This window comes from Streptomyces justiciae (assembly GCF_015163075.1).
Classification (GTDB): Bacteria; Actinomycetota; Actinomycetes; order Streptomycetales; family Streptomycetaceae; genus Streptomyces; species Streptomyces justiciae.
Genome location: NZ_JADDXU010000009.1, coordinates 338742 through 396412, shown reverse-complemented (window position 1 = coordinate 396412; position 57671 = coordinate 338742). Strand labels below are relative to the sequence as shown.

The 57671-nt window shown below is 71.3% G+C and carries 50 protein-coding genes and 1 pseudogene (2 of these 51 cut by a window edge); 38 read left to right on the top strand and 13 right to left on the bottom strand.

Going from position 1 to position 57671, the window contains the following annotated elements; translation table 11 throughout:
- A protein-coding gene (locus IQ210_RS26200; RefSeq protein WP_194081554.1) for a M48 family metallopeptidase crosses the window boundary here: on the bottom strand, positions 1 to 505 show its 5' end (the start). It extends 1175 nt beyond the left edge of the window; the window shows 505 of its 1680 coding nt (coding positions 1–505); it begins with the start codon at positions 503 to 505; its stop codon lies beyond the left edge, outside the window.
- A gap of 76 nt (positions 506 to 581) precedes the next feature.
- Positions 582 to 2897, bottom strand: coding sequence for a beta-xylosidase/alpha-l-arabinosidase (locus tag IQ210_RS26195; RefSeq protein ID WP_194081553.1), 2316 nt, complete (start codon positions 2895 to 2897; stop codon positions 582 to 584).
- A gap of 147 nt (positions 2898 to 3044) precedes the next feature.
- On the opposite strand from IQ210_RS26195, the gene IQ210_RS26190 reads away from it, so the two are divergent.
- The 6 genes from IQ210_RS26190 (at position 3045) to IQ210_RS26165 (ending at position 9890) form a co-directional block, all read left to right on the top strand.
- Positions 3045 to 4097: a LacI family DNA-binding transcriptional regulator gene (locus tag IQ210_RS26190; RefSeq protein WP_194081552.1), complete on the top strand. Its 1053-nt coding sequence runs from the start codon at positions 3045 to 3047 to the stop codon at positions 4095 to 4097.
- Positions 4098 to 4198: 101 nt separating this feature from the next.
- Positions 4199 to 5545 carry an endo-1,4-beta-xylanase gene (locus tag IQ210_RS26185; RefSeq protein ID WP_194081551.1) on the top strand — a complete coding sequence of 449 codons (1347 nt, stop codon included), beginning with the start codon at positions 4199 to 4201 and terminating at the stop codon, positions 5543 to 5545.
- 121 nt (positions 5546 to 5666) lie between these two features.
- Positions 5667 to 6659 carry an LCP family protein gene (locus tag IQ210_RS26180; protein ID WP_194081594.1) on the top strand — a complete coding sequence of 331 codons (993 nt, stop codon included), beginning with the start codon at positions 5667 to 5669 and terminating at the stop codon, positions 6657 to 6659.
- 68 nt (positions 6660 to 6727) lie between these two features.
- Positions 6728 to 8113 (top strand): FG-GAP-like repeat-containing protein, encoded by a 1386-nt coding sequence (locus IQ210_RS26175; RefSeq protein WP_194081550.1) that lies wholly within the window; start codon positions 6728 to 6730, stop codon positions 8111 to 8113.
- 107 nt (positions 8114 to 8220) lie between these two features.
- Complete coding sequence (locus IQ210_RS26170; protein WP_194081549.1) at positions 8221 to 8577, top strand: YciI family protein; 357 nt, start codon at positions 8221 to 8223, stop codon at positions 8575 to 8577.
- Positions 8578 to 8621: 44 nt separating this feature from the next.
- Entirely contained in the window at positions 8622 to 9890 is a 1269-nt protein-coding gene (locus IQ210_RS26165; RefSeq protein ID WP_194081548.1) for an RNA polymerase sigma factor, read from the top strand.
- Here IQ210_RS26165 and IQ210_RS26160 read toward each other — a convergent pair.
- Positions 9878 to 11044, bottom strand: a complete 1167-nt coding sequence (locus tag IQ210_RS26160; RefSeq protein WP_194081547.1) for a THUMP-like domain-containing protein — start codon at positions 11042 to 11044, stop codon at positions 9878 to 9880. The genes IQ210_RS26165 and IQ210_RS26160 overlap by 13 nt on opposite strands.
- A 90-nt stretch (positions 11045 to 11134) precedes the next feature.
- Here IQ210_RS26160 and IQ210_RS26155 point away from each other — a divergent pair, with 90 nt between their 5' ends.
- Together IQ210_RS26155 and IQ210_RS26150 are read left to right on the top strand one after the other, a co-directional pair.
- Positions 11135 to 12046, top strand: a complete 912-nt coding sequence (locus tag IQ210_RS26155; RefSeq protein ID WP_194081546.1) for a polysaccharide deacetylase family protein — start codon at positions 11135 to 11137, stop codon at positions 12044 to 12046.
- Positions 12043 to 12768 (top strand): polysaccharide deacetylase family protein, encoded by a 726-nt coding sequence (locus IQ210_RS26150; RefSeq protein ID WP_194081545.1) that lies wholly within the window; start codon positions 12043 to 12045, stop codon positions 12766 to 12768. Before IQ210_RS26155 ends, IQ210_RS26150 begins: the two co-directional genes overlap by 4 nt.
- A 14-nt stretch (positions 12769 to 12782) precedes the next feature.
- On the opposite strand, the gene IQ210_RS26145 is transcribed toward IQ210_RS26150, so the two are convergent.
- A complete protein-coding gene (locus IQ210_RS26145) occupies positions 12783 to 13061 on the bottom strand; it encodes a hypothetical protein (protein ID WP_194081544.1) in 279 nt (92 codons plus the stop codon).
- Positions 13062 to 13329: 268 nt separating this feature from the next.
- On the opposite strand from IQ210_RS26145, the gene groES reads away from it, so the two are divergent.
- Positions 13330 to 13638 (top strand): co-chaperone GroES, encoded by a 309-nt coding sequence (gene groES, locus IQ210_RS26140; RefSeq protein WP_055493212.1) that lies wholly within the window; start codon positions 13330 to 13332, stop codon positions 13636 to 13638.
- A 123-nt stretch (positions 13639 to 13761) separates the two neighbouring features.
- Positions 13762 to 15387 (top strand): chaperonin GroEL, encoded by a 1626-nt coding sequence (gene groL / locus IQ210_RS26135; RefSeq protein ID WP_194081543.1) that lies wholly within the window; start codon positions 13762 to 13764, stop codon positions 15385 to 15387.
- A gap of 68 nt (positions 15388 to 15455) precedes the next feature.
- Here groL and IQ210_RS26130 read toward each other — a convergent pair whose 3' ends face one another.
- Entirely contained in the window at positions 15456 to 16160 is a 705-nt protein-coding gene (locus tag IQ210_RS26130) for an ester cyclase (protein ID WP_194081542.1), read from the bottom strand.
- Between the two features lie 137 nt (positions 16161 to 16297).
- Between IQ210_RS26130 and IQ210_RS26125 the strand changes: the two genes are divergently transcribed.
- From IQ210_RS26125 to IQ210_RS26060, 14 genes are all read left to right on the top strand, one after another.
- A complete protein-coding gene (locus IQ210_RS26125) occupies positions 16298 to 16993 on the top strand; it encodes a heme oxygenase-like domain-containing protein (RefSeq protein WP_194081541.1) in 696 nt (231 codons plus the stop codon).
- A gap of 99 nt (positions 16994 to 17092) precedes the next feature.
- Complete coding sequence (locus IQ210_RS26120; protein WP_194081540.1) at positions 17093 to 18331, top strand: ATP-grasp domain-containing protein; 1239 nt, start codon at positions 17093 to 17095, stop codon at positions 18329 to 18331.
- Positions 18324 to 19580, top strand: a complete 1257-nt coding sequence (locus tag IQ210_RS26115) for an ATP-grasp domain-containing protein (protein ID WP_194081539.1) — start codon at positions 18324 to 18326, stop codon at positions 19578 to 19580. Before IQ210_RS26120 ends, IQ210_RS26115 begins: the two co-directional genes overlap by 8 nt.
- Before the next feature lie 11 nt (positions 19581 to 19591).
- Positions 19592 to 20404, top strand: coding sequence for a guanitoxin biosynthesis heme-dependent pre-guanitoxin N-hydroxylase GntA (gene gntA, locus IQ210_RS26110; RefSeq protein ID WP_194081538.1), 813 nt, complete (start codon positions 19592 to 19594; stop codon positions 20402 to 20404).
- Positions 20401 to 21177 (top strand): SDR family NAD(P)-dependent oxidoreductase, encoded by a 777-nt coding sequence (locus tag IQ210_RS26105; protein WP_194081537.1) that lies wholly within the window; start codon positions 20401 to 20403, stop codon positions 21175 to 21177. Before gntA ends, IQ210_RS26105 begins: the two co-directional genes overlap by 4 nt.
- A complete protein-coding gene (locus IQ210_RS26100; RefSeq protein WP_194081536.1) occupies positions 21174 to 22205 on the top strand; it encodes an inosamine-phosphate amidinotransferase 1 in 1032 nt (343 codons plus the stop codon). Before IQ210_RS26105 ends, IQ210_RS26100 begins: the two co-directional genes overlap by 4 nt.
- Positions 22206 to 22210: 5 nt before the next feature.
- The gene (locus IQ210_RS26095) at positions 22211 to 23014 is read left to right on the top strand and encodes a GNAT family N-acetyltransferase (RefSeq protein WP_194081535.1); all 804 of its coding nucleotides are present in this window, start codon (positions 22211 to 22213) and stop codon (positions 23012 to 23014) included.
- The gene (locus IQ210_RS26090) at positions 23011 to 23787 is read left to right on the top strand and encodes an MOSC domain-containing protein (RefSeq protein WP_194081534.1); all 777 of its coding nucleotides are present in this window, start codon (positions 23011 to 23013) and stop codon (positions 23785 to 23787) included. Before IQ210_RS26095 ends, IQ210_RS26090 begins: the two co-directional genes overlap by 4 nt.
- Positions 23784 to 25115: a hypothetical protein gene (locus tag IQ210_RS26085; protein WP_194081533.1), complete on the top strand. Its 1332-nt coding sequence runs from the start codon at positions 23784 to 23786 to the stop codon at positions 25113 to 25115. Before IQ210_RS26090 ends, IQ210_RS26085 begins: the two co-directional genes overlap by 4 nt.
- A 13-nt stretch (positions 25116 to 25128) precedes the next feature.
- Positions 25129 to 26382, top strand: a complete 1254-nt coding sequence (locus IQ210_RS26080; protein WP_194081532.1) for an MFS transporter — start codon at positions 25129 to 25131, stop codon at positions 26380 to 26382.
- Positions 26383 to 26501: 119 nt separating this feature from the next.
- On the top strand, positions 26502 to 28013 hold the full coding sequence (gene yczR, locus IQ210_RS26075; RefSeq protein ID WP_256785685.1) for a MocR-like transcription factor YczR: 1512 nt from the start codon (positions 26502 to 26504) through the stop codon (positions 28011 to 28013).
- A 366-nt stretch (positions 28014 to 28379) separates the two neighbouring features.
- Positions 28380 to 29018, top strand: a complete 639-nt coding sequence (locus IQ210_RS26070) for a maleylpyruvate isomerase N-terminal domain-containing protein (RefSeq protein WP_194081530.1) — start codon at positions 28380 to 28382, stop codon at positions 29016 to 29018.
- A 1-nt stretch (position 29019) separates the two neighbouring features.
- Positions 29020 to 29976 carry an acetylglutamate kinase gene (argB, locus tag IQ210_RS26065; RefSeq protein WP_194081529.1) on the top strand — a complete coding sequence of 319 codons (957 nt, stop codon included), beginning with the start codon at positions 29020 to 29022 and terminating at the stop codon, positions 29974 to 29976.
- Positions 29910 to 30575, top strand: a complete 666-nt coding sequence (locus IQ210_RS26060) for a hypothetical protein (protein ID WP_194081528.1) — start codon at positions 29910 to 29912, stop codon at positions 30573 to 30575. The genes argB and IQ210_RS26060 overlap by 67 nt, the downstream gene beginning before the upstream one ends.
- 5 nt (positions 30576 to 30580) lie before the next feature.
- Here the strand turns inward: IQ210_RS26060 and IQ210_RS26055 are convergent, their stop codons facing one another.
- Complete coding sequence (locus IQ210_RS26055; protein WP_194081527.1) at positions 30581 to 31354, bottom strand: SDR family NAD(P)-dependent oxidoreductase; 774 nt, start codon at positions 31352 to 31354, stop codon at positions 30581 to 30583.
- A 42-nt stretch (positions 31355 to 31396) separates the two neighbouring features.
- Entirely contained in the window at positions 31397 to 32074 is a 678-nt protein-coding gene (locus IQ210_RS26050) for an MOSC domain-containing protein (protein ID WP_194081526.1), read from the bottom strand.
- A gap of 81 nt (positions 32075 to 32155) precedes the next feature.
- Here IQ210_RS26050 and IQ210_RS26045 point away from each other — a divergent pair, with 81 nt between their 5' ends.
- The gene (locus IQ210_RS26045; RefSeq protein WP_194081525.1) at positions 32156 to 33061 is read left to right on the top strand and encodes a LysR family transcriptional regulator; all 906 of its coding nucleotides are present in this window, start codon (positions 32156 to 32158) and stop codon (positions 33059 to 33061) included.
- Positions 33062 to 33114: 53 nt separating this feature from the next.
- Here the strand turns inward: IQ210_RS26045 and IQ210_RS26040 are convergent, their stop codons facing one another.
- Positions 33115 to 33447, bottom strand: a complete 333-nt coding sequence (locus tag IQ210_RS26040) for a WhiB family transcriptional regulator (RefSeq protein ID WP_126273844.1) — start codon at positions 33445 to 33447, stop codon at positions 33115 to 33117.
- Positions 33448 to 33828: 381 nt separating this feature from the next.
- On the opposite strand from IQ210_RS26040, the gene IQ210_RS26035 reads away from it, so the two are divergent.
- The 4 genes from IQ210_RS26035 (at position 33829) to IQ210_RS26020 (ending at position 38154) form a co-directional block, all read left to right on the top strand.
- The gene (locus IQ210_RS26035; RefSeq protein ID WP_003948568.1) at positions 33829 to 34440 is read left to right on the top strand and encodes a response regulator transcription factor; all 612 of its coding nucleotides are present in this window, start codon (positions 33829 to 33831) and stop codon (positions 34438 to 34440) included.
- 163 nt (positions 34441 to 34603) lie between these two features.
- Positions 34604 to 35269: a sigma-70 family RNA polymerase sigma factor gene (locus IQ210_RS26030; protein ID WP_373463753.1), complete on the top strand. Its 666-nt coding sequence runs from the start codon at positions 34604 to 34606 to the stop codon at positions 35267 to 35269.
- A 148-nt stretch (positions 35270 to 35417) separates the two neighbouring features.
- Complete coding sequence (gene guaB / locus IQ210_RS26025) at positions 35418 to 36923, top strand: IMP dehydrogenase (protein ID WP_194081524.1); 1506 nt, start codon at positions 35418 to 35420, stop codon at positions 36921 to 36923.
- 106 nt (positions 36924 to 37029) lie between these two features.
- Entirely contained in the window at positions 37030 to 38154 is a 1125-nt protein-coding gene (locus tag IQ210_RS26020) for a GuaB3 family IMP dehydrogenase-related protein (RefSeq protein WP_194081523.1), read from the top strand.
- An 86-nt stretch (positions 38155 to 38240) separates the two neighbouring features.
- Here the strand turns inward: IQ210_RS26020 and IQ210_RS26015 are convergent, their stop codons facing one another.
- From IQ210_RS26015 to IQ210_RS26005, 3 genes are all read right to left on the bottom strand, one after another.
- Positions 38241 to 38495 (bottom strand): hypothetical protein, encoded by a 255-nt coding sequence (locus tag IQ210_RS26015; protein WP_194081522.1) that lies wholly within the window; start codon positions 38493 to 38495, stop codon positions 38241 to 38243.
- An 11-nt stretch (positions 38496 to 38506) separates the two neighbouring features.
- On the bottom strand, positions 38507 to 38995 hold the full coding sequence (locus IQ210_RS26010; protein WP_194081521.1) for a hypothetical protein: 489 nt from the start codon (positions 38993 to 38995) through the stop codon (positions 38507 to 38509).
- A 158-nt stretch (positions 38996 to 39153) separates the two neighbouring features.
- Positions 39154 to 40365, bottom strand: coding sequence for a nucleotide sugar dehydrogenase (locus tag IQ210_RS26005; RefSeq protein WP_194081520.1), 1212 nt, complete (start codon positions 40363 to 40365; stop codon positions 39154 to 39156).
- Positions 40366 to 40676: 311 nt separating this feature from the next.
- Between IQ210_RS26005 and IQ210_RS26000 the strand changes: the two genes are divergently transcribed.
- A complete protein-coding gene (locus IQ210_RS26000; protein ID WP_194081519.1) occupies positions 40677 to 42383 on the top strand; it encodes a glycerol-3-phosphate dehydrogenase/oxidase in 1707 nt (568 codons plus the stop codon).
- A gap of 141 nt (positions 42384 to 42524) precedes the next feature.
- On the opposite strand, the gene IQ210_RS25995 is transcribed toward IQ210_RS26000, so the two are convergent.
- On the bottom strand, positions 42525 to 43568 hold the full coding sequence (locus IQ210_RS25995) for a serine hydrolase domain-containing protein (RefSeq protein WP_194081518.1): 1044 nt from the start codon (positions 43566 to 43568) through the stop codon (positions 42525 to 42527).
- Between the two features lie 285 nt (positions 43569 to 43853).
- Between IQ210_RS25995 and IQ210_RS25990 the strand changes: the two genes are divergently transcribed.
- From IQ210_RS25990 to IQ210_RS25980, 3 genes are all read left to right on the top strand, one after another.
- Positions 43854 to 45887 carry a serine/threonine-protein kinase gene (locus IQ210_RS25990; protein WP_194081517.1) on the top strand — a complete coding sequence of 678 codons (2034 nt, stop codon included), beginning with the start codon at positions 43854 to 43856 and terminating at the stop codon, positions 45885 to 45887.
- A 175-nt stretch (positions 45888 to 46062) separates the two neighbouring features.
- Positions 46063 to 48798: a protein kinase gene (locus tag IQ210_RS25985; RefSeq protein ID WP_194081516.1), complete on the top strand. Its 2736-nt coding sequence runs from the start codon at positions 46063 to 46065 to the stop codon at positions 48796 to 48798.
- Positions 48799 to 48940: 142 nt separating this feature from the next.
- The gene (locus IQ210_RS25980) at positions 48941 to 50557 is read left to right on the top strand and encodes a serine/threonine-protein kinase (RefSeq protein WP_194081515.1); all 1617 of its coding nucleotides are present in this window, start codon (positions 48941 to 48943) and stop codon (positions 50555 to 50557) included.
- Positions 50558 to 50731: 174 nt separating this feature from the next.
- On the opposite strand, the gene IQ210_RS25975 is transcribed toward IQ210_RS25980, so the two are convergent.
- A complete protein-coding gene (locus tag IQ210_RS25975; RefSeq protein WP_194081514.1) occupies positions 50732 to 51151 on the bottom strand; it encodes a hypothetical protein in 420 nt (139 codons plus the stop codon).
- A gap of 252 nt (positions 51152 to 51403) precedes the next feature.
- Here IQ210_RS25975 and IQ210_RS25970 point away from each other — a divergent pair.
- The 5 genes and pseudogenes from IQ210_RS25970 to IQ210_RS25950 form a co-directional block, all read left to right on the top strand.
- Positions 51404 to 52243: pseudogene (locus IQ210_RS25970) on the top strand (serine/threonine-protein kinase); the annotation flags it as partial.
- 141 nt (positions 52244 to 52384) lie between these two features.
- The gene (locus IQ210_RS25965) at positions 52385 to 54025 is read left to right on the top strand and encodes a serine/threonine-protein kinase (RefSeq protein ID WP_194081513.1); all 1641 of its coding nucleotides are present in this window, start codon (positions 52385 to 52387) and stop codon (positions 54023 to 54025) included.
- A 69-nt stretch (positions 54026 to 54094) separates the two neighbouring features.
- A complete protein-coding gene (locus IQ210_RS25960) occupies positions 54095 to 55798 on the top strand; it encodes a serine/threonine-protein kinase (protein ID WP_194081512.1) in 1704 nt (567 codons plus the stop codon).
- 131 nt (positions 55799 to 55929) lie between these two features.
- Positions 55930 to 57543 carry a succinic semialdehyde dehydrogenase gene (locus IQ210_RS25955; RefSeq protein ID WP_194081511.1) on the top strand — a complete coding sequence of 538 codons (1614 nt, stop codon included), beginning with the start codon at positions 55930 to 55932 and terminating at the stop codon, positions 57541 to 57543.
- Between the two features lie 11 nt (positions 57544 to 57554).
- Positions 57555 to 57671, top strand: partial view of a GMC oxidoreductase gene (locus IQ210_RS25950; RefSeq protein ID WP_194081510.1) — the start only. The gene runs 1662 nt beyond the window's last position; the window shows 117 of its 1779 coding nt (coding positions 1–117); it begins with the start codon at positions 57555 to 57557; its stop codon lies off the right edge, out of view.

The following is a 57671-nucleotide window of genomic DNA, read 5'->3' as shown; positions in this document are numbered from 1 at the left end:
AGGCTTCGAGGAGGTGGCGGGAGCGGAGCAGCCAGGCGGTGCGGCGGTGGGCCACGTGTTGTTCGTGGGCCAGCTCGTGCGCGACCACGGCCGCCAGTTCGTCGGCGGTCAGCGTCCGGAGCAGGGGCAGGCCGAGGACCAGGACGTAGGCGCGGACGCCGGAGACCTTCGCCCGGTGCAGGGAGGCCGCCACCTCGGGGACCACCCGCACCAGCAGTGGTTCGCGGAAGCTGAGCCGTTCCGCGACGTCCCGCACCAGCGTGGCCAGTTCGGGTTCGTCGCGGGGCCGTACCGCCCGGCCGGGGAGCCGGTGGAAGGCGGCGACGGCACCGAAGACGGCGATCAGCACGAACACGACCGGCATCAGGGCGTCCCCGGGCGTGCCCCAGCGCGCGGCCGCGAGCGGCACCGCGACCGCCACGGCCAGCGGCGGCAGCACGGCCAGCGCCAGCATGGCCGTGATCAGCGACCACTCCCGGGCGGGCCCGGCTCCCTGTGCGTTCATGGCATCCCCCGTCGCCCACCCTCTGAGGCGTCGGCGGATTCTGGCACAGGGAACCGGTGTTCGGACCCTTCCGTGATCAGGCCGTTTCCGGCTCCTCCTGTTCGACTTCCGTCTCGCAGCGCAGCCTGCGGTCCGTGCCCAGCTCGCGTACCGGGCCGGTGAGCGTCAGCCGGGCGGTGTGCCGTACGTCCGCGCTGGAGGCCGCCAACCGCAGCTCCAGGGCGCCGGGTTCGACGATCCGCCGGCCCTTGCGGTCGGTGAACGCCGAGTGGTCGGCGTGGAAGCGGAAGGTCACACGGGCTGAAGCTCCGGGGGCGAGTTCCAGGCGCTGGTAGCCGATCAGGCGGACGTCCGGGCGGGTCACCGAGGCCACCGGGTCGTGCAGGTACAGCTGGACGACCTCGGCACCCTCGCGGTCGCCGGTGTTGCGGACGGCGACGCTCACGTCGTACGAACCGTCGGTCGTGATCTCCGCCTCGGCCGCGTCCGACTCCCACGCGAACGTCGTGTACGAGCGGCCGTGCCCGAAGGGGTACAGCGGGGTCGGGTCCAGGTTGCTGACCTCGCCCGCGAGGCCCAGCGGGGGCTGGAGGTAGGTCCAGGGCTGGCCTCCCGGCTCCTGCGGGACGCTGACCGGCAGCCGTCCGGACGGGTTGACGCGGCCCGACAGCACTCCCGCGACCGCCGGGCCGCCCTCCTCTCCCGGGAAGAAGGCCTGCACGGACGCGGCCAGCCGGCCCTGCCAGCGGCCGAGCGCGTACGGCCTCCCGGTCAGGAGAACGAGGACGACGGGCACCCCGGTGGCGACCAGCGCGTCCAGCAACTCGCCCTGCACGCCCGGCAGTCGCAGGTCGGTTGCGTCGCAGCCCTCGCCCGAGGTGCCCCGGCCGAACAGGCCCGCGCGGTCGCCGAGGACGGCCACGCAGACGTCCGCCTCCGCGGCCCGCGCCACCGCCTCCTCGAAGCCGCCGGTGTCGGGGGTGTCGACCCCGCAGCCCTCGGCGAACGTCACCTTGGCGTCCGGGAGTTCGGTGCGCAGCGCCTCCAGGACGGTCGGGATCTCGATGCCCATCGGGATGTCGGGGTGGTGGGTGAGGACGTGGGACGGGAAGGAGTAGCAGCCGAGCATCGCCAACGCGTCGGCCGCCCTCGGGCCCACGACCGCGATGCGGGTGTCGGGGGAGAGGGGGAGGACGCCGTCCGGGTTGTCCAGCAGGACCACGGACTCCTCGGCGAGGCGGCGGGCGAGCGCGCGGTTCGCCGTCGAGTCGAGGTCGATGCGGCCGGTGGGCTCGGGGGTCCAGTCCTCGTCCAGCAGGCCTAGTTCGCACTTCTGGAGCAGCACGCGGCGGGCGGCGCGGTCGATGAGCGCCTCCGGGATCTCGCCCGCCCGTACGGCCTCCAGCAGGGGTTTGCCGTAGCACTTCAGCGTGGGCAGTTCGACGTCGAGGCCCGCCGCGAGGGCCGCGTGGGCCGCCTCCGCCTCGGTGCCGGCGACCCGGTGCTGGCTCTGCAGGAAGCCGACGCCGAAGTAGTCGGCGACGACGGTGCCGGTGAACTCCCAGCGGTCCCGCAGGAGTTCGGTGAGCAGGCCGGGGTCGGCGGAGGCCGGGATGCCGTCGGTGTCGGTGTACGCGGCCATCACCGAGCGCGCCCCGCCCTCGCGCAGCGCCAGTTCGAACGGCGGCAGCGTCACGTCGGCGAACTCGCGCACCCCCGCCCGGACGGGCGCCAGGTTGCGGGCGCCCGCGGAGGAGGCGTACCCGGCGAAGTGCTTGAGCGTGGCGACCACGCCGGCCGACTCAAGGCCCCGGACGTAGGCGGCGCCGACCGTGCCGACCAGGTACGGGTCCTCGCCGATGGTCTCCTCGACCCGTCCCCAGCGCGGGTCGCGGACGACGTCCAGGACGGGGGCGAGGCCTTGATGCACGCCGACCGCGCGCAGGTCGTGGCCGATGTGCCGGGCCATCTCCTCCACCAGCGGCGGGTCGAAGGCGGCGCCCCAGGCGAGCGGGACCGGATAGGCGGTCGCCTGCCAGGCGGTGAAGCCGGCGAGGCATTCCTCGTGCGCGAGCGCGGGGATGCCGAAGCGGCCCGCCTCGGCGATACGGCGCTGGGCGCGGGCCAGAGCCTGCGCGCCCAGCGCCGGGTCCACGGGGGCGGTGCCGAAGGGGCGGGTGAGCTGGCCCAGACCGTGGGTGATCAGCTCGTCCCAGTCGTAGTCGGCGGTCATCTCGCGTTGCAGCGGGGCGACGCCGTCCCCGTCGGTGCTGGCGCCCACCCACACGCCGTACAGCTGGGCGGTCTTCTCCTCCAGGGTCATCCGGGAGAGGAGGTCGTCGACGCGGGCGGCGGCGGTCAGGGCGGGGTCACGCCAAGGCGCGGTGGTCATGAAACTCCTGTCGGGTCGAACGACCTCTCACGAAGGGCTCTCACGAACGTCTCTCGCGAATGTTTCGATGTGTAATCCGAATGTTTTGGGAACCTAGGCCGGTGAGAAGGGTTCGTCAAGAGGTCGTGCAGGGATACGATCGCCGCCATGACACCCCCGGAGCCCGGTGAAACCCGGACAGCAGGACGCTCGACGCAGACCGCGACGCTCGCCGAGATCGCCCGTGAGGCCGGCGTCTCGGCGCCGACTGTTTCGAAGGTCCTCAACGGACGGGCCGACGTCGCCCCGGCGACCCGTACCCGAGTGGAAGAACTGCTGCGCGCCCACGGCTATCGCCGACGACGGGCCGAGGCCAGCCGTTCCCCCCTCATCGACCTGGTCTTCCACGAACTGGAGAGCGCCTGGGCGATGGAGGTCATCCGGGGCGTGGAGAACGTGGCGCGGGACGCCGGGCTGAGCGTGGTGCTCAGCGAGAGCGCGGGCCGGCTCACGCCGGGGCGGACCTGGGCCGACCAGGTCGCCGCCCGCCGCCCGCACGGCGTCATCCTCGTCCTCTCCGGGCTCGACGAGTCCCAGCGCGCCCTGCTGACCAGCCGTTCCATCCCCTTCGTCGTCATGGACCCGGCCGGCGACCCCGGCGCCGACGTGCCGTCCATCGGCGCCACCAACTGGCAGGGCGGCCTCGCCGCCACCCGGCACCTGGTCGAACTCGGCCACACCCGGATCGGCGCCATCAGCGGCCCGTCCCGGATGATGTGCAGCCGGGCCCGTGTCGACGGCTACCGGGCCGCGCTGGAGACCGCCGGGCTGCCCGTCGACCCGGCACTGATCAAGAACGGCGACTTCCACCACGAGGCCGGCTACCGGCTGGGCCTGGACCTGCTGCGCCGCGAGGACCGGCCCACCGCCGTCTTCGCCGGGAACGACCTCCAGGCGCTCGGGCTGTACGAGGCCGCCCGTGAGCTGGGGCTGCGCATCCCGGAGGACCTGAGCGTCGTCGGGTTCGACGATCTGCCGGTCGCGCCCTGGGTGGGGCCGCCGCTGACGACCGTACGGCAGCCGCTCACCGAGATGGCCGAGGCGGCGGCGAAGCTGGTGCTCGACCTCGCGCGCGAGGAGGGGTCGCCCGCGGCGACGCGGGTGGAACTGGCGACGAGCCTGGTGGTGCGCAGCAGCACGGGGGCGCCTCCGGCCGTTTAGTGGACGGAACAGCTGTTGCTGTATTGACGGGTGTGCCGTGGCGGCCCACACTGCCCCGAAGCCAATCGGTTGTTCGACCGAAACTTTCGGAGGCACCCGCAATGAGATCTCTGAGAACCGGCTTATCCCTGGCGTCCCTTCTGGGGCTGCTGGGCACCCTCCTGCTCACGGCGCCCGCGGCGCACGCCGCCGACACCCCGCTGCGGGATCTCGGCACCGCCAAGGGCAAGGTCATCGGCACCGCGGTCACCGGGTCCAAGCTCACCGGGAGCTACGGCGACATCGCCGGGGCGCAGTTCAGTTCGCTGACCCCCGGCAACGCCATGAAGTGGGGCTCGGTCGAGCCGACCCGGGGCAGCTTCAACTGGGCCGAGGCCGACCAGATCGTGGACTTCGCCGAGGCCCACGGCCAGCAGGTGCGCGGCCACACCCTGGTCTGGCACAGCCAGAACCCGAGCTGGCTGACCAACGGCAGCTGGACCTCCGCCCAGCTCGGCACCCTCCTCGACGACCACATCGCCACCGAGGTCGGCCGCTACAAGGGCCGTATCGCCGCCTGGGACGTGGTCAACGAGCCGTTCAACGAGGACGGCACCTACCGCTCGACCCTCTGGTACAACGGCCTCGGCTCCGGCTACATCGCCCGGGCCCTGACCGCCGCCCGCGCCGCCGACCCGGCCGCGAAGCTGTACATCAACGACTACAACGTCGAGGGCGTCAACGCGAAGAGCACGGCGCTCTACAACCTGGTCAAGTCCCTGAAGGAACAGGGAGTTCCCATCGACGGGGTCGGTCTCCAGGCCCACCTCATCCTCGGCCAGGTGCCGTCCACGCTCCAGCAGAACATCCAGCGCTTCGCCGACCTCGGCGTGGACGTGGCGATCACCGAGCTGGACATCCGGATGGCGCTGCCCGCCGACACCGCCAAGCTCGCCCAGCAGAAGGCCGACTACAAGGCGGTGACGGCGGCCTGCGTGGCGGTGAGTCGCTGCGCCAACCTCACCGTCTGGGGCTTCACCGACTCCGACTCCTGGGTCGACAGCACCTTCCCGGGGTACGGGGCGGCGACCCCGTACGACGCCAACTACGCGCCGAAACCCGCCTACTACGGCATCGCGGAGGCGCTCGGCGGGACGACGACACCGCCTCCGACGGGCGCGTGCACGGCGACGTACAGCGTGCCGAGTCAGTGGAACACCGGGTTCACCGGGAACGTGACGATCTCCTGCTCGGGTGCCTCGCTGTCGTCCTGGAAGGTGACCTGGACGTACGGCGCCGGGCAGCAGATCACGCAGGCCTGGAACGCGACCTGCACCCAGTCCGGCGCGGCGGTCAGCTGCGTCAACGCCTCCTACAACGGGACCGTCCCGGACGGCGGTTCGGTGAGCTTCGGGTTCAACGCGAACTGGAGCGGGAGCAACCCGGTGCCGACGGTGACGCTGGGCTGAGAAAAGTGAGATTTTCCGAAGAAAGGCGGCCGGGGCAGTGCCCTCGTAATAATTCGGACTTACGTTCCTCTCCGTGAATGGAGAAGACGAAGGCAGACCAGTGGGCCGGCGGCGGACACGCATACTGAAAGCCGCCGGCCTCACTCTCGCGGGCGTACTGGTGGCCGGAGCCGCGGCGGGCGGCTGGGCGTACTGGCATCTGAACGGCAACATCAAGAGCGTCGACATCGACCAGGCGCTCGGCGACGACCGCCCGGCGAAGGCCACGGTGACGCCCTCTCCTTCCGCGTCCGAAAGTCCGCTGCCGACCGAGGCGCTCAACATCCTGGTCCTCGGCTCCGACTCGCGCAGCGGCAAGGAGAACCAGGCGCTCGGCGGCGGCGACAGCACCGGCGCCCGCTCCGACACGGCGATGGTCGTGCACCTCGACGCGGGCCGCACCGAGGCGACGGTGGTCAGCATCCCGCGCGACACGCTCGTCACCCGGCCGTCCTGCCCGCTGGAGGGCGGGGGTTCGACGGCGGTGGCGTACGGCGCGATGTTCAACAGCGCTTATTCGGTGGGCGGTCCGGCGTGCGCGGTCAAGACCGTCGAGTCGATCACGAACGTCCGCATGGACCACTACATCGAGATCGACTTCTCGGGATTCGCGAAGCTGGTGAACGCCCTCGGCGGCGTCACGGTCACCACGGACGAGGACATCGACGACTCCAGCAGCCACCTCACCCTGAAGGCCGGCACCCACCACCTCAACGGCAAGCAGGCCCTCGCGCTCGCCCGCACCCGGCACGGCATCGGCGACGGCAGCGACCTCGACCGCATAGGCCTCCAGCAGAAGCTGGTGAAGGCCCTGCTGGAACAGATCGCCTCGACGAACCTGCTCACCAGCCCCGCCCAGCTGTACAAGGTCGCCGACGCGATCACCGGCAGCCTCACCACCGACACCGGCCTCGACTCCCTCAGCGAGCTGATGAGCCTCGGCCAGAGTCTGAAGGGCCTGTCGGCGGACCAGGTGAAGACGGTGATGATGCCGGTCGTCCAGGCACCCTCGAACCACAACCGGGTGGTGGCGCAGGAGCCGGAGGCGAGCAGGCTGTGGAAGTCGCTGCGGTGACTACAACCCATGGACGGGGCGGTGAGTCTTGTGCGGTGACTGTGTCGCCGTGATGAGAGGGTCGCCCCGTGTTCTCCCTTCGTACATACGGCCGTTGGGCGGTGCCGCTGGCGGCCGGCCTCCTCTCGCTGGGCGCCCTGCCCACCACCGCCGAGGCCTCGGCTCCGGCGCCCGTCCGTGACGACTTCGACGGCGACGGCTACCAGGACCTCGCGGTCGGCGCCCCCGGCGGCACCGTGGGCGGACAGCCGGACGCGGGCTACGTCGTCGTCATGTACGGCGGCCCGCACGGCCTGACCAAGGACCGGCGGACGGTCATCAGCCGTGCCACGACCGGCGTCCCCGGCAGCCCCGCCAAGGGCGAGAAGTTCGGCATCCAGCTGACCAAGGGCGACCTGGACGGCGACGGCAGGGCGGACCTGGTCGTCGGCCACGTCTCCGCGACGCGGTCGGCCGTGGTGGTGTGGGGAGCGAAGGGCGGTTTGACGGGCGGTACGGCCCTGCCCGCGTCGACCACCCAGGCGGGCGACTTCGACGGCGACGGCAAGCTCGACCTCGCCCTGTTCAAGGGCGGCCGCGCCCAGGGCGACGACCCGCTCGGCACCACGGCGACGGTGTGGAAGGGCCCGCTGACCCGCACCGGCAGACCGGCCGCCGCGAGGGACCTCGACCCCGCGGGACTGCGGTACGTCGACGTCTGGGACGGCGCGACCGGCGACGTGAACGCCGACGGCCGCGACGAGCTCGCGCTCAAGGTGTACTGCGGCGACGGCAGTTACTGCACCCGCTTCTACGTCGGCTCGCCCACGGGCCCGGCTCCCGCGGCGGGCGGTACCTTCCCGGGCGGGGGCGGCGGCATGGCCATCGGCGACTTCGACGGCGACGGGTACGGAGACCTGGCGGTCGGCAACGCGCCGGACTCGTCGGTGACGGTGGCGGCGGGCTCGGCGTCGGGTCTCGCGCCGAGCAGCACGTGGCGCCGCTTCACCCAGGACACCCCCGGAGTGCCGGGGGCGTACGAGGACGTCGACTTCTTCGGCACCTCGGTGTCGGCCGCGGACATCAACGGCGACGGCCGCGCCGACCTGGCGGTGGGCGCGCCGGGCGAGGAGATCGGGTACGACGACGGCGCCGGCATCGTCGACGTCCTCTACGGCACGGAGGCCGGCCTGACCGGAACGGGCGCCCAGGCGTTCACGCAGAACACGGCCGGGGTGCCGGGGGCGGCGGAGCCGGGAGACGCTTTCGGCGGCGCGGTCCGGCTCCTGGACATCAACGGGAACGGGCACGCGGACCTGGCGGCTTCGGCCGTGGGGGAGAACTCCCGGGCGGGGGCGGTGTGGTCGCTGCGGGGACGCTCGACGGGGGTCGTGACGGACGCGGCGTTCGTGTTCGGGGCGCGGACGGTGGGGGCGCCGGATGCGAAGGCGGGCTTCGGGCGCGAGGTCGAATAAAAAAATCTCGAAGAAATCGCGGCGCGTGTGTCGATCCCCGTCCCGGTCGATCGACGCATGGTTGAGAGGCCGGGAAAGACCCCGGCCCCCGACCTCAGGAGCCACAGATGCCCCGCTACCTCTCCCTCGTGCAGATCGACGAGTCCACCGCCCCCGCCGAAGGCCCCAGCCCCGAGCTGATGGAGCGGATGGGGACGCTGATCGGGGAGATCACCAAGGCCGGTGTCATGCTCGACACCGCCGGTCTCACCCCGTCCGCCCAGGGCACCCGCGTGCACTGGGAGGGCGGGAAGCTCTCCGTCACCGACGGGCCCTTCACCGAGGCCAAGGAGGTCGTCGGCGGGTACGCGATCATGCAGTGCAAGGACATGGCCGAGGCCATCGAGTGGACCAAGCGCTTCCTGAAGGTCCACGAGGAGCACTGGACCGTCACCTGTGAGGTGCGGGAGATCGCGGAGGGCTGAGCCCGCCTTGGCCCGGGGCGTCCGCGGGTGTTGCATGGGGGACTGTGAGCCCACAGTCCCCCGTCGGCCCGCGCGACCCGCGGCACGCCATCGAGACCGTCTTCCGCATCGAGTCCCCGCGCATCGTCGCCGCCGTCACCCGTGTCGTCCGTGACGTCGGCATCGCCGAGGAACTCGCCCAGGACGCCCTCGTCGCCGCCCTGGAGCAGTGGCCGCGCGACGGCGTCCCCGACAACCCGGGCGCCTGGCTCATGACCACCGCCCGGCGCCGCGCCGTCGACCTGGTCCGGCGCCGGGAGAACTACGCCCGCAAGCTCCAGGAGATCGGCCGGGAGCTGCCGGAGACGGTCCCGTTCGACGAACCCGCCGACCCCGACGACATCGACGACGACCTGCTCCGGCTCGTCTTCACCACCTGCCACCCGGTCCTCTCCGCCGAGGCCCGCGTCGCCCTCACCCTCCGCCTCCTCGGCGGCCTCGCCACCGCCGAGATCGCCCGCGCCTTCCTGACGCCCGAGGCGACCGTCGCCCAGCGGATCGTCCGCGCCAAGCGCACCCTCGCCACCAAGAACGTCGCCTTCGAGGTGCCGTACGGAGCCGAGCGCGAGGCCCGGCTGGCCGACGTCCTCGATGTCATCTACCTCGTCTTCAACGAGGGGTACGCCGCCACCGCCGGCGACGACTGGCTGCGGCCCGGGCTGTGCGAGGACGCGCTGCGGCTCGCCCGCTTGCTGTCCGGGCTGATGCCGAAGGAACCCGAAGTGCACGGTCTCGCCGCGCTGTTGGAGTTCCAGGCGTCCCGCACCGCCGCCCGCACCGGCCCCGACGGCGAGCCCGTCCTCCTGAAGGACCAGAACCGCCGCCGCTGGAACCGGATGCTCATCGCCCGCGGGATCAGGGCCCTCGAAAGGGCGGAGGCCACAGCCACCGGCGCCCCCGGACCGTACGCCCTCCAGGCCACCATCGCCGCCTGCCACGCGCACGCCTACACCTACGACGAGACCGACTGGGCCACCATCGCCACCCTGTACGGACTGCTCGCCGTCCGCGCCCCGTCGCCGGTCGTCGAACTCAACCGCGCGGTCGCCGTGTCGATGGCCGAGGGACCGGAAGCGGCCCTGGAGATCGTCGACACCCTCACCTCCCGGCTGCGGGACTACCACCTGCTGCCCAGCGTGCGCGGCGACCTGCTGGCCCGCCTCGGCCGTACGACGGAGGCGGCGGCCGAGTTCGAACGGGCCGCCGCCCTCGCCCGCAACGAACGCGAGCGGGAGCTGCTGCTGCGCCGCGCGCGGGAGGCTCAGGCCGGCTGACCGAGCAGCATGGTGGGGGCGCCGGCGACGCGGGTGAGGAAGACGGTCACCGCGTTCCGCCCGTGCGGCTTCGGCAGGGCCTTCCTGCGGAGTTCCTCCGGCTCCACCGCCGAGCCCCGCTTCTTCACGGTCAGGATGCCGACCTCGCGCTCACGCAGCAGCGCCTTCAACTTCTTGACGTTGAAGGGGAGTTGGTCGGTGATCTCGTAGGCGGTGGCGTACGGGGTGGGGTGGAGTTCGTCGGCGGTGACGTAGGCGATGGTCTCGTCGATCAGGCCGCCCGTCAGTTCCTCGGCCACCTCCGCGACCAGGTGGGCGCGGATGGCGGCGCCGTCGGGTTCGTACAAGTAGCGGCCGAGCGGGCGCACTTGGGGGTCGGGGAGGCCGCGGCCGAGGAGGGTGCGCGGGCCGGGGAGCAGGGTCGCGCGGACGGCGCCGGGGTCGGTGCCGAACCACAGCACCGCCTCCTTCACGTCCCCGCCGTCCGAGATCCACTCGGCCTCGGCCTCCGCCGGGATCGCCTCGTGGGGGATACCGGGCGCGATCTTCAGGGCGGCGTGGGGAGCCTTCGTCGCCGCCTGTACGGCCCAGGAGAGGGGCGGGGAGTAGGCCTCGGGGTCGAAGATGCGGCCCCGGCCGCCTCGTCGCGCCGGGTCGACGAACACCGCGTCGTACGGCGACGTGTCGATGTCCGTGACGTCCGCCTCGCGCACCTCGATCAGCTCGGCCAGGCCCAGCGCCTCGGCGTTCGCGCGGGCCGCGGCGGCGGTGAGCGGGTCGTGGTCCACGGCGAGGACCCTGATGCCGGCCCGCGCGAGGGCGATCGCGTCGCCGCCGATGCCGGAGCACAGGTCGGCGACGGACCGCACACCCAGTGCCCGGAAGCGCTCGGCCCGATACGCCGCCACGCTCGCCCGCGTCGACTGCTCGACCCCGTTCGGGGTGAAGAACATCCGCCCGGCGTCCTCGTCCCCGAACTTCGCCGCCGCCCGCTGACGCAGCCGCGCCTGGCCGAGCGCCGCCGACACCAGTTCGGCGGGGTGGTCGCGGCGCAGCCGGGTGGCGACGGCGAGTTCGTCGGCGGGGGCGGTGCCGCGCACTGCGTCGAGGAGGGCGCGGCCCTCGGGGGTGAGGAGGGGGGCGAGGTCGTTCACTGGTTCATTGTGGGCCAGTCGGAGGACCGTACGACGTCGGTGGCGGTGTCGGCCCGGGGCCGGGGCCGTGGGCTGCGAAGATCCGGCGCCATGGGATCAGTAGTACAAAATGACAAAAGTCGGGCCGTGTGGAGTGTGCGTGGCACGCTCGCCGTCCTGGCCCTCGCCGCCGTCGCCTCCGGCTGTGCGCAGGGCGACAGCTCCAAGGTCCGTCCCGCGGCCGGCCAGCAGCCCCTGAAGGCGCCCCCGGCCCGCGCACTCGACACGTACGCCACGAAGCTGCGCGCCTCCGTGGCCGTCGCGAAACGGTGGGGGCTGAACAGGGCCCCGCTCGCCGCCCCCGCGCCGCCCGCGAAGAAGCCGCGGATCACCACCCGCAAGGGCTTCGAGGTCGACGGTCACGAGGAGCGGGGGCTGCCGCCCGTCTTCACCACGATCCCCACCAAGCAGAAGATCGTCTTCCTCACCCTCGACGACGGCGCCGAGAAGGACCCCGAGTTCCTGCGGATGATGAGCGAGCTGAAGATCCCGTACACCGCCTTCCTCAGCGGCTTCCTGATCAAGGAGGACTACGGGTACTTCAAGCGGATGCAGGACCGGGGTGTGGTGCTCAACAACCACACCCTCCACCACCCCTATCTGCCGGGGCTGTCCTACGGCCGTCAGAAGCGCGAGATCTGCGGCATGCAGGACGTGATCGAGAAGCACTACGGCAAACGGCCGCTGCTGTTCCGCCCGCCGTTCGGGAACTACAACGAGGACACCCTGGTCGCGGCGAAGGCGTGCGGGGTGAAGTACGCGCCGATCTGGAACGAGGAGGTCTTCGTCGACCACTGGGAGTACCGCGAGTGGGACCGGAAGATCCACCCGGGCGACATCGTGCTGAGTCACTTCCGCGGCCGGGGGGAGTGGAAGGGCACGATGCCGGACATGGTCAGGCGCTTTCTGAACAAGATCACGGCCGAGGGGTACGCGGTGGCACGGCTGGAGGACTACTTGTGAGGGCCTCGAAGGCCGCTGTGGCCTCGGTACTCGCCCTGACCGCCCTGCTCCTCACCGGCTGCGCCCAGTCCGTCGACCCCATCGAACGGCTGGGCAAGAAGGCGGTGACGTACGGCGCGAAGGGGGTGCGGTCCGGGCCCGGGGCGCCGGTGGTGACACGGGTCCGCACCTCCGACAAGGTGGTCTTCCTGACGTACGACGACGGCGTCGAGCAGGACCCGCGCTTCGTGGAACTCGTCCGGGAACGGCGGCTGCCGGTCAGCATGTTCCTCACGGACAGCGTCGTCGGACCGGGCTACGGCCACTTCGCCCGCCTCCAGTCGGTCGGCGCGTCCATCCAGAACCACACCCTCGACCACACCGCCCTGCGCGGCCTGCCGTACGCCGGCCAGCGCCACGAGATCTGCGGCCAGCAGGACAAACTCGGCTCCCGCTTCGGCCTGCGCCCCCGCCTCTTCCGCCCGCCCTACGGCACGTACGACACCACGACCCTGCGCGCGGCCACGGACTGCGGCGTCGGCGCGGTCGTCCTGTGGCGGGCGGCGCTGGAGGGCGACCACCTGACCTACGGCACCGGCCCCCACCACCTGCTCCCCGGCGACATCATCTCCCTCCCGTCGACGGAGACGACAGGCCTCACCCTGGTGGACCGGACGACCCGGCTGCTGCGGGAGATCGAGGGGGCGGGGTTGAGGGTGGGGAGGCTGGAGGACTACCTCTAGGGGCGGGCAGCGGGTCAGCGGCTCCCCACGTCCAGCATCAGGATCAGGAAGAAGACCGTGGCCAGCACCTGCGCGACCCCGGTGACCCGGTACCCGTCCCGGAAGAAGAAGACGGCCGCCGCAAGGGCCGCCAGTGCCATCCCGGCCAGCCATGCCGTCGCGGCGCCCGGACGGTGCGTGAGCATCAGCACCGCGGCCCACACGAGGCCGAAGGCGACTTCCGCCGGTACGAGCAGCGCGAGTGCACAGCCGTCCGAGGCGAGCAGACGGTCCGCGGGGGCACGGGGAGGCATGGCGGAACGGTACGGCTGCGGCCGTGCGCGGGAGAAGGGTCCCGCGTGCCCCCGCGCGTTCCGGCGTCCGGGAATCGGCACGGCCCGCGCGGCGAATTAGCAGTCCGCTTGACCGAGTGCTAATCGCGGTCATAGTCTCGGGTCTGGCACTCCCCCCTGGAGAGTGCCAATACGCGACGGGCAGGTCCGGCACCCGCGACGACGGATCGACCTGGTCGCCACCTCAGACAGTTAACCCCGTGAGATCTCCGAAGGGGGAGGTCGGATCGTGACGACCGCCAGCTCCAAGGTTGCCATCAAGCCGCTCGAGGACCGCATCGTGGTCCAGCCGCTCGACGCCGAGCAGACCACGGCCTCTGGCCTGGTCATCCCGGACACCGCGAAGGAGAAGCCCCAGGAGGGCGTCGTCCTCGCCGTGGGCCCGGGCCGCTTCGAGAACGGCGAGCGCCTGCCGCTCGACGTCAAGACCGGCGACATCGTGCTGTACAGCAAGTACGGCGGCACCGAGGTGAAGTACAACGGCGAGGAGTACCTCGTCCTCTCGGCTCGCGACGTGCTCGCGATCATCGAGAAGTAAGTCACCCCGAGCATTCAGTTGCTTCCACGCTGCGCCCCTGGCCCCCGCGACCACTAAGAAACCGGGCGCCCGGGGCGCAGTGTCTTTTTTGAACCCACAGATTTCGAGAGGGCTCCCGCTGTCATGGCGAAGATCCTGAAGTTCGACGAGGACGCCCGTCGCGCCCTCGAGCGCGGCGTCAACAAGCTGGCCGACACGGTCAAGGTGACGATCGGCCCCAAGGGCCGCAACGTCGTCATCGACAAGAAGTTCGGCGCCCCCACCATCACCAACGACGGTGTCACGATCGCCCGCGAGGTCGAGATCGAGGACCCGTACGAGAACCTCGGCGCGCAGCTGGTGAAGGAGGTGGCGACCAAGACCAACGACATCGCGGGTGACGGCACCACCACCGCCACCGTGCTCGCCCAGGCGCTGGTCCGCGAGGGCCTGAAGAACGTCGCCGCGGGTGCCTCCCCGGCGCTGCTGAAGAAGGGCATCGACGCGGCCGTGGCCGCCGTGTCGGAGGACCTTCTGGCGACCGCCCGCCCGATCGACGACAAGGCGGACATCGCCGCCGTCGCCGCGCTGTCCGCCCAGGACCAGCAGGTCGGCGAGCTCATCGCCGAGGCGATGGACAAGGTCGGCAAGGACGGTGTCATCACCGTCGAGGAGTCCAACACCTTCGGTCTGGAGCTCGACTTCACCGAGGGCATGGCCTTCGACAAGGGCTACCTGTCCCCGTACTTCGTCACCGACCAGGAGCGTATGGAGGCCGTCCTCGACGACCCGTACATCCTGATCAACCAGGGCAAGATCTCCTCGATCCAGGACCTGCTGCCGCTCCTCGAGAAGGTCATCCAGGCCGGCGCCTCCAAGCCGCTGCTGATCATCGCCGAGGACGTCGAGGGCGAGGCCCTGTCGACCCTGGTCGTCAACAAGATCCGCGGCACCTTCAACGCGGTCGCGGTCAAGGCCCCCGGCTTCGGCGACCGCCGCAAGGCGATGCTCCAGGACATGGCGGTCCTCACCGGCGCCACGGTCATCTCCGAGGAGGTCGGCCTCAAGCTCGACCAGGCCGGTCTCGACGTGCTGGGCTCCGCCCGCCGCGTCACGATCACCAAGGACGACACGACCATCGTCGACGGCGCCGGCGAGTCCGCCGACGTCACCGGCCGCGTCGCCCAGATCAAGGCCGAGATCGAGAACACCGACTCCGACTGGGACCGCGAGAAGCTCCAGGAGCGCCTCGCGAAGCTGGCCGGCGGCGTGTGCGTGATCAAGGTCGGCGCCGCCACCGAGGTGGAGCTGAAGGAGAAGAAGCACCGTCTGGAGGACGCCATCTCCGCGACCCGCGCCGCGGTCGAGGAGGGCATCGTCTCCGGTGGTGGCTCCGCGCTCGTCCACGCCGCGAAGGTCCTCGAGGGCGGTCTGGGCAAGACCGGCGACGAGGCCACCGGTGTCGCCGTCGTCCGCAAGGCCGTCGTCGAGCCGCTGCGCTGGATCGCCGAGAACGCCGGCCTGGAGGGCTACGTCATCACCTCCAAGGTCGCCGAGCTCGACAAGGGCCAGGGCTTCAACGCCGCCACCGGCGAGTACGGCGACCTGGTCAAGGCCGGCGTCATCGACCCGGTCAAGGTCACCCGCTCCGCCCTGGAGAACGCCGCCTCCATCGCCTCCCTCCTGCTCACGACCGAGACCCTGGTCGTCGAGAAGAAGGAAGAGGAGGAGCCGGCCGCCGCTGGTCACAGCCACGGCCACGCCCACTAAGGCCCCGCAGGCCTGACGGAAGCCCCCGGTCCGCTTCGGCGGCCGGGGGCTTCCCCATGCCCGCGGGCCTACTGCTCCAGGTCGTCCAGCATCCCCAGCTGCGCCATCAGCCCCAGCCGGTCGTACTGCCACCACCCCTCGGCGAGCTTCCCGCCGGGAGCGCACCTGTGGATGGTGGTGCCCGTCATGGACACCCGCTTCCCCGTGGCCGGGATTCCCATGAAGTCCCCGGTGTGCGTGCCGTGCCAGGTCCACCGGGTGCACACGCGGTCGCCCTGGGCCAGCTGATCGTCGATCGTGAAGTCGAAGTCGAAGCCGCTCTTCCACATCTCGACCTCGCGCCGCACCGCGTCCAGCCCGATCACGTCCTGCTCGTTGGCCGGATCATGATCGTGGTAGTCCTCGATCAGCAGCCCGTCGAGCGACGGCACCTCCCGCCCGGCCAGCGCCTCGAAGAAGCGCCGCGCCGTGGCGGCGTACAGCTGCTCGTCCCGTACGACGTCCAGGTCCGTGAACGTCGGCATCTCGTCGCAGAGAGCCACCATCTCCTGGAAGATCTTGTCCGTCTCGGGCAGGTTCGAGTTCCGCATCGCCTCCTCGTACGACGGGAACTCCACGATCTCGATGAAGTGCGACGCGTCCGAGCGGTCCTTGCCGATGACGTCGTGCGTCGCGGTCCGCTTCCCCTTGGTCTGTTCGACCCACCTGTCCATCAGCTGGTTCATCTCGTCGAACCGGCTGGTCCTGCAGTCGATGAGCTGTACGAAGGTCATGGTCGTGCCTCCGGCCTCCACGGGTCCGGCAGATAAGGCCATTCTGCTCCCATGGGGCCACGATCTCCATATTGGCCCTGTGGCTCCTCTCGCGATCGAGCCAGACTCATGACCGATCCAAGGAGGAGGAATCCGTAATGACGAAGCTTGATCGGTCCCGACTCGAGAGCCTGGCCGAGGAATTGATGGAGAAGCAGTTCCAGCGCGTCACCAAGCTGCGCGAACTGCACGCGGGCGAATGGACCGACCGGGACTACTACATTCGTCACATCACCGAGACGGTGCTGCGTATTCGGCTGAACAACGAGGTCGACACCTACGCCCTCTTCAAGGTCGGTTCGAAGGACGACAGCCTCGCCGCCAAGCTCGCCCAGTACCTGGCCGAGGAGTTCGGGCACGAGGGCATGTTCACCCGTGACCTCAACAAGTTCGGCTTCACCAGCGAGCAGCTGGAGGCCACCGACGTCTTCCCGTCGACCAAGCAGCTCATGGGCTACCTGCGCCTGGAGGCCGACAAGCGCGGTCCCGCGCCGACGACGGTCTGGGACTGGTTCGTCGAGTGGTACTCGGACCGCTACAACCAGATCATCACCAACAAGGCGGCCGAGGAGTTCGGCACCGAATTCACCCAGGGCACCCAGACGCACCTGGACTTCGACGAGTCGCACGACCACGACGAGCTGATGTTCCGCACCGTTTCCCAGGCGGTCGAGGGATTCGGCTCCGCGGAGCAGGCGTACGCCGATCTCGCCACGTACATCGAGCTGATCGGTGATTACTTCCAGGAGCTCTACGACTCCACCGTCGGCGCCCGGGAACTGGCCTCCGCCTGATTCGGTAGAACGTTTGACGGACGACCCGGTAATTCCATTTCAGCGATCTCAGGGTAATTCCGGGCCGTCCGTCGGCCAGAGCGGAGAAACAGAATCACCATGTCTGCACAGAGAATTCTGGTCGTCGAGCCGATGTCCTCGGCGAACGGTCTGATCCTCGCCGCCCACCAGCAGGGGTTCGAGGTCGTGGTGGCCTCCCACCACAGCGGTGACCGCACGATCCCCGAGGCCCTGCGCGAGTACATCGACGAGCTGCTGGTCGTCGACACCAACGACGAGGCGGCGCTCACCGAGGCGGTGGCCGAGGCCCACGGGCGGCGGCCGCTGACCGGCATCCTGCCCGGCTTCGAGTTCTACGTGGACAGCGTCGCCCGCCTCGCGCACCGGCTCGGGCTGCCCGGTCTGCCGGTGGAGACGGTGGCGGCGCTGCGCGACAAGTCCGTCATGCGCGCCCGCGCCGAGGCCGCGGGCCTGCGCGTGCCCCGCTACGCGGAGGCGTCCGGCCTCGACGAACTGCTCGCCGCCGCGGCGCACGTGGGATATCCGGCCGTGCTCAAGCCCGCCGCCTCGGCCGGCAGCGTGCACGTCAGCCGGGTCGACGACGAGGACGGGCTGCGGCGCGCCTACGACTGGCTGGTCTCCGACACCCGCACCGACGCCGGCCGCGGCCTGGACGGGCGGGTGCTCCTGGAGGAGTACGTCGCCGGTCCCGAGATCAGCGTCGAGGGGTACGTCACCGACGGCGAGGTCGTCGTCTCCGCCCTCACCACCAAACTCCTCGGCCCCGAACCGCACTTCGTCGAGATCGGCATGGTCGTCCAGCACGAGACCGACCCGGAGACCCGGGCCAGGATCGAGGCGTACGTCGTCGACCTGTGCCGCGCGCTCAACATGCCGCTGGGCATCTTCCACTGCGAACTGCGGCTGCCCGAGGGCGACCCGGTGCTGATCGAGATCGGCGCCCGCCTCGCCGGACACCGCATCCCGCACCTGGTGGAGCTGGCCACCGGCACCTCGCTGACCCGGATCATGCTGGCCCACTACACCGGCCAGGACCCCGCCGAGCTGGGCGCGTTCACAGCCCCGCGCGCCAAGACCGCCGCCATCCACTGCTTCACCGCGGACGGCCTCGAGGTCTTCCACCGGGTCGCCGGCGCCGAGGAGCTGCGCGAGGCCCCCGACGTCCTGGAGGTCTCCGTCTACTACCGGGAGGGCGAGGAGATCCCGCCCGCCGAGGACTTCCGGGCGCTGCTCGGCCATGTGGTCTTCGCGGCCGAGTCGCACACGGCGGCCCTGGAGCGCATCGAGGCGCTCGGCCGGGAGGTGCGCGTTGAGTAGCACCCCCAGTAGCACCCCCGGGGCGCTCCCCACGTACCTCGTCCTCAACCGGTACGACGACGAGTTCGGCGAGTACCACCGGTTCGTCGAGCCGGGCAGCTGCCGACTGGCGTACGTGACCCTGCCGTACGGCCTGCCGGTCCTGGACCGCGAAGGAGCCCTCGACCTGGTCGTCGCCGACGACCTGGAGTTCGAGACCGTCCTGCCGATCGCCCGCCGTCTCGTGGAGCGGTACGGCGCGTTCGACGGTGTGGTGGGGCTGTCGGAGTACGACGTGCTCACCGCCGCGCGGCTGCGCGTCGAACTTGGAGTGCCGGGCTGGCGGCCCGAGTTCGTGACCGCCTTCCGTGACAAGCCGCGGATGAAGGAGCTGGTCGGCGCCGCCGGGCTGCGGGTGCCGAGGTTCCGCGACCTGGACGCGGCCACCACGGCCGAGGAGATCGCCGGCGAGCTCGGGCTGCCGGTGATCCTCAAGCCGCGTGACGGCTGGTCCTCGCGCGGGGTGGTGCGGGCGGACGACGTGCCGGCCCTGGCGCGTGCGCTGGCCGAGGTCGATCCGGCGGCGTACGAGTGCGAGGAGTTCATCGAGGGCCGGGTCCTGCATGTCGACGGCATCCGGCGCGGCGGGAAACCGCACTTCGTCAGCGCCTCCGGCTATCTCAACACCTGCCTGGACTTCCTCGACGGCCTGCCGCTCGGCTCGGTGCTGCTCGACCCGGGTCCGGAGCGGGACCGGGTGACCGGCTTCGCCGACGCCTGCCTGGAGGCGCTGGGCCTGGACGACGGGCCCTTCCATCTGGAGCTGTTCGCCACCGACCAGGGGGAGTTGGTCTTCCTGGAGGTGGGTCTGCGGCCCGGCGGCGCCGAGGTCGGGTTCGTGCACCGGGACCTGTTCGGCATCGACCTGTTCGGCGAGGCGTTCCGCGCCACGCTCGGCCTGCCGCCGCTGAAGCCCGCCGAGGAGTACGACAACACGCCGGGCGGCGGCTGGGTCAGCGTGCCCGAACCGCGCCCGCTGCCCTGCCGGGTGGTGTCCAGGACACCGCTGCTCGGCGAGGTCCCGGAGGTCTACGCGGAGGTCCTGCCGGACATCGGCACGGTCTTCGACGGCACCGGCGGCTACGACCACATCGGCGGCCGGTTCCGGCTGCGCGGCGCCGATCACGCGACCGTGCGCGCGGCGGCGCTGACGGTCATGCGGACCTACCGGGTCGACGCCGAGCCGGTACCGCAGAAGCAGGGCGATTAAGGGGGATACCAGTGCTTGGCACCAGCCGTCGTCCGACGGGGGAAGTCGGGGAGGGGCCGGCGGCGAACCCGCCGGCCGATGCCGCGGAGGAACGGACGGAGAACCCGTCCGAACAGGCCGCGGCGCAGCTGACGGAGAAGTTGCTGGGGCCGGAGTTCTCCTGTGTGGCGGGCAAGAGCGCGCAGCTGCGCGGCACGCTCGTGCACCGGCACTTCGGCCGGCTCGCCGAACCCGGGACGACCACCGAACTGCACGCGGCGCTCGCCGACTTCGCCGCACGCCGTGAGGACATCGACCCGCTGATGGCGACGTTCGCGGCCACGTTCTCGGGACCGGCGGACACCGATGAGACGGAGTTCGAGGAGCTGCTGTGGAAGCAGCTCCAGGCCCTGCACGACCTGGACACCGGCGCGTTCCCCTGGGACCCGTCGGTCGATCCCGACCCGGCGTCGGAGCGGTTCGGCTTCAGCGTCGGCGGCCACGCCTTCTTCGTGGTCGGCCTGCACCCGGGCGCCTCCCGGATCACCCGCCGGTTCCCGCTGCCCACCCTCGTCTTCAACTCCCACCTCCAGTTCGGGCGGTTGAAGGAGAAGGGCATCTACCAGCGCATCCAGGGCCAGGTGCGGGAGCGGGAGCTGGAGTTGCAGGGCTCGCTCAATCCCAACCTGTCCGAGTTCGGGGCGGCGTCCGAGGCTGCGCAGTACTCGGGCCGTGCCGTCCCGGACGACTGGACGTGCCCGTTCCATCCGGCGGCGGAGGCCTACCCGACCGACCCCGCCCCGGTCGCCCACAAGGCAGACATCGAGGAGAGCAGCACCCCATGACCAAGTGGACCGTGATCACCGGCGGTACGGCCGGGATCGGGCGGGCGGTGGCGGAGCGGTTCCTCAAGGAGGGGCTGCCGGTGGCCGTGCTCGCCCGGCGCGTGGAGCGGCTCGACGACCTGGTGGCCGCGTTCGGCCCCGAGCTGATCCGCGTCGAGCGGGCCGACGTACGGGACGGCGAATCCCTCGCCACCGCGGTCGACGCGCTGCTCCAGGACGACGGTGAGATCGCCGCGCTCGTCAACAACGCCGGGCTGTCCCTCGGCCTCGGCGCCCTGCACGACGGGGCGGTCGAGGACTGGGACACGATGATCGACACCAATGTCTCGGGTGTCCTGCACGGCATCCGCGCCGTGCTGCCGGCGATGCGCCGCACCGGCGCCGGGCACATCATCAACCTCGGCTCGCTGGCCGCGGAGTACCCCTTCTTCGGCGGCAACGTGTACGCGGCCACGAAGGCGTTCGTCCACCATCTGTCGGCCAACCTCCGCGTCGACGTGCAGGGCACCGGCATCCGGGTCACCTGTATCGCCCCCGGCATGGTGCGCAGCGAGTTCGCGCTGGTCCGCTTCAAAGGCGACCAGGACCGCGCCGACGCGCTCTACGAGGGCATCCGCCCGCTCGCGCCCGAGGACGTCGCCGACACCGTGCTGTGGGCCCACCGGACCCCGGCGCACGTGAACGTCAACTACGTCGAACTCATGTCCATTGACCAGCCGTTCGGTCTCTCGCTGACCCGTCCGGCACCGGCACAGCGAAAGGAAACGCCGTGAGCTCCGTCAGGTCGTTCAACGACTTCGGACAGCTTGAGGAGATCGTGATCGGAAGTGCCGAGCACTTCCACATCCCGGACGCGGACGCCTCGCTGCGCCACTTCTTCGGTCTGCCCGAGGACCACACCGGCGACCAGGTCACCGAATCCGACCTGGCCCGGATCATCGACGAGACGCAGGAGGACCTCCAGGCGCTCGCCGACACCCTGACCTCCTTCGGCGTCACCGTCCGCCGCCCGGCCCCGGCCGTGCACGGCTCGCCGCTGACCGTCGCCGACTGGACCACCACCGCCAACCACTCGCTGATGCCCCGCGACTGCCTCCTGGTGGTCGGCGAGAACATCATCGAGGCGCCGATGCCGGTCCGCGCCCGCTACACCGAGACCTTCCCGTTCCGCGGACTGCTCGCCGAGTATTTCGCCTCCGGCGCCAACTGGCTCGCCGCCCCACGCCCCCGCCTCGCCGACGCGACCTACGCCTACGACGGCGACACCCCCGTACTCGCCGAGATCGAGCCGCTGTTCGACGCCGCGAACCTGCTCCGGGCGGGCAGCGACCTGTTCTTCAACGTCAGCAACACCGGCAACCGCACCGGCGCCGCCTGGCTCCGCCGCGTGCTCGGGCCCGAGTTCACCGTGCACGAGATCTCGATCTGCGACGACCACGTGGGCACCACCCTGCACATCCTGCGCCCCGGCGTGCTGCTGGCCAACGCGGGCCGGCTCACCCCGGAGACCATCCCGGCGCCGCTGCGGAACTGGAAGATCCTCTGGTTCGACGAGCCCGAGGACGACGGCTACGGCCTCACCTGGCCGCGCGCCTCCACCTGGATCGGCATGAACATCCTCTCCGTCAACGAGGAGACGGTGATCGTCCCGGCCAAGCAGACCGAACTGGCCCGCCAGTTGGAGAAGGAGGGCTTCACCGCCGTACCCGTGCCCTACCGCCACGGGCGCACCTTCGGCGGCGGCTTCCACTGCTGCTCCCTGGACGTACGCCGCCAGGGTTCGCTCGAGTCGTACGTGTAGCGGCCATGGCCATCAACCTGAACACCAGCAAGGTGGTCGACGTCCAACTGAGCCGTGGCGGCGATGAGTTCGTCGACGTCCGGTTCCGCCGGGCGCGCGCCGAGGACGCCGAGGCGATGTACCGGCTGTCGCTGCCCTTCATGGACACCGGTCAGCTCCTCGTGCGCGAGCGCGCGCTGTTCGAGACCCTCTCCGAGGACTTCCGGGTCCTGGAGGCCGACGGCGAGGTCGTCGGCTGCGCGGGCCTGCGCGGCTTCGACACCCTCGCCGAGATCTACAACGTCGCCGTCGACGAGAAGCGGCACGGCCTCGGCCTCGGCCGGCTGCTGCTGGCCAGCATGGTCGGCGCGGCCCACGCCGAGGGCTTCGCGGAGGTGCTCGTCTACTCCAAGACCACCTCCGCGTGGTTCGCCCGCTACGGCTTCCAGCCCGTCGACCCGGCCCGGCTGCCCGCCGCCCGCCTCGCCCTGGTCGACCCCGCCCGTGAGTCCGTCGCCCTGGGCCGCGCCACCGTCGGCGGCTACGACGGCGTCGAGGTCCTGGCGGCGCTGACCGAGCTCCGGGTCACCTTCGACCGCAGCGCCGCCGAGTTCGGCTGGGACGGCTCGTACGACTCCCTGCTGCCGTTCGCCGACGACAACGGCGTGGAGACCAAGTCGCTGTGCTGGGCGGGCGTCTGCGGCACGTGTGCCGTACGCCTGAAGCGCGGCACCGTCCGCTATCACGTGCCGCCGCAGGGCGACCCCGACGAGGGGGAGGTGCTGCTGTGCATCTCACAGCCGGTGACCGACCTGGTGCTGGACCTGTGAGCCCGGCACCGAAGGCCGTCCAGCTGTGGCGCTACCCGGTGAAGTCCATGGGCGGCGAGCGCACGGACCGGCTCTTCCTCGGCCCCAGCGGGGTGGTCGGCGACCGCGAGTTCGCGGTCGTCGTCGCGGCCACCGGCCGGGTGCTCACCGCCAAACGGGAGCCCCGGCTGCTGGACGCCACGGCCCGCCGCCACGAGGCCGGGGCCGAACTGACCCTGCCCGACAGGCGGCGGTTCACCACCGCCGACCCGGACGCGGACGCGATCCTGAGTGACTGGCTCGGCCAGGCCGTGGAGCTGCGCCGCCAGACCGGCCGGGTGCACACGGTCGAGGAGTACCGCAAGGACCCGGCCGAGCCGTCGTCCCTGTCCACCTTCGACCTGCCCGCCGGCAAGTTCGTCGACGAGGCCCCGGTCCACCTGCTGAGCGAGGGCGCCCTGCGCGCGGCAGGCGCCCGCCACCCCGACGGCACCTGGGACGTCCGCCGCTTCCGCCCCAACGTCCTGCTGAGCGGACCGGAGGCGGACCACCTCCTGGGCACCCGCGCCCAGATCGGCAACGTCCTCCTGGGCATCACGGGGGCCACCAAACGCTGCGTCATGGTGACCCAGCCGCAGCGCGACCTCCCCAAGGACCGCGAGATCCTGCGCTCCCTCGTGCAGGCCTCCGCGGGCACCTTCGGCGTCTACGCCACGGTCACCCGCCCCGGCACCGTCCTGCTCGGCGACACCCTCGCCGCGGAGGACGTCGCAGCGAGGGAGCTGGTGCGATGACGGACGCGGTCACCCGGGCCTACAACGAGTCCGTACGCCCCGACTCCGCAGCGATCCTGCGCAGGGCGCCCTCGCTCGCCGACTGGCCCGGCGAGTACCTCTCCCGCCCCCTCTTCGCCGAGAAGGGCCAACTGCACGGCTTCGCGGCCGACCTTGACCGCATGCTGGGCCTGCTCACCTCCCTGCCCGAACGGCTCTACGACGGTGATCTCGACGCCTTCTGCGCCGCCCTGGGCCTGGACGAGCGGCGCGGCGCGGTGATGCGCAGGCTCGGCGGCGGCGCCCCGCCGCACGCCGGGCGGGCGGACGTCTATCACGACGGCACCGCGTTCAAGCTCCTGGAGTTCGGCATCGGCAGCGAGGTCGGCGGCTGGGACCGGGCCGGGGAGATTCCCCGGGTCCTGCTGGAACAGGACGCCGCCTTCGCGTCCTTCGCCGCCGGACACGGCCTCGGCTACACCCACACCGGCCGGGCCCTCGCCGACGCGCTGCGGAAGACGGGGGCGGCCGTGACGTCGGGCGGCCGCGATCCCGTCGTAGCGCTCCTCGAAGGGCCCGGTGGGCTCACCAAGTGGGGCGCGACCTGGCAACCGCTGCGGGAGCTGATGCGCGGCTTCGGACTGGACTTCCGGATCGGCGAGATCAGCCAGATCACCTTCCGTCACGGCAAGCCGTACCTGGACGGCACCCCCGTCGACGTGGTCTACCGCTGCTTCGAGGCGGACCAGGTCTATCTCGACCCCGAGGCGATGGCCCTGGTCGAACCGCTGTGCCGGGCCCACGAGTTGGGCACGGTCGTCCTGTGGACCCCGCTGGAGAGCAACCTCTACTGCGAGAAGGGCTGCCTGGCCCTGCTCTCCAACGCCCGGCACCGGGACCGCTTCAGTGCCGGCGAACAGGCGCTGATCGACCGGGTGTTGCCCTGGACGCGGGTCCTGCACGGCGACGGCTTCCTCGCCGACGCGGACCTGGTCGCGCGCTGTCATGACCGCCGTACCGAACTGATCCTCAAGCCCAACGGGCTCTACGGCGGCAAGGGCGTCGTGGCCGGCTGGGAGACGGACGCGGAGGAGTGGTGGCGGGCGGTCCGCGAGGCCGCCGAGGGCGGCTGTGTGCTCCAGGAGCGGGTCGTCCCGCGGCCGGAACCGGTCGTCGACCCGCTCACCGGCGCCGTCGAGCCCTGGCAGGCCGCCTGGGGCTTCTTCTACCTGCCGCAGGGACACGCCGGCGCCTACGCCCGGGTCCTGCCCGCCGGGGACAGCGCCGTCATCGGCATCAGCGCCAACGACAAGACCCGGACGGCCGGCGTCTTCCACTACTCGACGTGAGGATCAGCCAGCCATGAGCGAGTTGTCCGTGCCGGACGCGGCCGAGACCGAAGAGAAGAGGGGCGCCCAAGGCAAGGGCATGGGCCGGGAGTTCCGGCTCCTCTGGTCGGCCGACCTGATCGCCACCCTCGGCGACGGCGCGCTCGTGGCGGCGATCCCGCTGCTCGCCAAGTCGCTCACCAGCGACCCCAGCCTGGTCGCCGGCGTCGCCACCGCCCGCACCCTGCCCTGGCTGCTGCTGGCCCTGATCGGCGGCGCGATCGTGGACCGCTTCGACCGGCGCCGGCTGATGGTCGGCGCCCAGGCCGCCCAGGTGGTCCTGGTCGTGGTGGTCGCCGTCATCGCCACCTTCGACCTGGCGCAGATCTGGATGCTCTACGTCCTCGCCTTCGGAGTGGGCAGCGCGGAAATCCTGTTCACCGGCGCCAGCCAGGCCCTGGTGCCCACCCTGGTGAAGTCGGACCATCTCGAAGCGGCCAACGGAAGACTCGTGGCGACCGCCTCGGTTTCCCGAGAATTTGCCGGACCGCCTTTGGGCGCCGCGCTGTTCGCGTTCGCTATCCCGCTGCCGTTCTGGCTGAATGCGATCGCTTTCTTCGTGTCGTTGCTGTTGTTGTCTCGAATTCGCGCCACCGGCCGACCGCCCCGCCCCGAGCAGCCGACCGCGATGCGCACCGAGATCGCCGAAGGGCTGCGCTGGCTGGCCAAGAACCGGCTGCCGCGCACCCTCACGCTCATCGCCGGCTCCGGCAACTTCTGCGAGTCGATGGCCCTGGCCACGCTGGTGCTCTTCTCCCACGACGTCCTCGGCATCGGCGACCGCGGCTACGGTCTGCTGCTGGCCGCGATGGCCATCGGCGGGGTGATCGGCGGACTGGTGAGCAACCGGGTCGTGGACCGCTTCGGCGCCCGGCAGGTCGCCATCGGCGTGCAGGTCGTGTGCCCGCTGGCCTGGCTGGCGATCGGCCTGGTGGGACGCGATCCGGTCACCGTGGTGGCCCTGTTCACCCTCTTCTCGATCGCGCTGTCGATGTGGAACGTCGTGTCGTGGTCGGTCCGCCAGCGGCTCATCCCCAACGAGCTGATGGGCCGGGTCAGCGGCGCCGGGCGGATGTTCGCCTTCGGGGCGATGCCGCTGGGCGCGCTGGTCGGCGGATTCGTCGCGGACTGGCTGGGACTCGTCGCTCCCTGGATCATCGGCGGCATCCTGTCCCTGCTGGTCGCGGCGTTTGCACTCCCCGCTCTCCGCAAATGGGACGGTGAGTGACAACGTTGGCCGAAGTATTTCCCGATCGTGAAAACTTTCCAAAAGATCTTGTAGTGGCGCTGTTCTCGGCCAAGACTCCCGCTGGCAGGAAAACGAACCTGACTGGCGGGGGGACCGCAATGAGGGACGACGTCGCCCAAAAGGTGAACGCGGACCAATTGGCACGATTGCTCGGCGACTGGCGACAGGGCACCGCATACATGGACCTGGCGCAGGCGCTCAAGGCACTGATCCTGGACGGCCGCCTCTCGGTGGCGGCCAGGATCCCGGCCGAACGCACGCTGGCCGCGGCCTGGGGCATCAGCAGGAACACCGTGGCTTCGGCCTACCAACGGCTGCGCGAGGAGGGCTACCTGCGCAGCCGGCAGGGCGCGGGAAGCTACGCGGCCCTGCCCGACGGCGCCGAGCGCGCGCCGCGCGCCCTGTCCTGGGTGCCGGGGCAGGCCGTCGACACGCACATCGACCTGACCTGCGCGTCACTGCCCGCACCGGAACCGGCGTTCAGCCTCGCGGTGGCCGACATCGCCACCCGCATGGCCCGCCACTCCGACGGCCACGGCTACGACCTCGTCGGGCTGCCCGCCCTGCGGCAGGCTATCGCCGACCACTACACGGCACGCGGGGTGCGCACCACCGCCGACCAGATCATGGTCACCGTCGGCGCCCACCACGCCTGGGGGCTGCTGCTCCGGCTCCTCGTCCGGCCCCGGGAACCCGTCCTGATCGACAGCCCGACCTACCCCAACGCCCTGGAAGCCATCCGCAGCCACGGCGCCCGGCCGGTGCCGGTCGGCCTGGACGACGCCGGCTGGGACATCGACCTCGTCGAGAGCGCCCTGCGCCAACCCCGGCCCGCCGTCGCCTACTTGATGCCCGACTTCCACAACCCCACCGGCCTGGTCATGCCCGAGCCCGCACGCCGTGCCGTCGTCGACGCGGCGCTGCGCAGCGGCACCTACGTGGTCGTGGACGAGACGCTCTCCGAGGTCAACCTCGACGCGGGCACACTGCCGCCACCGATGGCCGCGTACGGCAGGCCCGGCGCCGTCATCAGCATCGGCTCGCTCAGCAAGACCGTCTGGGCCGGGCTCCGGGTGGGCTGGGTGCGGGCCTCCAAGTCGGTCATCTCCCGCCTGGTCGCCGTACGCGGCCCGAGCGACCCCGGCAACCCACTGGTCCAGCAGCTCATCGCCTGCCGGCTCTTCGAGATGTACGACGACCTCCTGCGCGCCCGCAGCGCGGAACTGATCGCCCAGCGCACCGCCCTGACCGACGTGCTGCGTGCTCAGCTGCCGCAGTGGCGGTTCACCCTGCCGCGCGGCGGACTGTGCCTGTGGGTGGACCTGGGCGCCCAGATCAGCACCAAGCTGTCGCTGGCCGCCGGCCGACACGGCGTCCAGGTGCTGCCCGGACCGCGGTTCGGCGCCGACGGCACCCTGGAGAACCGACTCCGCCTCCCCTTCGCCCTCGACGCGGACACCCTGACCAGGGGGGTCGCCCGACTCCGCGAGGCCTTCGACGAGGTCATGGCCGAGCAGACGTCCACGCCGCGCACCTTCGGCCGCACCCGCATCCCCGCCCCCCACCTTCCCGCTACGCGCGTCACCTCCACGGAAAGGCTGCCGAGATGAGCCGGACGACCGGCACGCACAGCGAAAGGCTGCCGAGATGAGCCGCATGGCCGGCGCACACACCGAAAAGCGCCGCGGCGACCGGGAGCACCGGCGCGGTCACCGGAAGGCTGCCCCGATGAGCCGGACGACCGGCACGCACAGCGAAAGGCTGCCGAGATGAGCCGCAAGACCGGCACGCACGCCGAAAGGCTGCCGAGATGAGCCGCATGGCCGGCGCACACACCGAAAAGCGCCGCGGCGACCGGGAGCACCGGCGCGGTCACCGGAAGGCTGCTGCGATGGGTCGCCTCGCCACCGGCGCGCACAGCGAAAGGCTGCCCCGATGAGCCGGACGACCGGCGCGCACACCGAAAGGCCGCCCCGATGAGCCGTATCACCGGCGCCTACCTCGACGCCGCGGACGTCGCGGTGGAGCTGCTCAACCACCCCTCCGTCGCCGGGCGTTGGAAGGAGCCCAGCGCCCTGGACGAGTGGAGCGTCGGCGGGCTCGCCGGGCATCTCGCCTGGCAGGTCTTCTTCATCCCGGCCGTCCTCGACGAACCCGCCCCCACCCCGCCGGTCATCGGGCTCGACGACTACTACGCCCGCGTCCGCTGGATCGACGCCGGACTCCACGACGAGGCCAACGCCCGTATCCGGCGCGGCGGGGAGGACGCCGGCGCCGAGGGCGTCCGGGCCCTTGCCGACCGGGCCGCCGACACCGTACGGACCCTGCGCACCCGGCTGCCCGCCGAGCCCGACCGGGCCGTACGGCTGCCGGTGTGGGGCGACTACGCGCTGAGCCTCGACGACTTCCTGACGACCCGTCTGATGGAACTGGTCGTGCACACGGACGACTTGGCGTTCAGCGTCGGCATCCCGACCCCCGAACTGCCCGGCCCCGCCGTCGAGGCGACCGTCGGCCTGCTGACCCGGCTGGCCCTGCGCCGCCACGGCCAGTCCGCCGTACTGCGCGCCCTCAGCCGCGCGGAACGCGCCCCGGCCGGCATCACGGCTTTCTGACATGAGCGACATGGACGACATGGACGACATCCCTGACCTGGCTTCCTTCCGCGGCCGTACCGTCGTCGTCAAGCTCGGCGGCAGCGCCATGGCGGACCGGGAGCTGCTGCGCACCTTCGCCCAGGACGTGGCCCGGCTGCACCGCGCCGGCGTCCGGCTGGTCGTGGCGCACGGCGGTGGCCCGCAGATCAACGCGCACCTGGAGAAGCTCGGCCTGCCCGTGACCTTCACGGCCGGCCTGCGGGTCACCACCCCCGAGACCATGGACGTGGTCCGGATGGTGCTCGCCGGCCAGGTGCAACGCGATCTCGTGGGCCTCCTCAACGAGGACGGCCCGCTCGCCGTCGGCATCACCGGCGAGGACGCCCGCCTGCTCACCGCCGCCAAACGGCTCGCCGTCCTGGACGGCGACGAGGTCGACATCGGCCTCGTCGGCGACGTCACCGGCGTCGACACCCACGTCCTGCGCGCCCTCACCGACAGCGGCCTGGTCCCGCTGGTCACCGGCATCGGCCGCGGCACGGACGGGCAGGTCTACAACATCAACGCCGACAGCGCCGCCGCCGCTCTCGCGGCCGGCCTGCGCGCGGACCACCTGGTGATCCTCACCGACGTACCCGGCCTGTACGCCGACTGGCCGCGCCGGGACCGGATCGTCGAACGCCTGACCGTCACCCGGGCGGCGGAACTGCTGCCCGCCCTGTCCGGCGGCATGGCCCCGAAACTGGAGAGCTGTCTGCGGGCCGTCCGGGCCGGGGTCGGCCGCGCCCAACTCCTCGACGGCAGGGTGCCGCACGCCCTGCTGCACGGCTCCTTCGACACCGGGCACACCGGGACCTCCGTCGTGCCCGACCCTCCCCACACCCCGCTGAACAACCTGGAAGACGACACATGCGCCTCATCACCTCCCCGGCCGCCCTCCTCCTCGGTCTGCACCACGTCCGGGTCTGGAAGCTGACCTCCGACCAGCCCCTGCTGCGTGCGGACGACGGTCTGAGCGCCGAGGCCGCCGCCGGGGCCTGGGAGCAGGACGCCCCGGAACTCCCCGCCGGATACCGCACGTTGCTGGCCGACCTCGGCTACGAGGGCACCACCCCCGCCGGTGAGCGGCTCCGCGAGGGCGTCCGCAGCCGCGGCTGGCGCTCGCACGGCGCGGTGGTCGACGCGGTGAGCGTGGCGACCCTGCGGCACGGCGCGGGCATCGGACTGCACAGCCTGTTCAAGGAGGACGAAGGCAGCGACCTCGTCGTCACCCGGGCGGCCGGCACCGAGCGGATCGTCCCCGCCTTCTCCACCAAGTCCAAGCCCGTCCCGGCCGGCGACCTGCTCTACGGTCTGGCGGACCCGGACGGCGCCGTCGAGGAGCCCTTCGCCTGGCTGGGCCGCCGCGACTGCGACGCCGCCAGCCGCCAACTCGCCCCGGACAGCAGGGAAGCGCTCCTCGTCGTGCTCGGCTGCCCGGGCGAGGACGCGGCGCACAGCGAGGCCATCGGCGCCACGGTCGCGTCCCTCCTCGCCGAACTCCGCCCGGACGTCACGCTGACGCCGGTCGTGTAAGGCCCTTACTGGGGGCCGTACTTCCGCCCCGTCCTCGAGGTGATCCCGCCGAGCAGCCCGCGCGGCACCACCTTCACGACACCCATCAGCGCCTTGTACCGGGGGTCGGGGATCGACAGCGTCTTCCCCCGGGCAAGGTCGCCGAGCGCGGACGCCACCAGCTTGTCCGCGTCGAGCCACATCCACCCCGGGATGTTGTCCGTGCCCATCCCGGCCCGCTCATGGAACTCGGTGCGCACGAACCCGGGCGCCAGCGCCATCAACCGCACCCCGCTGCCCGCGAGATCCTTGGCCGCCCCCTGCGTGAACTGCACGACCCACGCCTTGGAGGCGCCGTACGTCCCGCGCGGCACGAAGGCGGCCACGGACGCGACATTGACGACACCGCCCCGCCCGCGCTCCCGCATCCCCTCCGCCGCGGCCGACGTCAGCCGGAGCACCGCCTCGCAGTGCACCTTGAGCATCCGCAGCTCGTCGGCCATGGAGACGTCGAGGTAGCGGCCCTTGTTGCCGAAGCCGGCGTTGTTGACCAGCAGGTCGACGGGGCGGCGGCGGTCGGAGAGCCGGTCGGCGACCGACTCGATGCCGTCGTCCTCGGCCAGGTCCGCGGTCAGGACCTCCACCTCGACGCCGTGCCGGTCGTGCAGCTCCGTGGCCTGCTCGCGCAGCCGCTTGGTGTCGCGGGCCACCAGCACCAGGTCATGCCCGTCAGCGGCCAGCCGCCGTGCGAACGCGGCACCGATGCCCGCGGTCGATCCCGTAATCAATGCCGTTGTCATGGCGCAAGGTTAGTGACCCGGACCGACAGCGTCCGATTGCCGTCAGGCCTCGGACTTCCCGTATTTCTCCACATACTCGCGCGCCGACCGGAGCACCTCCGGATGCAGCGCGTCCCCCGCGGCGAGCATCCGGGGCAGCAGGGCCCGCTCAGTGGTCGTCGCCCGGAACGCCAGCGCGACGGTCACCTCATGGTCGGGCCGGTGCACGATCTCGACGAGGTCCCCGGCCCGGAACTCGCCCGGCTCGATCACCCGCAGATACGCCCCCGGCGCCCCCTTCGCGGTGAACCGCTTCACCCACCGCTGCTCACCCATGTGGCCCTGGAAGGTCCCGCACGGAATCCGCGCGCTGGTGATCTCCAGCACCACCTCGGGCCCGAGCCGCCAGCGCTCACCGATCAGCGCCCCGGACACGTCCAGACCGAGGGTCGTGATGTTCTCCCCGAAGGCGCCGTTGGCCAACGTCCGCCCCAGCTCGCGCTCCCAGTCGTCCAGGTCCTCGCGCGCCACGGCGTACACCGCCTGGTCGTCCCCGCCGTGATGCTGCCGCTTGCACACGTCGTCCCCGGCGAGCGCACTCCCGCCGATCCCCTTCGGCCCGGGCGCCGTCACCCGTACCGGCCCCACCACGGGCTGCTTGTCGATCCCGGTCAGCCCCTCCGGGTTGTCCGTGTACGACACGGCCTTGGCCCGGCCCAGATTCACCGACAGAAGCTTCATGCACGGCACGGTAGAGGCCTGGTCATCAAAGCCGCCACGCATTATTCGGCGCCGCATCAAAGCCTGGCTTATCCTCGAAGGGTGATCGAAGCTCGTCACCTGCGCGTTCTCCGCGCCGTCGCCGCCACCGGCTCCTTCTCGGCCGCCGGCCGCGAACTGGGCTGCACCCAGCCCGCCGTCAGCCAGCAGATGAAGGCCCTGGAGACCTCCGTCGGCACCCCGCTGCTCATCCGCAGCGGCCGCGAGATGCGGCTGACCCAGGCGGGGGAGGCGCTCGTCCGGCACGCCGCCGGAATCATCGCCGGGCTCACCGCCGCCGAGGAGGAGGTCGCCGCCATCGCAGGCCTGCGCGCCGGCCGGGTACGGCTGGTCTCCTTCCCCAGCGGCAGCTCCACCCTCGTCCCCACCGCCCTGGCCGCCCTCCGCGCCGCGCACCCCGGCACCCGCGTCTCCCTGGAGGAGGCCGAACCACCGCAGTCCGTCGAGCTGTTGAGAGAGGGCGACTGCGACGTCGCGCTCGCCTTCCGGTACGAAGGCGCCGCGGGCGGCGGTGACGAGTGGGACGACCTCGTCGTACGGCCCCTGCTGCGGGACCGGCTCGTCGCCCTCGTACCCGAACGGCACCGGCTCGCGCGTGCCGGGTCCGTCGCCATCGGGGAACTCGCGCGCGAGCCCTGGATCGCCGGATGCCCGCGCTGCCGCGGCCAGTTGGTGGAGGTGTGCGAGGGCGCCGGCTTCACGCCCCGCATCGACTTCGCGACCGACGACTATCCGGCGGTGGTGGGCCTGGTCGGCGCAGGCCTGGGCGTGGCCGTCCTTCCACAGCTCGCCATCGAGTCGGTACGGCCGCGAGGCGCGCGCACGGTCACCCTGGAACCGGCCGTGCGCCGGGAGATCGTCGCGCTGACCCTGCCCGACCTGGCCCAGGTGCCGGCCGTGGCGGCGACGCTGGACCAGCTGGAGCGGGCGGCGGGGCGCAAGCAGTAGCCGGGCAGAAAAATGGGCACGCGCACGCGTGCCCATTTTGAAGAAACGTTCCTTCAGTTGTTCGAGACGGCGTGCCCGCCACTCGACGACGACGCCGTCACCAGGCGGTTGCGTGCCCGGCCCATGAGCTCCTCGCGCTCGTCCTCGGTCAGCCCGCCCCACACGCCGTACGGCTCTCGCACCGCCAACGCGTGTGCCGCGCACTGCGCGCGCACCGGGCATCTCATGCAGACCTCCTTGGCCGAGTTCTCACGAGCACTCCGCGCCGCACCGCGCTCCCCTTCCGGATGGAAGAAGAGCGAACTGTCGACCCCGCGGCAGGCAGCCAGGAGCTGCCAGTCCCACAGGTCCGCGTTCGGTCCGGGAAGGCGGGAGAAATCTGCCATTGCGTGACCCCTTGTAGCCGTTCTGTGGCGGATACGGTGTCCACGACCGTACATCTACGATCTAAGGAGATGAAAATATGACTCATTGCGAATCTAGCCTCAGACACCAGCAAATGGGAAGAAATAGGGCTGAATGGGGCACTGGTTGTGATGAAACGTTGTGGGTCCGCCGCGCATGTCTGCACCGTGTCCGCACCCTCACGTAGAGTGCCGAAGACGGCGCACAGCCCCGTAACTCTTTCGAGTGACCGTCGTTGAGAGTGCGGAGGCGGTTGAAGCAACAAGTGCTCGGGCAGGCGTCCGGGACGGTCGACCGCACAGGTGACATTTCGTACCAGCCTGGAGGCTCAAGGTGACGTGCATCAGCTGCGGAGGGCGGCCATGACATCCGTCCTCGTCTGCGACGACTCCCCGCTTGCCCGAGAGGCGCTCCGCCGCGCGGTCGCGACCGTGCCCGGCGTCGAGCGCGTGACGACCGCGGCCAACGGCGAGGAAGTCCTCCGCCGCTGGGGCGCCGACCGCTCGGACCTGATTCTGATGGACGTACGCATGCCCGGACTGGGCGGCGTCGAGACCGTGCGGCGGCTGCTGTCCGCCGACCCCGGTGCGCGGATCATCATGCTCACGGTGGCCGAGGACCTGGACGGCGTCGCGCTGGCCGTCGCCGCCGGCGCCCGCGGGTATCTGCACAAGGACGCCTCGCGCGCGGAGCTGCGGGCGACGGTGACGCAGGCTCTCGCCGACCCCACCTGGCGACTCGCCCCGCGGCGGCTGCGGTCCGCCGAGATGGGTGCGGCGCCGACGCTCACGGCGCGTGAGATCCAGGTCCTCGAAGGGATGAGCCACGGACGGTCCAACGCGGAGATCGGGCGGGAGTTGTTCCTGTCCGAGGACACCGTGAAGACGCATGCTCGGCGGTTGTTCAAGAAGCTGGGTGCGTCCGACCGGGCGCATGCCGTCGCCCTTGGGTTCCGTTGGGGTCTGGTTCGCTGAGAACTCGGCTGCGGGTGCGTCGTGGCTGGTCGCGCAGTTCCCCGCGCCCCCGTTGGGGCGCGGGTAATCGTGCCCGGTGCTTGTTTCGGCGCCGATGCCGCATCCTTGAGGTGTGGAGTCTCTCGGGGACGAGTCGGTCGAGCGGAAGGGGAGGGCGCAGGGGATGAGTTCCGGCGCACCTGCTCATAACGCTTCGGTGCACAACATCGGACGCGGTGCCGCGGATGAATCGGCCGCAAGGCACCATGGACCGATGCGCGAGGACGAGACGACGGTGATCGGTGGGCTTGTCCATCGCGCCGTCGACGGGGATGAGCAGGCGACTCACGACCTGCTCGCCCATGTCCACCCTCTGGCGCTGCGCTATTGCCGTACGCGGCTGTCCCGGCTTCCCGGCGACGCGCGTCATTTCGTGGAGGACCTCGCGCAGGAGGTCTGCGTCGCGGTGCTGCTCGCGCTGCCGCGTTATCGGGACACCGGCCGGCCCTTCGAGGCCTTCGTGTTCGCCATCGCCGCCCACAAGGTCGCCGACCTGCAGCGTGCCGCGATGCGAGGCCCCGGTTCGACGGCGGTGCCGTCGGACGAGATGCCGGAGCGGCCCGACGACTCGCTCGGGCCCGAGGAGCGGGCGCTGCTCAGCAGCGACGCCGAATGGGCCAAGAAGCTGCTGGCCAACCTCCCCGAGAACCAGCGGGAGCTGTTGCTGCTGCGGATCGCGGTGGGGCTGACCGCGGAGGAGACGGGACAGATGTTGGGAATGTCACCCGGCGCGGTGCGGGTGGCGCAGCACCGCGCGCTGAGCAGGCTGCGGGCACTGGCCGAGCAGTAGGGCCCGCTGTTTGTGGCTTCGGTGAACAGGCCCTGACTCGGTTCCGTACGAAGATACGAAGGTAGCAGGACGGAACCGTGGAATTCGGGACCCTTCCTTCCCGTTAGCATGGACATCCGCACCGATCAAGGCCATTGGGGAAGGTGTCATGACTGCAAACGTCGACGGAGTGCCCGCCAAATTCGCGACGCTCGGGCTGACCTACGACGACGTGCTGCTGCTGCCGGGCGCGTCGGACATGGCTCCCGACGAGATCGACACCGCCTCGTACGTCTCCAAGAACGTGCGGGTGAACATCCCGCTGCTGTCCGCCGCCATGGACAAGGTCACCGAGTCGCGCATGGCGATCGCGATGGCCCGCCAGGGCGGCGTCGGCGTTCTGCACCGCAACCTCTCCATCGAGGACCAGGCCAACCAGGTCGACCTCGTCAAGCGCTCCGAGTCCGGCATGGTGGCCGACCCGATCACCGTGCACCCGGACGCCACGCTCGCCGAGGCCGACGCGCTGTGCGCCAAGTTCCGCATCAGCGGCGTCCCGGTCACCGACCCGGGCAAGAAGCTGCTCGGCATCGTCACCAACCGCGACATGGCCTTCGAGAGCGACCGCTCCCGCCGGGTCCGCGAGGTCATGACGCCGATGCCGCTGGTCACCGGCAAGGTCGGCATCTCCGGCGTCGAGGCCATGGAGCTGCTGCGCAAGCACAAGATCGAGAAGCTTCCGCTGGTCGACGACGAGGGTGTCCTCAAGGGCCTCATCACCGTCAAGGACTTCGTCAAGGCCGAGAAGTACCCGAGCGCCGCCAAGGACGCCGAGGGCCGGCTCCTCGTCGGTGCCGCGGTCGGTGTCGCCGGTGACGCCTTCGAGCGCGCCCAGGCGCTGATCGAGGCGGGCGTCGACTTCATCGTCGTCGACACCGCGCACGGCCACTCCCGGCTGGTCGGCGACATGGTCGCCAAGATCAAGTCCAACCACACGCGCGTGGACGTCATCGGCGGCAACATCGCCACCCGTGACGGCGCCCAGGCGCTCATCGACTCCGGCGTGGACGGCATCAAGGTCGGCGTCGGCCCCGGCTCCATCTGTACGACCCGTGTCGTCGCCGGCATCGGTGTCCCGCAGGTCACCGCCATCTACGAGGCCTCGCTGGCCGCCAAGGAGGCCGGGGTCCCGGTCATCGGCGACGGTGGCCTGCAGTACTCCGGCGACATCGCCAAGGCGCTCGTCGCGGGCGCCGACACCGTGATGCTGGGCTCGCTGCTCGCGGGCTGCGAGGAGTCCCCGGGCGAGCTGCTGTTCATCAACGGCAAGCAGTTCAAGTCGTACCGCGGCATGGGCTCGCTCGGCGCGATGCAGTCCCGCGGCGACCGCAAGTCCTTCTCCAAGGACCGCTACTTCCAGGAGGGCGTCGCCTCCGACGAGCAGCTCGTCCCCGAGGGCATCGAGGGCCAGGTGCCCTACCGCGGCCCGCTCTCCTCGGTCGTCCACCAGCTGGTCGGCGGCCTGCGCCAGTCGATGTTCTACGTCGGCGGCCGCACCGTCCCGGACCTCCAGGCCAACGGCCGCTTCGTCCGGATCACCTCGGCGGGCCTCAAGGAGTCGCACCCGCACGACATCCAGATGACGGTCGAGGCGCCGAACTACAGCCGCAAGTAGTCGCTACGCGCGCGTGAGGGCGGCCCCGGAGCATCCGGGGCCGCCCTTGTCGTACCCGTCGGGGATACTGGAAGGCGCTGCAACGCATCAGGGAAAGGCCACACACGTGACTGAGATCGAGATCGGGCGCGGCAAGCGCGGCCGCCGGGCGTACGCCTTCGACGACATCGCCGTCGTCCCGAGTCGTCGTACGCGCGACCCGAAGGAGGTCTCGATCGCCTGGCAGATCGACGCCTACCGCTTCGAGCTGCCGTTCCTGGCCGCCCCCATGGACTCGGTCGTCTCCCCGGCCACCGCGATCCGCATCGGCGAGCTCGGCGGCCTCGGCGTGCTGAACCTCGAGGGCCTGTGGACGCGGTACGAGGACCCGCAGCCGCTGCTCGACGAGATCGCGGAACTCGACGCCGAGACGGCCACGCGCCGCCTCCAGGAGATCTACGCCGCGCCCATCAAGGAGGAGCTGATCGGCGCGCGCATCAAGGAGGTGCGCGACTCCGGCGTGGTCACGGCGGCCGCGCTCTCCCCGCAGCGCACGGCGCAGTTCTCCAAGGCCGTGGTCGACGCGGGCGTGGACATCTTCGTCATCCGCGGTACGACGGTCTCCGCGGAGCACGTCTCGGGTTCGCACGAGCCGCTGAACCTGAAGCAGTTCATCTACGAGCTCGACGTCCCGGTGATCGTCGGCGGCTGCGCCACCTACACCGCGGCCCTGCACCTGATGCGCACCGGTGCCGCGGGCGTCCTGGTCGGCTTCGGCGGCGGCGCCGCGCACACCACGCGCAACGTGCTGGGCATCCAGGTCCCGATGGCCACCGCGGTGGCGGACGTGGCGGCTGCCCGCCGCGACTACATGGACGAGTCCGGCGGCCGGTACGTGCATGTGATCGCCGACGGTGGCGTGGGCTGGTCGGGCGACCTCCCCAAGGCCATCGCCTGCGGTGCGGACGCCGTGATGATGGGCTCCCCGCTGGCCCGCGCCACGGACGCGCCGGGTCGCGGCCACCACTGGGGCATGGAGGCGGTGAACGAGGAGCTGCCGCGCGGCAAGAAGGTCGACCTCGGCACCGTCGGCACCATCGAGGAGGTCCTGACGGGCCCCTCGCACATCCCGGACGGCTCCATGAACTTCTTCGGCGCGCTGAAGCGGGCCATGGCCACGACCGGCTACAGCGAGCTCAAGGAGTTCCAGCGCGTCGAGGTGACGGTCGCGGACTCGCAGCACAAGCGGTAGGTCGTACGACGAGATCGCGGACGTACGACGAAGGGCCCGGCCACCGGTGAGGTGGGCGGGCCCTTTCGCGCGTGTGCGCCGGGTGCTCAGAGCCAGACTTCCAAGAAGGCTCCCACCAGGAGGACCAGGCCGGCGAGGAAGACGCGCGCGCCCTGAATGCGGTAGCGCCGCACCGTCCACATCGACCGTGGCGGATCGAGGATGTTCTTGGCGGCGGCCATCAGCTCGGTGTTGACCCTGGCGCGCTCCGCCCAGGCATCGGCCGCCCCGCGCACATTGAAAGCGAAGCGGCCACCCCAGACGACGCCTCCCAGGCCGAGCAGCAGGAGGAGCAGAGGCACGGGCACCATGCTCAGGCCACGGCCTTCTTCGCGCCCGAGAACGCTGCGGCCGCGCCGACCGCCAGGAAGACGAAGGTCAGGACGTCGGCCTCCTCGCTCCAGACGTCGGTGACCAGGCTGAAGTGGTCGGTGAGGATGGTGCCGATGTTCATGCCGGACTCGTCGGCGCCGATCATGGCGATGCCGAGGATCTGGCCGGCGTAGACCGCGCCCAGGGACAGGACGGCGCTCACGATCGGCAGGGCGGGGTTGGCGCCGCCGACCTTGCCGGCGACGTAGCCGACCGCGAAGCCGACGCCGACCGCGACGTAGCCGATCTCGTGCTCGGTCGACTTGAGGATGGCGCCGTAGACGAACGCGGTGACCACGGCCACGACGACGGCGGCGAGCACGCCGAGGGCGACGTTGCCCTGGGCCGGGGCGGCCGGCGGTACCGGGGCGGGCGCCTGGGCGAACGGGTTGCCGTCGGTGGGCTGCTGCGGCGGGGTTGGCTGGGTCATGACAGAGATCCCCCCATGGGACTGGCTGGACGAGCGGTGTGGGGTGTGCGCACGACTGTGCGACGAGGCTCGCCGGGGAGGCGAGTCGCCGAAGAGTAGCAGGCACACCGACCGCGTCCACCAGCCGTTTTCGGGGCCCCTGAGCGCCCGCTTCCGCTTCAGAGGCGGTGTGCCGCTCCGGTCGGGGTGGCGCCCCGCGTGTCCAGCAGCAGCTGCGCCTTCACGGACAACCCCTGGAGGTCGTACGTGCGGTGCTGTTGGAGCAGGATCGTCAGGTCCGCGTCGGCGGCGGCCTCGTAGAAGGAGTCCGCGCGGGGGACCGGGCGGTCCAGGACGTTCCAGGAGGGGACGTGCGGGTCGTGGTAGCTGACCGAGGCGCCGAGCTCCATCAGCCGTACCGCGATCTCGCGCGCGGGAGTGGCCTGTTGGTCGGCGAGGTCGGGCTTGTACGTCACGCCGAGGAGGAGGACGCGGGCGCCGCGCGCGGACTTGCCGTGCTCGTTGAGGAGGGTGGCGGCGCGCTGGACGACGTAACGCGGCATCTGGCTGTTGACCTGCTGGGCGAGTTCCACCATGCGCAGGCCGCGGCCGACGGGGGCGCTCGTCAGGTCCTGCGGGACCGAGTGGCCGCCGACGCCGGGGCCGGGGCGGAAGGCCTGGAAGCCGAACGGCTTGGTCTCCGCGCAGCGGACCACGTCCCACAGGTCGACGCCGAGGTCGTGGCAGAGGACGGCCATCTCGTTGACGAGGGCGATGTTGACGTGCCGGAAGTTCGTCTCCAGGAGCTGCACGGTCTCCGCCTCGCGCGGTCCACGCGCGCGTACCACCTTGTCGGTGAGGCGCGCGTAGAACGCCGCCGCGGACTCGGTGCAGGCCGGGGTCAGACCGCCGATCACCTTGGGGGTGTTGGCCGGGGTGAAGTCGCGGTTGCCCGGATCGACCCGGCTGGGCGAGTACGCGAGATGGAAGTCGCGGCCCGCGCGCAGGCGTGACCCCTGTTCGAGGAGCGGGCGCAGGAAGTCCTCGGTGGTGCCCGGCGGGACCGGCGACTCCAGGATGACCGTGGTGTGCGGGCGCAGGTGCGCGGCGAGGGTGCGGGCCGCGGACTCCACCTGGCTGAGGTCGAGGCCGCCGTCCGCGCCGCGCGGGGTGGGCGCGCAGATGACCGCCGTACGGACCCGGCCGAGCTCGGCGGGCGAGGTGGCCGGCCGGAAGCCCCCCGAGAGCATCCGGCGCAGTTCGGCGGGGCTGAGCGAGCCGGCCTCGGGGCCGGTGCGGTAACCGAGCGTGGGGATTCCGGCGGCCACGGCCGCCTGGGCGAGGGGCAGTCCGTAGGGGCCGAGTCCGATGACGGCGAGATCTGCGGGCATGGCGTTGGACCGTCCTTCCCAGAGCCGAGACAGCGCGGGTTAGTCGAAGGGGGACAGGTGCGCAAGTCCTGTGGACAGGATGGACGAGCGCAATGTCAGACTAGGAGTAAATATGACCGAAATACGGGATTGATTCCGTGTGTCTCCCGGCAGTTCCTGGAGCTTTGGCCTACGCATCGTGGAAGTTGTCCACAGGCTGGGGGCGACTGGTGGCTGAAGTCGGGCAAGCCGGTCAGAATTTGGGCATGGGGGATACGGACCGGGTCACTCCTCACGGGTGAGACCGGCGTGACCGACAGCGGGAGGCAGCGGTGAGGACAGCGACACTGGGGCCGGCGCAGCGAGCCGAGGCGCTCGCCGCCATGGCCGAGCGCGAGCTGGACCTGCTCGTGGTGGGCGGCGGTGTGGTCGGTGCCGGAACCGCCCTCGACGCGGTCACGCGCGGGCTGTCCGTCGGCCTGGTCGAGGCGCGTGACTGGGCGTCGGGCACCTCGAGCAGGTCCAGCAAGCTCATCCACGGCGGCCTGCGCTATCTGGAGATGCTCGACTTCGCGCTCGTCCGCGAGGCGCTGAAGGAGCGCGGCCTGCTGCTGGAGCGGCTCGCCCCGCACCTGGTGAAGCCGGTGCCCTTCCTCTATCCGCTCCAGCACAAGGGCTGGGAGCGGCTGTACGCCGGTTCGGGCGTCGCCCTCTACGACACGATGTCGATGGCGCGCGGGCACGGACGCGGCCTGCCGATGCACCGTCACCTGAGCCGCCGTCACGCCCTGCGGGTGGCTCCCGCGTTGAAGAAGGACGCCCTGGTCGGGGCGCTTCAGTACTACGACGCCCAGATGGACGACGCCCGCTTCGTCGCCACGCTCGTGCGCACGGCGGCGGCCTACGGCGCGACGGTCGCCAACCGCGCGCGCGTGACCGGGTTCCTGCGTGAGGGTGAACGGGTGGTCGGGGCGCGCGTGCAGGACGTCGAGGCGGGCGGGGAGTACGAGATCCGCGCCAAACAGGTCGTCAACGCGACGGGTGTGTGGACCGACGACACCCAGGCCATGGTGGGCGAGCGCGGCCAGTTCCACGTCCGCGCCTCCAAGGGCATCCACCTCGTGGTGCCCAAGGACCGCATCCACTCCACGTCCGGGCTGATCCTGCGCACCGAGAAGTCCGTGCTGTTCGTCATCCCGTGGGGCCGGCACTGGATCGTCGGCACCACCGACACCGACTGGGACCTCGACAAGGCGCACCCGGCCGCGTCCAGCGCGGACATCGACTATCTGCTGGAGCACGTGAACTCGGTGCTCGCGGTGCCGCTGACGCGGGACGACGTGCAGGGTGTCTACGCGGGGCTGAGGCCGCTGCTGGCCGGGGAGTCGGACGCCACGAGCAAGCTGTCCCGCGAGCACACCGTGGCGCATCCCGTGCCGGGGCTCGTGGTGGTGGCAGGCGGCAAGTACACGACGTACCGGGTCATGGCCAAGGACGCGGTGGACGAAGCGGTGCACGGGCTCGATCTGCGGGTCGCGGAATGCGTCACCGAGGACGTGCCGCTGCTCGGCGCCGAGGGGTACCGGGCGCTGTGGAACGCGCGAGCGCGGATCGCCGCGCGGACGGGGCTGCACGTGGTGCGGGTGGAGCATCTGCTGAACCGATTCGGCTCACTGGCCGAGGAGGTCCTGGAGCTCATCGCGCAGGACCCCTCGCTGGGCGAGCCGTTGCACGCGGCCGACGACTATCTGCGCGCCGAGGTCGTGTACGCCGCCTCGCACGAGGGGGCGCGGCATCTGGACGACGTGCTGACCCGGCGGACCCGCATCTCCATCGAGACCTTCGACCGGGGCACGCGGAGCGCACGCGAGGCCGCGGAGCTGATGGCGCCGGTGCTGGGCTGGGACAAGGACCAGATCGAGCGCGAGGTCGAGCACTACGAGAAGCGGGTGGAGGCCGAGCGGGAGTCGCAGCGCCAGCCGGACGATCTGACGGCGGACGCGGCGCGGTTGGGGGCGCCGGACATCGTGCCGTTGTAGTGCGGCTGCGGCTGCGGCTGCGGCTGCGGCTGTGGTGTGGGTGGTGTGCCTGCGGCTGTGGTGCGTGCGGTCGGTCCGCTCCGGTGAACGTCACTCGAACGGGTGTCGTGAGTCGGGATCTTCGTTCGGAACCCGGGCGTTCTACGAGGTGCGGGGGCAGAACTCGGCGGCGAGCAGGGCCGGTTCGAGGTCGGGGTCTGCGATCGCGGTCGTGTTCACGCGGAAGGTGAGGACGCGACGTCCGTCGACGGTGGCCGCGGTGCGCACGTAGCTGCCGGTGATACGGCCGTTGTGCCCCCACACCGTCGTGCCGCACGGCAGCTTCACCGGAAACAGCCCCATGCCGTACAGGCCGTGTGCGGCGCGGGTGTCGAGCATCTCGCGCAGCCAGCGCGGGGGCAGCAGCCGACCGCCCAGGAGCGCGCCGTAGAAGCGGTCCAGGTCGGCGAGCGTGGTCACCAGCTCGCCCGCGGCCCCGGCCACCCGCGGGTCGAGCTCGGTGACATCGGTGCCGTCGGTCGCGTGGGCGCGGCCGTGCGGGGAGGGGAGAGAAGCACGGGAACCAGGGAAGGAGGTGCCGGTCAGGCGCAGCGGAGTGAGGATGCGACGCTCGGCCTCGACGGCGTAGGAGCGGCCGGTGACCTGCTTGATCACCATGCCGAGGACGACGTAGTTGGTGTTCGAGTAGAGGTACCGGCCTCGGTCGGCCGGAGGGTGGGTGACGGCGAGGCGTACGGCCTGAAGAGGGGAGAGGGGGACCAGGCCACCGGTGTCGGCGGTGAAGTCGTAGAGGCCGCTGGTGTGGGTGAGCAGAGCGCGCAGGGTCAGCGTGCGGCCGTCGTTGCCGGCGCCGCGCACCAGGCCCGGCAGGTGCTGGTCGACGGTGTCGGACAGGGACAGCCGGTGTTCCGCGGCCAGTTGGAGGATCACGGTCGCGATGAAGGACTTCGTGATGCTGCCGGCGCGGAAGTGGTCGGCGCGGGCGATTCCGGACCCGGCCTCGGCGTAGTGCGTCTCCGTCTCCTCGTGGGCCAGCAGAGCGGCGGCCGGTGCTTCGCCCGTGGTGAGCAGCAGAGGGAGGACCGCGTCCGTCGGCGGTGTGGCGGGGGCGGAGGAGGCGGCCGGGGCCAGTGCGAGGAGCGCCAAGGACACAGGTACGGCCAGTAGTGTCCGAAACGGCGGCACGGCGGGTCCTCCTGTTCGGCGTGGTGGGCTCCTCCTGTGGCGCGGCCCATCATGCATGGTGGCTGAAACTCGCCGTCGGGTGGTGCCGGAAGTGTGGGCGCGGGGTGGGGGTCGGCGTGTCTTTGAGGTGTCTTTGGGGTGCCTTTGGGGCGCGTGACCGCCACGCGCTGTGAGGGGTCGGTCGCCCTGATGGTCGGCTTGTCGTCAGGGGCACCCTGGGCGTTGGGCACTTGTCGGGTGAGGGACAATGGAGGCTCTGTCAGGGCGGGTTGTATGAGGGGACGCATGTCGGAGGCGGAGCGGGCGGGGGCATCCCGTCAGGACAAGAGCGAACGTCTCCTCGCCGGGCGGTACCGGCTGGGAGCAGTGCTCGGCCGCGGCGGCATGGGCACGGTGTGGCGGGCCGAGGACGAGACCCTGGGCCGGATCGTCGCCGTGAAGGAACTGCGGTTCCCCTCCAACATCGACGAGGAGGAGAAGCGCCGGCTGATCACGCGCACGCTGCGGGAGGCCAAGGCGATCGCGCGGATCCGCAACAACAGCGCGGTGACGGTCTTCGACGTGGTCGACGAGGACGACCGGCCGTGGATCGTGATGGAGCTCGTCGAGGGCAAGTCGCTCGCCGAGGTCATCCGTGAGGACGGGCTGCTGGAGCCGAAGCGGGCGGCGGAGGTCGGGCTCGCGGTGCTCGACGTGCTGCGTTCGGCGCACCGCGAGGGAATCCTGCACCGGGACGTGAAGCCGTCCAACGTGCTGATCTCCGAGGACGGCCGGGTCGTGCTCACCGACTTCGGCATCGCGCAGGTCGAGGGCGACCCGTCCATCACCTCGACCGGCATGCTCGTCGGCGCGCCCTCCTACATCTCCCCGGAGCGTGCCCGTGGGCACAAGCCGGGGCCCGCGGCCGACCTGTGGTCGCTGGGCGGACTGCTGTACGCGTCGGTGGAGGGTGTGCCGCCGTACGACAAGGGGTCCGCGATCGCGACGCTCACCGCGGTGATGACCGAGCCGCTGGAGGAGCCGAAGAACGCGGGTCCGCTGAAGGACGTCATCTACGGGCTGCTCACCAAGGACCCCGAGAAGCGGCTCGACGACGCGGGTGCCCGCGTGATGCTCAACGCGGTGATCCACGCGCCCGAGCCGAAGCCGGACGAGCCCGCGCCGGCGCCGGACGCGACGAAGGTCGTACCGCTGCCTCCGCAGCCCGACCGGGGTGCCGGTGAGGGCGGGGAGCGGCTGCGGGGGGCGCTGCGTTCGGTGCGGAAGGCCGCGGTGGCGGCGGGGGCGGCCGGTACGGCGACGGCTTCTCGGGCCAAGTCCGGGGCGGGTAAGGGTGGTTCGGGGGGCGAGACGGCTTCCGGGGCTTCCGGTGTCGCTGGTGGGGTGGCTTCGGGCTCGGGTGCTGGCGCCGTCGGCTCTGGTTCGGGTGTTGCTGCGGGGTCCGGTTCGGTCGGTGTGAGTGGTTCCGGGGCGGCGGGCAACTCGGCCGGCGGTGGGCGGAGTTCGGGGTGGCCTGTGATGGCGCCGCCGGATCTGCCGCCGCGGCCGGTGCCGAGGGCGCCGCTCACCGATGTGGTGCCGCGGCGGACGTTGGTGATCATCGCGGTGGTCGTGGTGCTCGCCGTGGTCGCGGTCGTGCTGGCGCTCACGCTCGGCGGGGGCGACGACTCGTCCGACAACTCCGCGAGCGGCGGCGGCGGTGCCAAGGCCTCGGCCAGTGCGAGCGCGAGTGCCTCCACCAAGGAGGACAAGGGTGCCGGCGGCGACCGGACGGACGGTCAGGCGAGCCAGTCGGCGGAGGCCGGGGCCACGTCCGGGAGCACGCCGAGCAACAGTCCCACCGCGACCGGCGGCAGCGACGCGGGCGGTTCCGCCGGCGACGCCGGCACCGCGGTGAAGACGTACAAGGGCGGTCAGGGGTACTCGATCGGGCTGCCCAAGGGGTGGAAGTTCCAGTCCTCGGGTTCGGCGGGGGACCGGTTCACCGGCCCCGACGGGCAGAAGCTGCTGGTCGCCTGGACGTCGACGCCGAAGGACGACCCGGTGGCGGACTGGCGGAGCCAGGAGCAGTACATGGCGCGCTCCCAGTACGACCGGATCCGAATAGCGAAGGTGGACTACCGCGGCTGGCTCGCTGCCGACTGGGAGTTCACCTACAGCGAGGGCGGCACGAAGTACCGGACCATCGACCGGGGTTTCGTCGTCAACGACCATCTCGGATATGCGCTGATGTACACGGCGAAAGCCGCCAATTGGGGCAGCGAGCTGCGCAAGGACACCTGGCAGACGCTCGCGAAGACGTTCGTACCGAAATCGTGAAGTGACCGTGCGGTGACCGGTCCCGGGTTTCGGACATGAGATCTGGCATCCCCTCTTTGCGGGTTGCCTCCGGCACGTATCGTGAGTGCTTGCGGACCGTACGCATCCAGGTATGGGTGCGGAACGGCACGCGGGGCGAACGGAATTGACCGACCGGGCTGCCGGGGGAGGCAACGTGGACGACTATGCGGGACGGGTACTCGCCGACCGCTACCGCCTGCCGCTGCCCCCCTCCGACGAGTACGAACTCACCGAGACCCGGGCCTTCGACACCTACAGCGGACAGGAAGTCCTGGTCAGGCAGGTGCCGTTGCCCGAGGTCGTCGAGGCGGAGGTGCTCGACGCCGAGGGGCTGCCCGACGGTTTCACGGCAAGGGACCCGCGGGACCGGGGAGTTCGACGGGGCGGTGCCGCGGCGCGGACCAGCACCCGCCGGCCCACCGATCCGGCCGTGCGGCGCGCGGTCGAGGCCGCGCAGGCCGCCGCGCAGATACCCGACCATCCGCGGCTCGACCAGGTCTTCGACGTGTTCGCCGAGGGCGGGTCGCTGTGGATAGTGAGCGAGTTGGTGGCCGCGCGGCCGCTCGCGGCGCTGCTCGCGGAGAAGCCGCTGACGCCGTACCGGGCGGCCGAGGTCGCCTCCGACGTGCTGATGGCCCTGCGGGTGCTGCACGCGCATGGCTGGGTGCACCGGAACATCACCGCCCGCACGGTGCTCGTCTGCGACGACGGCCGCGTGATGCTGACCGGCTTGGCGGTCGGCGCGGCGGAGGAGGCGCTGTGCGGGTACGACCCGGTGCCGGCTCCGGAGAGTGACGGGGGCGGCGGGGTCGGGGGTGCGGGAGGTGCGCCAGGGCCTGGCGGCGGGCGGGGGCCTGGGGCGCAGGGTGCGTCTGGTGTGCCGGGGACTTTCAGCGGGCCAGGCACCGTCAGCGGAGGTCCTGGTGTCGGTGGCGTCTCCGGGCCCGCCGGACCCGCGAGTTCCATGGACCCCGAGGCCGCGCGGCGGGCCGCCATCGAGGCTCGGGAGGCCGGTGGGCTGCCGGGGCTGGGCGGTGACACTGCGAACGGTGCCGGTGGGTCGGGTGCGGTCGCGCGCAGGGCCGTGGAGACGACCGGCGGGGATGTCCGGGCCGCGCGGGCCGGGGCGATCGCCGCGTATCGCGCGGGCGCCCGGGCCGCCGCCCGCGTCCAGGAGGCCCAGCAGAACGGCCACGCCGCCCTGCCGGGAGCCCGTCCGGCGTCGGGGGAGGGCCCCGCGACCGGTGGCGACGGCAACGGCCGGCCGACATCGCCGTACGGCCCCGGCAGCGGCGCCCAGGTCGCGCCCGGTTCACCGCACCCCGGTGAGGCGGGGTGGGCCGTGCCCGCCGCCGGGCCCCTGGGCGGCACCGTAGCGCCCGGTCGGGACGAGCACCGCAGGACTGGTTCCACCCCTCCGGGACAGATCGCCGACCCCTACGGCGTCCGGACCGACTCCTGGCCAGGGGCCGCTCCCGGTGGAGCCGGCGGCAGGGCGTTGCCGGGCGGGTCAGAAGGCCGTACGGCCGCACTGCCCCCGGCCGGGACCGTGCCGTCCGTGCCCAACCCGGCGCCTGCCCCCAGCCGTTGGGACGAGCTGGCCGCCGCCGCGCCCGCGCCCCGCGGCCCCGCCACCGCGCTCGCCGCCGAGCGGGCGCGGCAGGCAAGGATGGCCGTCGTCGGGCCGGTGACCGAGCGGTGGGCGCCCGAGCAGGCCGGGCCGGTGCACGAGAACTGGCAGCTGGCCGCGCCGATCGGCCCCGCGACCGACCTGTGGGCGCTCGGCGCGCTGCTGTTCCGGGCCGTGCAGGGGCATGCGCCGTACCCGGAGGAGTCGACCGCGGAGCTGGTGCAGATGGTGTGCGCCGAGCCGCCGGCCTTCGCCGAGGAGTGCGGGCCGCTGCGGCCGGTCGTGGAGTCGCTGCTGCGCCAGGACCCCACCGAACGGCTGGACTTCGAGGAGCTGCGGGGCTGGCTGCGCTCGCTCGTGCGGTCCGCGCCGGAACCGGAGGCGGGGGCGTACGTCGTCGCCGCGCCGCCCGTCGAGGGCAACCGGCTGCCCATCGTGCGACGGCGGGGCGAGCTGGTGCGCAGGCGGCGCGCCGGACTGCCCGCGACCAGCGCGCACGGACGGCACAAACGGGCCAAGGCCGACCGGCACGAGGAACATTCCCCGCGCAGGCTCGGCCGCACGCTGCTGCTGCTCGTGCTGCTGCTGATGGCGGGGGCGATCGCGTACGCCATGCTGTTCATGCCGAAGGCCGACTCGACGGACGGCGCGGGCGGGACGGGCTCGACCGACCGGACCGGTGCCGCGGGTGAGGTGAGCGAGGCGCCGAAGCAGACCGCCAGCAGTGAGCCACGGCCCGAGCAGACCACGCCCAAGGCGGACGGCAGCAGTGGCTCGGCCGAACCGCAGTCCAATGATCCCGACGTCGCCGACGGCTTCACCCTGCGCTCGGACGCCGCCGGCTTCCGCGTCGCCGTGGCCGACGGCTGGGACCGCACGCCGGAGAACGGCCGCGGTCAGGTGGTGTACTCGCACGGAGACTTCGACCTGATCCTCGTACCCGGACGGGACAGCGCGGACGAGTACGGCGAGGACCCCATGGCGTACCAGCGGGAGGACGAGCCCGAGCTACAGCCGTACCGCGACTCCAGCTGGGCCAGCGCCTCCGGGCTGAAGACGATCTCGGTGGGCGGGCGGACCATGGCCGAGGGGCAGTTCACCTGGACCGACAGCGCGGGGCGCGAGCTGTTCGTGCGGAATCTCGCGATCCTCGTCGGCGGGAAGTACCACGTGGTGCAGGTGCGCGGTCCGGAGGCGGAGCGGGACGAGGTCACACGGCTGTTCGAGCAGGCGTCGGCGACGTACCAGGTGACTGGCTGAGCGCGTTCGGTGACGGTTGCTTCCGGCTGGTGAAAGCGACAACTGTCACAGTGCCGTCTCCTTGGTACCCCCGTGGTTCCCTGCGTACGGGCCGGTCCTTACGCTGACCCTGTCAAGACCATTGCGGGGCAACGTGAATCAGATGCAGGGCCTGCTCATCGCGGGCCGCTACCGGCTTGCCGACACCATCGGCAGCGGCGGCATGGGCCGCGTGTGGCGGGCCCATGACGAAGTGCTGCACCGGGCTGTCGCCATCAAAGAGCTGACCGCTGCCCTGTATGTCTCCGAGAGCGACCAGGAGCGGCTGCTCCACCGCACGCGCGCCGAGGCCCGTGCGGCGGCCCGGATCAACCACTCGGCCGTCGTCACCGTGCATGACGTCCTCGATCACGACGCCCGTCCGTGGATCGTGATGGAGCTGGTCGAGGGCCGTTCGCTGGCGGACGCGGTCAAGCAGGACGGGCGCATCGAGCCCGCTGAGGCCGCCCGCATCGGCCTGTGGGTGCTGCGCGCGCTGCGCGCCGCGCACGACGCCGGGGTCCTGCACCGCGACGTGAAGCCGGGCAACGTCCTGCTCTCCCACGACCGGCGGGTGCTGCTCACCGACTTCGGCATCGCCCAGATCGAGGGCGATACGACGATCACCCGCACCGGCGAGGTCGTCGGTTCCGTGGACTACCTCGCCCCGGAGCGGGTCCGCGGCCACGACCCGGGCCCGGCGTCCGACCTGTGGGCGCTGGGGGCGACGCTGTACACGGCGGTCGAGGGCAGGTCTCCCTTCCGCCGCACCTCCCCGCTCGGCACCATGCAGGCGGTCGTCGAGGAGGAACCGGCCGAACCGGCGCACGCGGGTGCGCTGGGGCCCGTCCTCGCCGCCCTGCTCCGCAAGGAACCGGCCGAACGGCCCAGCGCCGCCGAGGCCGAGCAGATGCTCGCCGAGGTGGCGGAGGGGCGGCGGGCGAGTGCGGCGCAGGCGTATGTGCCGACGGGGCCCGTGCGGTACGCGTCGGAGATGGGCACCGCCGGTACCGGAACTCGTGCCGTGCCGACGGCCGCCGCCACGCCGTATCCGCCGGTGACGAACCGAGTCCCGGCCGCACCCGTCCCGCGCAAGCGTCACCGGCTGCGTACGTTCGCCCTGGTCGTGGCGCTCGCGGCGATCGTCGGCGGAGGTGGTGCGGTCGCGTTGCAGCAGTGGAACTCGGGCAGCTCCTCCTCGTCGAGTGAGACGCCGTCGCCGACTCCGACCCCTTCCCCGACGAAGGGCGCGCAGGGGGCGATTCCCGCCGGTTGGGTGGAGTACGACGATCCCCTGGGCTTCAGTCTGTACCTGCCCAAAGGCTGGGACCGGACGGTCTCCATCGAGGAGAAGGACGGTCTGGCGCAGGTCGACTACTCGCCTGACGACGGCAGGACCCTCGTGCGCGTCGCCGTCGACACGGCGCCGGACTACACCGATTCATATCCCCACATGCGTGAGTTGGAGACGAGTAACCAAAGGCGGCTCAAGGACTTCACGACGCTGAGCATGAGGCAGGAGATCTACCGCGACCAGCCGAGTGTCCGCTGGGAGTACACCTGGACACAGCTGGCGAAGGACTCGTCCTTCGCCGGGCCGTACCGCGCACTGGACGTGGCGTACATGACGCCTGACGGTGTCGAGTACGCCCTGTACACCGCCTCGCCGGCCAGCGATTGGGGCGCCACGAGCAAGCGGTTCACCACCGTGCTGCGAAGCTGGCAGCCCAACCCCTCCTGACCCGCTCCAACTCGTGCAAACAGTTTGAAACTGTGCTGCAGGGATGGCGAGAAGGAGGATTCAGTCAGTAACCGTTCCTTGACTCCGCCCGACTCGACGGACGATTTCGGCGAAACTCGGTACGAGAACTTCGCCGAACAGGCTGACAAGGCGTCCTGGCTTGCTGTGTGGTGCTCAGGCCCAGTCGGTGCAGAAGCGATTGTCGACTATCGTGTCACCTTCCATGACTGCCACACGCACCCCGACAAAGCGGAGCATGCCGTTGCTGTCGGATGCGTAGGTAGTAAAGGAGAGTTTCGATCCATTGCCGTCATATTCGTGACGCCAAGGCCACTTGACCTCTACGGGGCTGCTGCCGTCGGTGGAGACAAGCCGAATGGCCACATGGTGGCCGTCGGCAGCGGTGTCCTTGACCCAGCCGCTTATGTCCACGTGGTTGTTTGACCAGTTGGTGAAGGTCATGCTCCCCGAGGCGCCGTTTGTAGAGCATGCGGCGCCGCCGCTCGCCGCACTGGCATTGGTCACTGTGGTCGTGGCAAATATGGCCACCGCCGCGACACTCGTGACGGAAAGGCGCTTCAATGTGTTTCCCATGCGTGGACGGTAAGGCTTTCATGATTCACGCGACAGCGTGATTCCAGTCACCCGTTTTTCCCGGTATCGGGTGTATGTCGCGGCGATTTGCAACGCTTTGCATCTAGTCGGGAACCGGGGATGACTGAAAATAGACACTCTTGGACGTGAGTGAGCTGGAGCTAGGCGTGGCGCTGGACCCCGTGAGGGCAATTCCAACTTGTCCGGTCAGCGCCCCGGAAGGTGTTCGTCCGGCGGGGCATCATGGGGCTCATGGGGACCCAGGGGGACAACTTCCGTGTCGTAGCGGGGCGTTATCGCCTGGAGGCGCGGCTCGGGCGTGGTGGGATGGGAGTTGTCTGGCGGGCCACCGATCAGCTGCTCGGGCGGCGTGTCGCGGTCAAGGAGCTGGCCCTCGACGAGACGTTGTCCGAGGGTGAGGCCCGCCGTTGGCGCGATCGGACCCTGCGGGAGGCCCGGGCGGTCGCGCAGCTCCGGCATCCGCACATCATCGTCGTGCATGACGTCGTCGAGGACGACGAACGGCCGTATCTGGTGATGGAGTTGATCGACGGCGGGTCCCTCGCCGACCGGATCGCCGCGCGCGGCCCCGTCGACGCCGCCGAGGCCGCGCGGATCGGCGTCGCCCTGCTCGGCGCGTTGCGGGCGGCGCACGCGGCCGGGGTGCTGCACCGGGACATCAAACCGGCGAACGTGCTGATCGCCGACGACGGCCGGGTCGTGCTCACCGACTTCGGCGTGGCCCGGGTCGCCGGCGCCACCACCCTCACCGACCTCGACTCCTTCGTCGGCTCGCCCGAGTACACCGCGCCGGAGCGGATGTCCGGGCTCACCACCGGCCCCGCGTCCGACCTGTGGTCGCTGGGCGCGCTGCTGTGCACGGCCGTCAGCGGTGAATCGCCGTTCCGGCGCGACTCGTTGGGCGGAGTGCTGCATGCGGTGGTCGCCGGCGAGATCCGGCTGCCCGCGCAGGCCGCGCCGCTGCTTCCCGTCGTACGGGGGCTGCTGGAGCGGGACCCGGGGCGACGGCTGGACGGGGAGTCGGCGGAGCGGATGCTGCGGGCCTTTCTGGAGACGGGGCACATGCCGAGCGTCGAGCGGCGTTCGTTGCGGGGTGCGCTGACGGCGGTGCTGCGGGCGCGTCGACGTCCATGACGGGGATTGGTCACGGCTCTGTGACCGGAAAGCGTTCAGGCTGGATACCGCGGCGCTTGGCGCGATATGGATGGACCCATGAGCAGCAACGGGGGAGCCCCTTACGGGTCCGACGAGCCAACGAGTTTCGGTCTGCAACCGCCGAACCCGCCCGCGGCGGTGCCGCACCCCGACAATCCGTACGCGGCACCCACCCAGGTCGTGCCGCAACAGACGGCGCCTCAACAGGACCCCGGCGCGGGGCGGTTGATCGCGGGCCGGTACCGCTTGCTGGCCAAGCTCGGGCACGGGGGCATGGGGACGGTGTGGCGGGCCAAGGACGAGACGGTGGACCGTGAGGTCGCCGTCAAGGAGCCGCGCGTTCCCGACCACCTTCCCGAGCGCGAACGCGCCAACGCCTTCGAACGGATGCGGCGCGAGGCGCGGGCCGCGGCCCGCCTCGATCACCCTGCGGTCGTGAACGTGCACGACGTCGCGGTCGTCGACGGCCAGCCGTGGATCGTCATGGAGCTGGTGCAGGGGCGTTCGCTGGGCGACGCGTTGCAGGAGGGCACCCTCGGGGCGCGGGAAGCGGCGAGAATCGGCCTGGAGGTGCTGGCCGCGCTGGAGGCCGCGCACGCGGCGGGCATCCTGCACCGCGACGTCAAGCCGGACAACGTGCTGCTCGGCCGCCACGACCGCGTCGTCCTCACCGACTTCGGCATCGCCCAGATCGAGGGCGAGACGAGCCTGACCGACACCGGCGGCTTCGTCGGCTCACCCGAATACATCGCGCCGGAACGGGTGTTGGGGCAGCGCCCGGGCCCGGCGTCCGACCTGTGGTCCCTGGGCGTCGTGCTGTACGCGGCCACGGAGGGCGTCTCGCCGTTCCGCCGCAGCAACACGCCGGCCACCCTCCAGTCCGTCCTCAACGCCACACCCGCAGCACCGGCTTCCGCGTCCGGTCCGCTGGCCGAGGTCATCACGGGGCTCCTCCAGAAGGAGCCGACCCGCCGCCCGAACGCCGCCCAGGTACGGACCCAGCTGGAGAAGGCCGCCGCCCCACCGGCTCCGGCGCCGACGCAGGTCGTGCAGCTGGCAGAAGGTTCCCCGAAGGGCGTCCGGCTGGGCCGCAAGACGCTGATCGGGCTCGGCGCGGCGGTCGTCGCGGCGGCGGTGGCGGCGTATCTGGTGATCGCGGACCCGTTCGCGGGGCCGTTGCCGGACGGCTGGAAGACGGTGCACGAGAAGGACGTCGCGGCGTCGCTGGCCGTGCCGAGCGAGTACGTGCGCGGCCTTCCCGACCGCAAGACGGACGAAGGGCACTGGGTCACGTACACCGATGCGAGCGGCAGCATCTGGATCGGTCTGCGACTGGACAAGAAGGCCGAGGACACCGCCGACGACATCGCGGCCAACGCTGCCGCCGAGATGTACGACGACAACAAGCAGTTCGAGGACAGCGGCAGTTACGGCCTGGAGATGCCCGAGAACCCGGACACCGAGCCGGACGACGAGGCCACCTACCAGGGCAGGCAGGCTGCCCAGAACACCATCACCTACGACACCGACGACACCCAGAACCCCCGCCCCCGCGAGATGCAGATCTTCTACTACAAGACCTCCAAGGGCGACATGTACAAGCTCACCATCAGTTACCCCGGGAAGGGCGATTTCACCGCCCGAGGCCAGGAGGTGGCGAAGACCGCCATCGCCAACCTGGATGTCGACGTGCTCTGAATTCCGTGTCCCCGGCGGACCGCCGCCCCGCGTCGACAACCCCCCATCCCACACGGTACTGATGGGGACATGAGCAACGACGGGGGCGGTACCAGCCCCAAGGGGCGACTCATAGGCGGGCGTTACCGGCTTGTCGAGCGTATTGGGTCGGGCGGGATGGGTACCGTCTGGCGGGCGGTCGATGAGCTGGTCGGTCGGGAAGTCGCCGTCAAGCAGCCTAGGTTGCCCGGTGATCCGGAGGACGAGGTTCATCAGCGGGCCTCGCATCGGTTGTACCGCGAGGCCCGTGCCGCCGCACGGGTCGATCATCCCGCCGCCGTGTCCATCCATGACGTCGTCGTGGAGGACGGACTGCCCTGGATCGTCATGGAGTTGGTCCGGGGCGAGTCCCTCGACGAGCTGCTCCGGCGTGGGCCCGTCGCCGCGGGCGAGGCTGCCCGGATCGGTCTCGCCGTCCTCGGCGCGCTGCGCTCCGCGCACTCCGTCGGCATCGTCCACCGGGACGTGAAACCCGCCAACGTCCTCCTCGGCACCCACGGCCGCGTCGTCCTCACCGACTTCGGCATCGCCCATGTCCAGGGCGAGGAATCCCTCACCGTCAGCGGCGAGTTCGTCGGCTCGCTCGACTTCGTCGCGCCCGAGCGGATGTCCGGGAAGGGGGCGGGGCCGGCCTCCGATCTGTGGTCCCTGGGTGTGTTGTTGTACGCCGCCGTCGAAGGGGAGCCGCCCTTCCGGCGTACGACGGTGGAGTCGACCCTCGCCGCGGTCCTCTCCCACGACCCGCCCGAGCCGGGGCGTGCCGGACCTCTCGGCCCGCTCATCACCGGGCTGTTGGCCAAGGACCCCGACGCGCGACCGGACGCCGAGGAGGCCACCAAGGTCCTGGAGGCGGCGGCGGACGGCCGACCGGTGCCGACGCTCGCGGAGACGCCGCCGGTCGTCCAGAAGCCTGACGGAATAGCGGAGTTGGGGGAGGACTCCGGCACCGTACGCCTGAAGAAATCCGAGACGGACGCTTCCGCCGAACCGCAGCGGCCCGATGCTCCCGTTGCACCGCAGCAGCCCCACACCCCTCTCGTACCGCCGCCCGACACCACCGTCGTCCCGGCCCCGAAGGCGATGACGAAGGCGAAGTCGAAGACGCGGCTTCTCCGACGCCCCCTCCCCGCCGCCCTGCTCGGCGCCGCTCTCGCCGGTGCGGTGTGGCTCGGCGCGTCCTATGTGTTCGCCGAACCTGAGCCCGCGCCCACCGGTGTCGCCGAGCCCCAGGACAGTTCCGGCCCGGCCGCCACCGCCACGGACGTCGCCGACGAGCCGTGGGGGAGGACCCGGGAGAAGGACATGGGGGCCGTCCTCTACGTCCCGAGCCGTTACGAGGAGTACCACCGGCAGGGCGACGCCACCGACCAGCCGCGGATGGTGATCTACGCGGATGACGCCGTCCAGCTGCGGCTCACCGAGTGGGACCGGGCGCCCGCCACCCCGATGGGCCGGGCGAAGCAGCAGGCGGACGAGTGGGCGAGGATCGGCGACGCGGACACCCAGTTCACGGAGACCAGCCTTCAGGGCCGGGCCGCCGTGGTCGCCGACACCACCTACGACGCCGAGGAGGGCCGCCCGACCCGGGTCATGCAGCTCGTCGTCGCCACCGACGACGGCCGGATGTACGAGCTGCGCGTCGACATGCCCAAGGGCACCCCCGACGAGAAGGAGGGAACCTCGGTGTTCAAGGCGGCCCGTGACCGGCTCGAGATCGGGAAACCGGCGTCCTGAGGTGATCGTCCTCGCACAACGCCCTGATCAGCGCGTTTGCAGCCAGTGATCGCTGGCACCGTGTGTGCAGTCGGTGAATCCCTGTTACCGCCGGGTACCCAAAGTCCCCGGCCCGGCATACCCTGCGCGTCATGACGGACTCGCAGGCCCCGGAACTGACCGGCACCAACCCCCTCGCCCCCGCCCCGGAGGGCGCCCGTACCGCCGCCGACGTGGTCACCCCGGAGCTGGTCGCGCAGCTCACCAAGGGCGTGGTCGGCTCCGGTCGTACCGCCAACCACACGCCGTTCACCGGCGAGAAGCTGGCCGACCTGCCCGAGTCGACGCCCGAGGACGTGGCGAAGGCCTTCGAGGCGGCCCGCGCGGCGCAGGCGGTGTGGGCGCAGACGCCCGTACGGCAGCGCGCGGCCGTGCTGCTCCGCTTCCACGACCTGGTGCTCGAACGCCAGGCCGAGGTGCTCGACCTCATCCAGCTGGAGACCGGCAAGGCCCGGCTGCACGCCCACGAGGAGGTGCAGGCCGTCGCGGTCGCGGCCCGGCACTACGGCCGCAAAGCCCCCTCCTATCTGAAGCCGAAGCGGCACGCGGGCGCCATGCCCACCCTCACGCGCGTCACCGAGCTCCGTCATCCGCGCGGTGTCGTCGGCCAGATCGCCCCCTGGAACTACCCGCTGGAGCTGTCGGTCGGCGACGCGCTCCCGGCGTTCGTCGCGGGCAACGCGGTCGTCATGAAGCCGGACACCGAGACCTGCCTGACCGCCCTGTGGGCGCGCGACCTGCTCGTCGAGGCGGGCCTGCCGGCCGACGTCTTCCAGGTCGTCCTCGGCGAGGGCCCCGTCGTGGGCCCCGAGGTCGTCCGGCACGCCGACTACGTCTCCTTCACCGGCTCCACCCGCACAGGGCGTGAGGTCGCCCAAGGGGCGGCGGCCCGCCTGGTCGGCGTCTCCCTCGAACTCGGCGGCAAGAACGCCATGTTGGTCCTGGAGGACGCGGACATCGAGAAGGCCGCGGCCGGCGCCGTCCGCGCCTGCTTCTCCTCCGCGGGCCAACTCTGCATCTCCATCGAGCGGTTGTACGTCCACGAGTCGATCGCCGACGCCTTCCTGGAGCGCTTCGCCGCCCGCACGAAGGCCATGCGGCTCGGCAAGTCCCTCGCCTACGGCGCCGACATGGGCTCCCTGGTGGGGGAGCGGCAGCTGGAGACCGTCACCCGGCACGTGGAGGAGGCCGTCGCCAAGGGTGCCAAGGTCGTCGCCGGTGGTGTCGCCCGCCCGGACATCGGCCCGTACTTCTTCGAGCCGACCATCCTCGACGGCGTGACCGAGCCGATGGCGATCTGCACCGAGGAGACCTTCGGCCCGGTGGTGTCGATCTACCGCTTCAAGAACGAGGAGGAGGCCATCACACAGGCCAACTCCACCTCGTACGGCCTGAATTCCTCGGTCTGGACGAAGGACGGCAAGCGCGGCCGCGAGGTCGCCGCCCGCCTGCGCACCGGCACGGTCAACGTCAACGAGGGCTACGCGCCCGCCTACGGCAGCGTCCAGTCCCCGATGGGCGGCATGAAGGACTCCGGCCTCGGCCGCCGCCACGGCTCCGAGGGCATCCTCAAGTACACCGAGGCCCAGACGGTCGCCCAGCAGCGACTGCTGCCGATGGCACCGTCGCTGGGGATGGACGACGAGAAGTACGCCCAGTTCATGAGCCGCAGCCTCCGGCTGATGAAGGCGTTCCGGTTCCGGTAGGGAGAGCACACGTGCCACAGGACGACTACGACTACGACGTCATCGTCGTGGGTTCCGGATTCGGCGGTTCGGTCAGCGCCCTCCGCCTCACCGAGAAGGGCTATCGCGTGGGCGTCCTGGAGGCGGGC

Coding starts and splice junctions, on each gene's coding strand:
- IQ210_RS26120 (WP_194081540.1), top strand. CDS start 17,093: ATGTCTGCACAGAGAATTCTGGTCGTCGAGCCGATGTCCTCGGCGAAC.
- IQ210_RS26035 (WP_003948568.1), top strand. CDS start 33,829: ATGACATCCGTCCTCGTCTGCGACGACTCCCCGCTTGCCCGAGAGGCG.
- IQ210_RS26070 (WP_194081530.1), top strand. CDS start 28,380: ATGAGCCGTATCACCGGCGCCTACCTCGACGCCGCGGACGTCGCGGTG.
- IQ210_RS26170 (WP_194081549.1), top strand. CDS start 8,221: ATGCCCCGCTACCTCTCCCTCGTGCAGATCGACGAGTCCACCGCCCCC.
- IQ210_RS26105 (WP_194081537.1), top strand. CDS start 20,401: ATGACCAAGTGGACCGTGATCACCGGCGGTACGGCCGGGATCGGGCGG.
- IQ210_RS26145 (WP_194081544.1), bottom strand. CDS start 13,061: ATGCCTCCCCGTGCCCCCGCGGACCGTCTGCTCGCCTCGGACGGCTGT.
- IQ210_RS26125 (WP_194081541.1), top strand. CDS start 16,298: ATGACGAAGCTTGATCGGTCCCGACTCGAGAGCCTGGCCGAGGAATTG.
- groL (WP_194081543.1), top strand. CDS start 13,762: ATGGCGAAGATCCTGAAGTTCGACGAGGACGCCCGTCGCGCCCTCGAG.
- IQ210_RS26040 (WP_126273844.1), bottom strand. CDS start 33,447: ATGGCAGATTTCTCCCGCCTTCCCGGACCGAACGCGGACCTGTGGGAC.
- IQ210_RS25980 (WP_194081515.1), top strand. CDS start 48,941: ATGCAGGGCCTGCTCATCGCGGGCCGCTACCGGCTTGCCGACACCATC.
- IQ210_RS26155 (WP_194081546.1), top strand. CDS start 11,135: ATGGGATCAGTAGTACAAAATGACAAAAGTCGGGCCGTGTGGAGTGTG.
- yczR (WP_256785685.1), top strand. CDS start 26,502: ATGAGGGACGACGTCGCCCAAAAGGTGAACGCGGACCAATTGGCACGA.
- IQ210_RS26030 (WP_373463753.1), top strand. CDS start 34,604: ATGAGTTCCGGCGCACCTGCTCATAACGCTTCGGTGCACAACATCGGA.
- IQ210_RS25960 (WP_194081512.1), top strand. CDS start 54,095: ATGAGCAACGACGGGGGCGGTACCAGCCCCAAGGGGCGACTCATAGGC.
- IQ210_RS25965 (WP_194081513.1), top strand. CDS start 52,385: ATGAGCAGCAACGGGGGAGCCCCTTACGGGTCCGACGAGCCAACGAGT.
- IQ210_RS26050 (WP_194081526.1), bottom strand. CDS start 32,074: ATGAAGCTTCTGTCGGTGAATCTGGGCCGGGCCAAGGCCGTGTCGTAC.
- IQ210_RS26085 (WP_194081533.1), top strand. CDS start 23,784: ATGACGGACGCGGTCACCCGGGCCTACAACGAGTCCGTACGCCCCGAC.
- IQ210_RS26095 (WP_194081535.1), top strand. CDS start 22,211: ATGGCCATCAACCTGAACACCAGCAAGGTGGTCGACGTCCAACTGAGC.
- IQ210_RS25955 (WP_194081511.1), top strand. CDS start 55,930: ATGACGGACTCGCAGGCCCCGGAACTGACCGGCACCAACCCCCTCGCC.
- guaB (WP_194081524.1), top strand. CDS start 35,418: ATGACTGCAAACGTCGACGGAGTGCCCGCCAAATTCGCGACGCTCGGG.
- argB (WP_194081529.1), top strand. CDS start 29,020: ATGAGCGACATGGACGACATGGACGACATCCCTGACCTGGCTTCCTTC.
- IQ210_RS26060 (WP_194081528.1), top strand. CDS start 29,910: ATGCGCCTCATCACCTCCCCGGCCGCCCTCCTCCTCGGTCTGCACCAC.
- IQ210_RS26130 (WP_194081542.1), bottom strand. CDS start 16,160: ATGACCTTCGTACAGCTCATCGACTGCAGGACCAGCCGGTTCGACGAG.
- IQ210_RS26195 (WP_194081553.1), bottom strand. CDS start 2,897: ATGACCACCGCGCCTTGGCGTGACCCCGCCCTGACCGCCGCCGCCCGC.
- IQ210_RS26190 (WP_194081552.1), top strand. CDS start 3,045: ATGACACCCCCGGAGCCCGGTGAAACCCGGACAGCAGGACGCTCGACG.
- IQ210_RS25990 (WP_194081517.1), top strand. CDS start 43,854: ATGTCGGAGGCGGAGCGGGCGGGGGCATCCCGTCAGGACAAGAGCGAA.
- IQ210_RS26010 (WP_194081521.1), bottom strand. CDS start 38,995: ATGACCCAGCCAACCCCGCCGCAGCAGCCCACCGACGGCAACCCGTTC.
- IQ210_RS26005 (WP_194081520.1), bottom strand. CDS start 40,365: ATGCCCGCAGATCTCGCCGTCATCGGACTCGGCCCCTACGGACTGCCC.
- IQ210_RS25975 (WP_194081514.1), bottom strand. CDS start 51,151: ATGGGAAACACATTGAAGCGCCTTTCCGTCACGAGTGTCGCGGCGGTG.
- IQ210_RS26185 (WP_194081551.1), top strand. CDS start 4,199: ATGAGATCTCTGAGAACCGGCTTATCCCTGGCGTCCCTTCTGGGGCTG.
- IQ210_RS26055 (WP_194081527.1), bottom strand. CDS start 31,354: ATGACAACGGCATTGATTACGGGATCGACCGCGGGCATCGGTGCCGCG.
- IQ210_RS26080 (WP_194081532.1), top strand. CDS start 25,129: ATGAGCGAGTTGTCCGTGCCGGACGCGGCCGAGACCGAAGAGAAGAGG.